The sequence below is a fragment of the Microbacterium sp. lyk4-40-TSB-66 genome (genome assembly GCF_030209475.1).
Classification (GTDB): domain Bacteria; phylum Actinomycetota; class Actinomycetes; order Actinomycetales; family Microbacteriaceae; genus Microbacterium.
In genome coordinates this window covers 169045-226715 of record NZ_JARVRW010000001.1, presented here as the reverse complement: position 1 = coordinate 226715, position 57671 = coordinate 169045, and the positions used below count along the sequence as shown (strand labels likewise).

The window sequence follows — 57671 nt, the reverse complement described above, 5'->3', positions numbered from 1 at the left end:
GGGGGCAACTCGGAGACGGCACCACCACGCAACGCACAACGCCTATTGCGATCGGCGGCGCCAGCTCCGTCACCGCCATTCTCGCCGGCAACGGCGCAACGGCCGCCTACCTTCTGCGCGCACCCCGATGAACTCGATCACGAGGAACCAGCAGATCCTACGGTGACGGGTGCCTCCGCCCGACGATGTCATCCCTCGTCGGGCGGAGGCCGAGTCGCGCTCTCGTGCGCGGCGGCCAGTGCGCGGCCCTCAGCGGCGGGCGAGCGGGCGGGACGCGCGATCGACCTGCCCGAACCGTTCGTGGCGGCTCATTCCGAGGCGGGTGCGCGCGTGATGCAGGTGCGATTCGACCGTGCGCACCGAAAGACCGAGACGGCGGGCGATCTGCGCATTCGACGCCCCCGTCACGGCGAGGTCGACCACTTCCCGTTCGCGCGATGTCAGCACATCGAGCGAGGGCTCGGGATCGACCCGGGCGGCCACGCGCATACCGTCGACGAAGGTGCGCAGGGGCGCGAGATCGAACCGCTCCGCCAGCGACACGGCACGCTCGCGGACCAGCGCGAGGGGGACGCCGGCGTCCGCCAGGACGCTCAGGAGCGAGGGCAGGAGGATCGGCATCCGTCGTTCCGCCAGCGGAATCGCGCGATGCGCGCGTGCCGCCGCGGCATCCAGCCGCCCATTGGCCACCTCGAAGCGCGCGCAGACCGTCTCGCGAAGCACCGGGAAACTACCGCGTGACCATCCCGTCGACGTCGCGTCCACCCGCTCGAGCGCCTCGGCCGCGTGCACGAGATCGCCCCGCGCGATGAAGGCGACGGCGCCCATGGCGTCGTACCAGATGCGCAGCGACTCCGGCGGGGCGATCCGCGGGATCTGCAGACTGGTGAAGGCGACATCGGGGCGCATGCGCAGGAGCTGCACCGACGCGTCCAAGAGGGCGAGGACGGCGACCTCGTCCTGCCGGTCGCCCCACCGCGCCGACAGCAGGCGGCGCCGCGTCGCACTCTCGACGGCGACGACGTCTTCGCCGATCATCACCATCGCGTAGGCGTGCAGGAGGAACAGGGTGAGGTCGGTCTCGACCTCCCACCCGTGCGTCGCCTGTCGACCGCGCAACAGGGCACGCGCGCGGGCGGCGTCTCCGCGTGACGCGGCGAGTGCCGCCTGCAGGGCGGAATCGACGACCGCCGCATCGGGCCGCGCAGCGTCGACGGGCTGGGGCCCGAGCGCTCTCTCGGCGAAGGAGGCCCCGTTGGGCAGCGACAGCATCGCCACCGCGTGGTCGAGTCGGATGCGCCAGTCGTCGTCGTCGGGCGCCCAGCTCACCAGCGCTCGTAGGCGGTCGCCGGCTGCCTCCGACCCGGCGCACGTGGCGCTGAGCGCGCGCACGTACACGTGCAACGCCAGCTCCCGCTCGGCCGCCGTGACGGGCTTGGGCAGAGTCCGAAGAAGAAGCTCGGCCTCGGTGTAGTCCTCCAGGGCGATGCGCGTGAGGACGAGCGCCGCCGTGGCCCGCAGGTCGGGGCCGCCGTCCAGAATGCGGGCGATGATGGCGAGGGAATCGCGCGGCACACCCGATCGGGCGAGTGTCAGCGCCGCGCGCGGGAGGACCGCGGCCAGCGGGTCCGCCAACGGACCGGTCGTCTCGACCAGCCCGGCGTGACGCGCGCAGAACACCTCCTCGGCCGGGGTCAGCACATCGCCCCGGCGGAGGAGGTCGAGAAGACGGTGGGCGATGTCGCGCCGTTCCTCGGGGTGTTCCTCGCGCGGCGCGGACTCCTGAACGACCCGGGCCAGCAGAGGGCTCACCGCAGCCGACCCCGCCTCGACCGCGGCGACGACGAGATTGCCGTCGTGAAAGCGCGCGAGGACGTCCGAGGGGACGACCGACCCGACGTGGCGGAGCGGGATCGCCCCGAGCTCGAACACGATGGCCAGCAGACGGCGGTCGCGGGCGTCGAGGGGCGCCAGCATCCGCGTGAGGGATTCGACGAGACCGCCGGGCAGGAGATCGGCGAACGGCTCGATCGGGCACACCGCGTGCATCCGCCCGCGGACCGCCGCCACCTCGACCAGCTCGTCGACGAGCGCGGGGCTGCCGGCGCTGACGTGATGCAGCGCCATCGTCCATGCGTCATCCGCGGGTCCGACCCCGTGCCGGCTCTCCCGCAGCGCGTTACCGAGGGCGGCGGTCTCGGGAAGGGTCAGGGGTCCCACCGCGATGCTCAGCCGGTCGGCGTCCTCGACGAGCGGCCTGAGCAGCTCCCAGCGGTGCACCGATCGGCGGGCGACCTCGTGCCGCGGAGCGAGGGCGGCGAGCAGCACCGCGTCCGACGCGGCGAGCGCGTCGACGAGGGCCGCCGCCGCGGCATCCGGAAGCAGGTCGATGTCGTCGACGACGAGGATCCCGCGGCGGGCCGCGACCTCCGCGACCGCGTCGGCGACGTCGTCGACTCCGACGAGTGCGCGCCGATCGGAGACCCCCGAGCGGACCGTGACGACACCGGCCCGCGTCTCGACGATGTACGTGGGTCGGGGCTGCGCCTCGGCGATCGCCGCGAGCAGGCGCGAGCGGCCGCTGCGCGCGGGCCCCGTCAGCAGCACGCTGCGCTTCGCGCGCAACGCCTCCGCCGCGATCAGCTTCTCTCGCGTACGCCCCACCAATGGTCGACCTGCGCCCATGCCGTGTCTCCCTGAACTCCACGCGTCCACGGACGCGCCCCGGTTCGTTCCTACACCGATCTGCGTGCCGAGTCCGTGGTTCGGGAGGGGAATCAGTAGTCCGAGCGGCATACGGAGTTCATAGGAGACCCCTAAGTAGTCCGATTCCGTACGGGGCACGGATGCCCGCCTGCGATCCCCCGCCTAGCTTCGCCTTGCACCGCACCATCCGGCCCGCGGTGGGCTCGAAGGTGTGCGGCCATCCAGGAAGCAGGCATCCATGACCATTCGTCCACACACCTCTGCCCGAACGGGGCGGGCCGTGCGCACCATCGGGGCCACCGCCGCCGTCGCAGCACTCCTCCTCCCCGCCACGGCGGCGAACGCTGCCCCCGCGGACGTCGTGTCGCAGGGCACGGGCCGTCTCGTTCAGACGTCCCTCCTCGGCACCGACATCCTCGACACCGTCGCCGCCCTCCGTGGCGCGAACGCCGTCAACACCGACGCCTCGGGCGACGTCATCGTCGACCAGCCCCTCGACGCCGAGGCCATCGCCGGCCTCGTCGCACTTCAGGCGGGTTCGACGAACCTCTTCGGCGACAACGGCATCATCCAGCTCGGCGCGGTGGGTCAGTACGCCCGCGCGAACGACGACGGCAGCTCGTCGGCGTTCTCGGGTGCGGTCTCGGCGGCACCGAGCCTCATCGGCGTCGGCACCGTCACGCCCTCCAGCGTCGGCGACCCCTCCGCGGAGAACACCGCCAGCATCACGGTCGGCGGTGCCGACGCCCTCGCGGGGCTGCAGGTGAACATCGGAACGCTCGCGGCATCCGCCCTCAACGACACCGACGGCACCCAGAGCGGACAGTACGTCGTCGCCGACGTCGGCATCGTCGTCAACGGAACCCTCGTCTCGGGCGTGCTGAACACCCTCAACCCCGCGATCGACACGCTGCTCGCCGCGGCCGCCGTCACCGGTCTCGACCTCGACAACCCGTTCTCCTCGGGCACCATCACGCTGACCGAGGACGACCTGCTCGCCGCGGCGGGGGTCGCCGACATCAACGAGCTCCCCGCCGGCACCGACCTGCTGTCGTTCGTGCCCGCGGCCGTGGTGTCGCAGATCTCCGACGGCGTCAACGGGATCCTGAATGCCGTCCAGGCCCGCGTCGACGAGCTGGGTCTGGCCGGTCTCGTCCTCGGCACCGCACTCGGTGTCGCGGAAGCCGTCATCAACCCGGTGCTCGACGGCCTGGTCGACAGCCTCCAGGGCCCGCTCGGCGCGGCCATCACCGCGCTCGCGCAGCTGCAGGTCAACGTGCAGTCGACGGACGGCGGCACCTTCACCCAGACGGCGCTGCGCGTCGGGCTCGGCACGGCGGGCGCGATCGCGACCGTCGATCTGGCCACCGCGTCGGTCGGTCCCAACGCCGGGCAGCTCGCTGTTCCGGTCGCCGGTCCCGAGTCGCTGGCCCTCGCCGGTGGCGGATTCGGTCTCGCAGCCGTCATCGTCGCCGCGGTGATGCTGCGACGCCGCAGCCAGCTCGCAGCCGCACCGGCCCAGGGCTGATCGCGTGTACCGCAACGGTGCGATGGGCGGCGGCGCCGTCGGCATTCTCGCGGTCACCGGCTACGCGGCCCCGACGGCGACACTCGCCGTCGTCGGGGTCGGCGCGGCCGTGATCGGCGGACTGCTGGCCTGGCGCTCGCGGCGTCATCGGTCACAGGATGCCGTCGACCTGGCATCCGGAGAGGACACCCCCCGCTCGTGAACGCCCTCGAGTTCCTCTTCTCGCTGTCTTTCGTCTTCCTGGTGATGTTCCTCACCTACACGGCGCTGATCGTGGTTCCCTTCGTACGCCGTCGTGGCGCCGTCGAGGGCGATCCGGCGGCGTTCGAGTGGCACGCGTTCATCCCCTGTCGAGACGAGGCGGCAGTGATCGCCGAGACGATCAGGAGGACTCGAGAGCGGTTCCCGACGGTTCATCTGTGGATCATCGACGACGCCAGCACCGACGGCACCGGCGACATCGTCGCGGGCTTCGCCGACACGGATCCGCTGGTGCACGCCGTGATCCGCCGGCTCCCCGACGCCCGCACGGGCAAGGGGGCCGCCCTGAACGCCGCGTATGCCCTGTTAGCGGAGTGGCGGGCGCTGCGCGGTGACCGCGGCGTCGAGGACGATCACACGATCGTGATCGTCCTCGACGCCGACGGATCGCTCGCCGAGAACGCCCTCGCCCAGGCGGCCGGGCTCGCGGCATTCGGCTCGCCCGATGTGGGCGCGATGCAGGTGGCGGTGCGCATGAGCAACCGCGACGACCCCGCCCCGGCCCCGGGGCAGGGCAAGCTCGGGCAGGCCTGGGCGCGCTACCTCATCCGCATGCAGGACATCGAGTTCCGCACGACCATCGCCGCGATGCAGGTGCTGCGCATGCGGACGGTGTCGGTGGGGCTCGGCGGCAACGGACAGTTCACCCGCCTCAGCGCGCTGCGCGCCGCCTCCGCCGAGGAGGGCGTGCCGTGGGGCGACGCCCTGCTGGAGGACTACGAGGTGGGCCTTCGCATCATGCTCGCCGGCTACCGCACCGTCTACGCCCACGACACCTGGGTGTCGCAAGAGGCCCTGCCCTCGGCCCGACGCCTGCTCACCCAGCGCACCCGCTGGTGCCAGGGCGGGCTGCAGTGCGCCCGCTACCTCCCGAAGATCTACGCGTCGCGCACCTTCACCAACGCGGGGGCGTTGGAGGCGGCGTACTTCCTCGCCATCCCCTACATCCAACTGATCGGGTTCGTGCTCTGGCCCACGGTCACCATCGCCATGATCGTGTCGGGAGCGCTCTCGCCCGGCGGGCTGTTCGGGTGGCTGGCCGGCGCCACCTGGATCATCCCGCTGTGGGTGCTCACCGGCATCCTCCCCTTCGCCCTCTGGCCCATCGTGTACGTCACGCGGGAGGAGCGGCATCCCCTCTGGCGTGCGGGACTCTGGGGTCTGGGCTACTGGCTGTACATGTACCAGAGCTACATCTGCGTGGTACGCGCCTTCGCCCGCATGATGACGGGGCGCCGCGGATGGACCAAGACCCGCCGCAACGCCGAGGCCGGACGCCTGCTGCTGGCGGTGGAATCGTGAGCGTCGCGGTCTCGCCTCTCCGGGCCCGCGGGGGCCGGGCGAACGCGCGTGACCGACGCGTCCGAATGGCGCGCCTCGCCACCGCGGGGGCGCTGGCGATCGCCGCAGCGGCCCTCATCGCGACCGAGGCGACCACGCGTGCCGCCGAGGCGATCCTCGCGCGCGAGTTCATCGGCCTCGTCGCCCCCGGCCGCGCCGTCGCCGCAGGCCCCATCGTATGGTTCGGCATCGGGACCCCCGAAGTCACGGGTCTGGTCATCACCACGATGTGCTCGACCACCGTGCTGGCGGTCCCGCTGCTGCTGCTCGCCGTCGCGATCACCGGCATCACGCGTGCCCCCACGGGCCGCGTCGGGATCGGGCTGCTGGTGGGACTCGGTCTCGCCGTGGCCTGCAACATGATCCGCTTCGCCTCCGCCGCCTGGGCGTACGGCGCCTACGGGCGCGAGGGATTCGACCTCGTGCACCGCTACGTCGGTTCGCTGTTCGTCATCGTTGGGTTCGTCCTGGCGATCGTGCTGCTGCTGCGGATCTCGCTGCGCGAGGCCGGCTCGCGGCGGGCGGGTGGTCGGGCGCCCGGCGCGGTCGGCTCCGGTGCCGCTGCGTCTCGTTCTGCGGGGGCGGGTTCGGTCGGGTCCGGGCCCGGCGCGTTCGGGCGGTCGGGGGCTCGTGCGGGTGGCTCCGCGGGGGCTTCGCCCCACGCGTCGAGTACGACGCCCTCACCTGTGGACGGCGCCGGCGGGACCGCGTTGCGCCCGGCGCCGTCCGCTGTGGCCGACGCCGGCGGGACCGCGTCGCGCCCGGCGCCGTCCGCTGTAGCCGACGCCGGCGGGACCGCGTCGCGCCCGGCGCCGTCCGCTGTAGCCGACGCCGGCGGGACCGCGTCGCGCCCCTCCGCGTCCGACCCGAACGAAGGGAACCGCCCGTGACATACCCGTGGATCGACGTCGTCTACGGCACGCGGCCCGAGGCGATCAAGTGCGCCCCGCTCGTCGCGGAGCTGCGGCGACGCAACGGCATCCGCACGACCGTGACCGTCACCGGCCAGCACCGCGAGATGGTCGCCGAGATAAACGCGTCGTTCGGCATCCGTCCCGACGCCGATCTCGACGTGTTCCGTCGCGGCGCCGCCCTCGCCGAGACGACCTCGACGATCTTCGCCGCCCTCTCGGCCCGCTGGGCCGACGGAGCACCGGATGCCGTGGTGGTGCAGGGCGACACCGCGAGCGCCGCGCTCGCCGCGGTGGCGGCCTACTACGCCGGCGCTCGCGTCATCCATCTCGAAGCGGGTCTGCGCTCGGGCGATCTGCGCTCACCTTTCCCCGAGGAGGGCAACCGGCGCCTCATCGCACCGCTGGCATCGCTGCATCTGGCTCCGACGGGTGCGGCTGAGCGGAACCTCCTCGCGGAGGGCGTGAGCGCCGACGACATCGTCGTCACCGGCAACACCGGCATCGACGCCCTGCACCGCCAGAAGACGCACCCGCACCGCTTCGACGATCCCGCGATGGAGCAGATCGCCGTAGGTACGCAGCGCGTCGTGCTCGTCACGGTGCATCGGCGCGAGTCGTGGGGTGGGCCGCTCGGGCGTATCGCCTCGGGCATCGCCGAGGTCGTCTCAGCGCGTCCCGACGTGGTGGCGGTGCTCCCCCTGCATCCCAATCCGCAGGTCCGTGCCGAGGTGCGCGCGGCCGTCGGCGATGCGGAGCGGGTCGTGCTCTGCGAGCCCCTCCCCTACGCCCAGTTCGGGCGCATGCTGGGGCGGGCCTACTGCACGGTGACCGATTCGGGGGGTGTGCAGGAGGAGGCGCCGGCCCTCGGCGTGCCGGCGCTCGTGGTGCGCGAGACCACCGAACGTGGCGAGGGGGTCGCCGCGGGGGCGGCGCGCCTCATCGGTACGAGGCGGGAGGCGGTCGTCGCGGAGCTCTCCGCTCTGCTCGACGACCCCGCGGCGCACGCGCGGATGTCCCGGGCGCAGAACCTCTACGGCGACGGTCGCGCCGCCCCGCGCGCCGTCGACGCGATCGAGCGGTTGCTGGGCGTTGCGGCGGGGGGTGCGGGTGCGGGTGCGGGTGCTGGTGCGGGTGCGGGTGCTGCGGCGGGTGCCGATGCTGCGGCGGGTGCGGATGCGGGTGCGGATGCTGCTGCGGGTGCGGATGCACTCGTGGAGGCTCCGGTCGTGGAGACGCCAGTGGGGGCTTCGGTCGCGGGGGCCGCGAAGGGGTCGGCACCCGCCGAGCCCGCGGAACTTGCCGGCGTCGGCCTGTAGTTCGGGCGCGGTCGCGGGTGTGTAGGTAAGGCCGCGATCGGCCGCCGGCTAAGGGGGCGGGCTGCCGGTGGCGCAGGGGGGGCGGTGGGCGGCCAGCGGCGCAGGGGGCGGCCGACTGCCGAGCGGCGCAGGGGCGCTGCGCGGCGGCCGGGTGGCCCGACGGGGCGCGGAATGTGCAGTGGGGCGACCGAGAATCGCCCCGCTGCACATTTTCGGCCCCGGCAGCGGTCACGCCACCGTTCCTCCCCCGCGGCGCTCACACCTGACTCCTCCACGAGGACGGCGTCAGCGACAACGTCGCGACGGGGATCGCGGCATCGTGGGCGGATGACGTCGGAATTCACGCTGCCGCTCATTCGCCGCCGACAGCTCGACGACCTCGGGTGGGGTTCTCGGCGCGTGCGCCGCGAGGTCGAGCAGGGTCACCTCGCGGTCGTCCGACACGGCGTCTACGCACGCGCGGAAGACATGGCGCACCTCACCCGCGCGGAGCAGAAGGTCGTCGTCGGGGCCCGCGCGCTCGCGCTGATCAGCCGACGGCGGCCGACGTTCTGCGGGATCACCGCGGCCGCCATACACGGACTCCCCTGCCTGCGCGACGACGGCAGACTCCATGTCCTCAGCACCGACGAGCGCCCCGGTGCACCCGCAGATGTCGTGCGACACCGCGACCTCGACGATCGCAGCTTCGAGGAGGTGAACGGTCTCTGGTGCACGCCCCTCGCCCGAACCGTCGCCGACGTCGCGCGCAACGAAATGCGGGACGTCTCGCTCAGCGTCGCAGACGCGGCGTTGCGGCGACACGCATTCGAGCCGCCGGGGGCGTACGACGCGGAGGCAGCGTCCCGTCTGCGCGAGGAGGCTCTCGCCTGGGCGGGTCTCGCGAGGCGGAACCGGCGCACGGCGGAGCGCATCCTGCACCTCGCGGATGGTCGTGCCCAGCTCCCGGGAGAAAGCGTCAGCCGGATGCGGCTGCTCGATCTCGGCTTCGCCGCACCGTCGCTGCAGGTTCCCGTGGCCGCGCCGCACGGCGGCACCTACTGGGTCGACTTCGGACTCGACGACGTGGGCGCATGGGGCGAGTTCGATGGGAAGGCCAAGTACAACGAGCTCGCCGAGGCGGCCGGGAGATCGGCGTTCGAGGTGGTCGACCGTGAGAAACGGCGCGAGGACTGGATCCGTGGGACGACGAACAGGCGCTTCGCCCGGTGGGGATGGGACGACCTTCGCGATGCCGCGACCCTCGGCCGGCGCCTTCACGCGTTCGGCATCACGCCCCCGCGCTGACCCGCCCGACCGCGGGTGCAGAGTCCCGCGCCAGCATGTACCAGGCCTCCGCCGCCGGGCTCCCGCCACGACCACCAGCGCCCGCGCCGCACACGCCAGCTCAGCCCGACCGGGGCACGCCCGACCGGGGCACGCAATGTGCACTGGGGCGACGACAACCCGCCCCACTGCACATCCCGCGCCCCACCGCACACCCCACGACCCACTGCACGTTCGCGATCCCCCACCGCACATCCCACGCCCCGCCAACACGCCACGCCCACCAGTGCCCGCGCCGCACACGCCACGCCACGTCAGCCCGACCGGGGCACCCAATGTGCACCGGGGCGACCACAACCCGCCCATTACACATCCCGCGCCCCACTGCACGTTCGCGATCCCCCATCGCACACCCCACGCCCCGCTGCACACCCGGCGCCCCATTGCATATCGCACGCGCCGCCAAGACCCACGCGCATCAGCGCCCGCGCCGCACACGCCAGCTCAGCCCGACCGGGGCACCCAATATGCACCGGGGCGACCACAACCCGCCCCACTGCACGCCCCGCGCCCCACCACAGGCCCGACGCCCCGCTACACATCCCGCGCCCCGCTACACATCCCGCGCCCCACTGCACATTCGCAATGCCCCACAGCACACCCCACGCCCGACGCCACGCCCCACGCCGCGCGGCACGCGGGCCCGACGCCCCACCGCACGCCCCACGCCCCGCGCCGCGCGGCTCGACGCCCCACCGCGCCGCCCCAAGCGAGCAGACCCCAGGCGCACACACCACCCCGCGCCCCGCCGCGCGGTCTCAGCCGTCGATCACCGCGACCAGCTCGTCGAGGAACGCCGGGAACGAGGTCGCGCGACGCACGATCCGCTGCACGCTGTCGCGCTCGCTGAACACCTCGACGAACTGCTCGAACACGGTCTGGAACGCCTCGCGGTCGGTCTCGCTGAACGCCACGAGCGCCACCACCTGCACGCGTCCCTCGCCCCAGGCGATCGAGGGGTCGGCGATGCCGATCGCGATGCGCGTCTGGGTCGCGGTCATACCCATCGCGTGCGGCACGGCGAGCGCGTCGGTGAACGCCGTCGACGAGATGGCCTCGCGCTCGACGGCGCGCAAGACGTAGTCCTCGTCGATGACGCCCTGCGAGACCAGCAGCCCGCCCAGGCGCCGGATGACGCCGGCCTCGCCGTCGGTGGCATCCAGGCCCCGGACGAACGCCTCGGGCGCGAAATAGCGCTCGAGTTCGGCCCGCAGACGCGCCAGGCGTCGCCCGCGGCGGATGCGCCCGGCCGCGGCCTGCACCCGCTCGACATCGGCGTCGGTGAGGAACGGCTGGATCCGTACGAAGCGGTCACCCGGACGCGGCGGGTCGATCGTGGTGAGCACGAGGTCGGTGTCGATGGCATCCCACGACGGATCGATGCGCGTCTCGACGCCGACGACCTCGATCGCCTGGCCGAGGGAGCGGTCGACGCTCGAGCGCAGGAGTTCCTGCATCTCGTAGTACCCGGGGCACACGATGGTCGCCGTCAGCAGCTGGTCGGCCCGGCGACTGCGTTCGAGCCGCCCGCCGACGTGCATGGCGATGTAGGCGATCTCGTCGTCGAGGATCGGGATGCCGAGGCCGTCCTGCAGCCCCTTGGCGATGTAGACGGCGACCTCGAAGATCATCGGATACGTCGACTTGAGCGATCGCGTGAGCGGGTTGCGCGACCACGCCTGCTCCCGTGCCCGCGCGAGGAGGTTCTGCACGTGCAGCGCCAGACGGAGGATGAAGTCGTCATGGGCGATGTCCACGAGGAACTCGGATGCCGCGTTCTCGACGACCCGGCGCACCGCGACCTCCACCGCCGGATCGAGGCGCGCGCGCACGTCGTCGTCGCCCGGGGAGCCGGGGGCGACGATGCGGGTGAGCACGAGGGTCGCGAGGTGACGCAGATCTCCGGAGCCCAGTTGCACGCCGATGTGCTTGAGCGTCAGGCGGTCGAGCAGCGTGACGACGGCGGCTGCGGCGTCGGAGGAATCACCGCCGGGTGAGCCGAGGGCGCGGTCGCGGGTGGTGCGGTCGGCGGCGATGGCGATGTGCATGACCACGTCGCCGATGCCGATCTCGTTGACGTAATAGCCCAGGGCTCCGAGTTCGGCCACCAGCTCGGCCTTGAACGGTCCGAAGGCGCGAGCCCCGACCGAGCGCTCCCCGAGCGTGCGCCGCAGCGCGTCGAGGTCGAAGAGGCCGGCATCCATCTCGTCGTGCGCGAGCTTCGACAGCAGACGCCGCTGCGCGACCTCGGTCCCGCGAAGACGGGCGGTGGATGCCGAGCGCTCGAGCGTCAGCTCGGTTCCACCGAGAAGCCCCCGCACGCGTGACAGGTCGGCCTCGAGGGTGGCGGGGCTGACGTGCAGCGAGTCGGCGGTGTCGAAGACGTCGATGCCGTCGGCGGCATCCAGCAGGCGGCGCACGAGCGTGTGCAGGCGGTCGCGCGGGGTTCCCGCGTCGGATCCGGTGATCGAGCGCAGGGCGGCGGCCGCGTTGCTTCCAGCGCGATACCCCTGCGGACCCGATTCGATCGCCGCGCCCCCGGGGACACGGGCGTTGACCGCTGTGACGTAGGAGCGGACGCTGCGCGGGGTCACCCCGAGCGCGTCGGCCAGAGACGCCGCCGTCGACCATTCCGCATCGCGCAGCAGCAGTGCCACGAGGCGGTCTTGGCGAGTCTTCGTCGTCACGATCCGTCCTCCGCACCGCCCCGGTGGGCAGCGTCCCCTCCATCCAACCACGCGTGCGCCGCAGCGGGGCGGGCCCGCGCGCGCGCTGCACCGGCGGGGACGAACCGGCCGCCCGCGCGATGGCGGCGGCGGGCCGACCCGCCGCCGCGACCGCGCGGCTCCTCACCGCGCGGTGCGCCGGAACAGGGCGACCGCGATCGTCAGGGCGACGACGAGGATCGCGAAGCACCACGCCGACGCGACCCAGATCTGTCCGCCGACGGGCTGCTGCGACAGCAGGGCGCGGATGGTGTCGACGATCGAGGTGACGGGCTGGTTCTCGGCGAACCACCGCACGGGCCCGGGCATCGTGTCGGTGGGCACGAACGCCGAGCTGACGAACGGCAGGAAGATCAGCGGGTAGCTGAAGGCGCTGGCACCGTCGATCGTCTTCGCCGCGAGTCCCGCGATGACCGCGATCCACGTCAGGGCGAGGGTGAAGAGCATCAGGATGCCGACCACCCCGAGCCAGGCGGCGACCGACGCCCCCGAGCGGAATCCCAGCAGCAGCGCGACCCCCACGACGAGCGATAGGGATGCCGCGTTCGCGATCAGGGAGGTGAGCACGTGACCCCACAACACGCTGGAGGCCGCGATCGGCAGGGAACGGAACCGGTCGACGATGCCGCCCTTCAGATCGAGGAACAGCCGGTAGGCGGTGTAGGCGATCCCGGATGCCACGGTCACCAGCAGGATACCGGGCAGCAGGTAGTCGACGTACGCGGTGCCGCCGGTGTCGATGGCGCCGCCGAAGACGAAGACGAACAGCAGCATCATCGCGATCGGCATGATCGCCGTGGTCACGATCGTGTCGGGGCTGCGCAGGATGTGCCGCAGCGACCGGCCGGTGAGCACGGCCGTGTCGGAGAGGGCGTGGGTGGTCATGATGCCTCCGCTTCGGTGGCGCCGGTCGGGCCGACGATGGCGAGGAAGATCTGCTCGAGGCTGGGTTGCTTCTCGACGAACTCCCGTGTGGCGGCGGGGAACAGCGCCCGCAGATCGGCGAGGGTGCCCTCGGCGATGATGCGCCCCTCGTGCAGGATCGCGATGCGGTCGGCCAGCTGCTCGGCCTCCTCGAGGTACTGCGTGGTCAGCAGCACGGTGGTGCCGGCCGCGGCGAGCGCGCGGACGGCCTCCCACACGTCGATGCGCGCCTGCGGGTCGAGTCCGGTGGTGGGTTCGTCGAGGAAGACGACGGCCGGATCGCCGACGAGGCTCATCGCGATGTCGAGGCGGCGCCGCATTCCGCCCGAATACGTGGATGCCGCGCGACCGGCGGCATCCGTCAGCGAGAACCGCGCGAGCATCTCGTCGGCGACGCGGCGCGGGTGGGCGAGGCGCCGGAGGCGGGCGACGAGAGTGAGGTTCTCGCGCCCGGTGAGCACCTCGTCGACGGCGGCGAACTGCCCCGTCAAGCTGATCGCGGTGCGCACCCGAGCCCCGTCGGTCGCGACGTCGGTGCCGTCGACCTCGGCTGTTCCGCCGTCGGCGGAGAGGAGGGTCGACAGGATGCGGACCGCGGTGGTCTTGCCGGCGCCGTTGGAGCCGAGCAGGGCGACGATCGTCCCGCGCGCGACGTCGAGGTCGACGCCCGTGAGCACGTGCACGTCGCCGTAGGACTTCATGAGCCCCCGCACGCGGATGGCGGGGGCCGTCTCGATGAGAGGCATGGATGTTCCTTCCGATTCGACCGGCCGCAGGGCGCACGGGACCATCGCCTCCGATCGACCGGGGGTCGGAGGGCGTGCGGGCGAGGCGGATCAGCCCTGGCTGCGGGCCGCCTCGTCGATGGCGCGTGTGAGGCGCGCGCGCTCGCGGCCGATCCAGCTGCCGTCGCCGTAGTTCGCCATGAACTCCTCGGCGAACACGACGGGATCTTCTCCCACGAGGTCGCGGATGGGCGTCCGATCCGCCGCCCCCTGCTCGAGCAGCTCGGCGAGGTCGCTGACCATGCGGATGAGGCCGTCGGTGTCCTCTGTAGGCCCGAGAGTCAGCAGGTAGCGCTCGAGGGCGATGGCGGTCTGCCGGTAGGGCTGAGGGAGGGCGTGCACGCGCTGACGGCATTCGCGCCACTGCTTCTTGGCGCTCAGGTCGCCGATGATCTTCTCGTACCAGGCCATGTCACTTCCTCTTCTCGCGGAGCGCTTCGAGCCGGTCGGCGAGCGTGCTCCAGGTCGTCCAGAATTCTGCGAGCTGAGCTCGCCCGTCGTCGTTGAGCGTGAAGACCTTGCGGGGCGGACCCTTCTCCGACGCGACCTTCTCGACGTCGACGAGACCGCGCTGCTCGATGCGCACGAGGATGGCGTAGACCGTCCCCTCGGCGAGATCGGCGAACCCGCGCTCACGCAGGTCGGCCGTGATCTCGTACCCGTACGCGGGTCGGCCCGCGAGGACGGCGAGCACGACGCCCTCCAGGACGCCTTTGAGCATCTCGGTGTCCTGCTTGCCCATCTGCTACTCCTTGTCGCTGACTACCGCTACAAAGTAACACTCACTACCAGTACTTTGCAACACTGAATAGCGCGGCGTCCGCATCCTCGGGAACAGGCGCGGCATCCATGTTCCGGGGGGTGGGAAACGAACCTGGTTGTCCGCTGGGAACGGGGTGCGGACAATCATGAGGAAGAAAGGCCGGTCGATGAGGATCCTCGTGGTGTGTGGAGCGGGTGCGTCAAGCACGTTCGTGGCGCAGCGCGTTCGCCGTGCTGCATTGGAGCGAGGACTCGACCACTCCGCGTCGGCGGGGACCTCGCGATCCCTGCCGATCGACCTCGACACCGCCGACATCGTGCTCGTCGGTCCGCATCTCGCCGCGGAGATCGACCGCATCCGAGACGCCGCCGCGGCCCGGAGCGTCACCGTCGTGCTCCTCCCCGACGACGTCTTCGCCGACGTCACCGGCACCCGAACCCTCGCCCTGGTCGAAGAGGCGCTGCACGTCCGCCAGCCCGCGGACACGATCTGACATCGACGGAAAGGACCCCATGCCGCACCTGACCCGCACCGTCCGCATCGGATCGTCGCACGGCCTGCACGCCCGCCCCGCGAAACTCTTCGCGCAGGCGGCCAAGGAATCCGGCATCCCCGTGACCATCGCGAAAGACGCGGGCAAACCGATCAACGCGGCCAGCATCCTCGGCATCATCGCCCTCGGCCTGGAGTACGGCGACTACGTCACCCTCACCGCCGACGGCGCGAACGCCGAAGCCACGATCGACCGCCTCAGCGAACTGCTGACCACCGACCACGACGCCGAGTAAAGACGCCGCGTGAGAACGCCGGCTGAAGAGGCCCAGCAAAGGAAAGCAAGCACCATGACGGAACTCCGTGGAGTCGGAATCGGACTGGGCGTCGCCCAGGGACCCATCGCGCGCATGGCAGAGCCCCTGCCCGCCCCGAAGGACGCCAAGAGCGAGCTCTCGGTCGACGACGAGACGGCCCGCGTGCGCGAGGCCGTCGCCGCGGTCGCCCGTGAGCTCGAGGCCCGCGGAGCGCAGGCCGGCGGTGCCGCACGCGACGTGCTCGAGGCGCAGGCGATGATCGCCGAGGACCCGACCCTCGAGGCCGAGGTCGACAGCCGCCTCGCCGCGGGCAAGACCGGCGAGTTCGCCGTCCACGACGCCTTCGCCTCGTTCCGCGAGCAGCTGGTCGCCCTGGGCGGTTATCTCGGCGAACGCGCCGCCGACCTCGACGACGTCGCCCAGCGCGTGATCGCCCGCCTCCGCGGCGTCGCCGCTCCCGGCATCCCCGACCCCGGCCACCCGTTCGTGCTGGTCGCGAAAGACCTGGCCCCCGCCGACACCGCACTGCTCGACCTCGACAAGGTGCTCGCCCTGGTCACCACCGAGGGCGGCCCCACCTCGCACACTGCCATCCTCGCCCGCGAGAAGTCGATCGTCGCCGTCGTGGGCGCGAGCGGCGCCAAGGACCTCGTCGACGGGCAGTCCGTCATCGTGGATGCCGCCGCGGGCGTCGTCACGGTCGACCCGACCGACGACGAGAAGGCACGCGCACTCACCCGTGCGGCCTCGCGGGCCGCCGCAGCATCCGCCCCGATCACCGACGGCGCCCTCGCCGACGGCACCAAGGTGCCGCTGCTGGCGAACCTCGGCAAGCCCGGCGGCGCATCGGAGGCCGTCGAGCTGGGCGCCGAGGGCGTCGGGCTCTTCCGCACCGAGTTCCTCTTCTTGAGCTCCAGCTCCGCGCCCACGGTCGAGGAGCAGCGCGCGGCGTACACCGAGCTGCTCGCCGCCTTCCCCGGCAAGAAGGTCGTCGTGCGCGTGCTCGACGCCGGCGCCGACAAGCCCCTCCCCTTCCTCAACGACGCGCACGAGGAGAATCCCGCGCTGGGCCTCCGCGGCCTCCGCGCCCTGCGCGCGAGCGAGGACATCCTGCGCGAGCAGCTGACGGCACTTGCCGAAGCGGATGCCGCGACCCGGGCGTCCGAGGCCGGGCCCGCCGACCTGTGGGTCATGGCGCCCATGGTGTCGACGGTCGAGGAGACCCGCTACTTCACCGACCTGGCGAAGGACTACGGCCTGAAGACCACCGGCGTGATGGTCGAGGTGCCGTCCTCGGCGCTGCTGGCCGACCGCATCCTGCAGATCGCCGACTTCGCCTCCATCGGCACCAACGACCTGACGCAGTACACCCTCGCCGCCGACCGTCTGCTCGGTTCGGTCGCGTCGTTCCAGGACCCGTGGCATCCGGCCGTCCTCCGCCTCATCCGCGAAGTCGGGGCCGCGGGCCGCGCGAACGGCAAGCCCGTCGGCATCTGCGGCGAGGCCGCGGCCGACCCGCTGCTGGCCGTCGTGCTCGTCGGCCTCGGCGCCACCACGCTGTCGATGGCCCCCACGGCCCTCGCCGACGTGCGCGCGAGCCTGCTCACCCACACTCTCGACGATGCCCGCCGCATCGCCGAGGCAGCCCTGGCCGCCGATGACGCGGCCTCAGCCCGCGAGGCGGCCCAGGCCGCCTCCTCGACCCCCGTCGCGGTGTAAGCCGCTCACCCCAACTGCGGCACTGCCGCACCGCCAGTCAAGGAGACACAGCAATGACGACGACGTCAGCCACCAAGAAGCCGGGAGGAGCACGGATCGCCGTACAGCGATTCGGTACGTTCCTCTCCGGCATGATCATGCCGAACATCGCGGCATTCATCGCATGGGGTTTCATCACCATGCTCTTCATCCCCGCCGGCTTCTTCGGCGCCGACAGCCCGTTCGGCTGGCACTGGTCGCCGGTCGCCGAGATCCTCGGCGGCGGCGGTGACGCCGCGGTGATCAACTGGCCCGGCGCCATGACCGCACTCACCGCGACCGAGGACGGCAGCACCTACCAGGGCTACGTGGGCCTGGTCAGCGTGATGATCACGTACCTGCTGCCGCTGCTCATCGCCAACACCGGTGGACGCATCGTCTACGGTGCGCGCGGTGGCGTGGTCGCGACGATCGCCGTGATGGGTGTCATCGTCGGCACCAACATCCCGATGTTCCTCGGCGCGATGATCATGGGCCCGCTCGCGGCGTGGATCACCAAGCAGATGGACAAGCTGTGGGACGGCAAGATCCGCCCCGGCTTCGAGATGCTCGTTAACAACTTCTCGGCCGGCATCCTCGGCATGATCCTCGCGATCGTCGGCTTCTTCGCCTTCGGTCCGGTGTTCCTCGGCATCAGCGCCGTCCTCGGCAGCATCGTGGCGTTCCTCGTGCAGTTCAACCTGCTGCCGGTGCTGTCGATCATCGTCGAACCGGCCAAGGTGCTGTTCCTCAACAACGCCATCAACCACGGCGTGTTCACCCCGCTCGGCATCGAGCAGGCCGCGGAGAGCGGCAAGTCGATCCTGTTCCTCATCGAGGCCAACCCCGGCCCCGGCCTGGGTCTCCTCCTCGCCTTCACCTTCTTCGGTGTGGGTGCGGCGAAGGCGTCGGCTCCCGGCGCGATCATCATCCAGTTCCTCGGTGGCATCCACGAGATCTACTTCCCGTACGCCCTCGCGAAGCCCATGACGATCCTCGCCCTGATCGCCGGTGGCGCCTCGGGTGTCGCCACGAACATGATCTTCCAGGGTGGCCTGGCCTTCCCGGCCGCGCCCGGCAGCATCATCGCCGTCACCGTCGCCGCCATCGGCGCCGGTCCCGCCAACCTGCTGGTCGTGTACCTGTCGGTGGTCGTCGCCGCCGTCGTCACCTTCCTCGTGGCGGGCGTCATCCTGCGCGCTTCGCGCAAGCGCGACCAGGAGGCCGAGGGCGACAGCTTCGCCGCGGCCATCGACCAGACCGCGGCCAACAAGGGCAAGGAGTCGTCGACCCTCGGCGCCCTCCGCACCCGCGCGGCCGGCACCACCGGCGCCGGCACCACCGAGGCGGCCGACCGCGACGTCGACGGCGCCCTCGGCGGGCTCGGCGGCGGTGTCGCCACGAAGCAGTTGAACAACATCGTGTTCGCCTGCGACGCCGGCATGGGGTCGTCGGCGATGGGCGCGAGCGTCCTGCGCAACAAGATCAAGAAGGCGGGCCTCGACGGGGTCACGGTCACCAACCAGGCGATCGCGAACCTCGACGGCTCGGCCGACCTGGTCATCACGCAGAACCAGCTCACCGACCGCGCGAAGGCGCAGTCGCCCGATTCGGTCCACGTCTCGGTCGACAACTTCATGAACTCGCCGAAGTACGACGAGGTCGTGGAGATGGTCCGCGCGCAGCACGACGCGAAGTAACACCTACCACGGAGGGGCCGGCGCGCAAGCCCGGCCCCTCCGCCTTCCCGTCCGGCCCGTCTTTTGCGAGGCTGGACAGCACGACGAGAAAGGCGAGAACCATGTCAGACGTCCTCCGCATCGAATCCGTCCGCATCCACCCCGGGAGCGCCACCCGCGAGGAGGCGATGAAAGAGGCCGCAGACCTGCTGCAGGCCGCGGGCTCCGTCACCGGCGAGTACTTCTCCGCCATGCAGCAGCGCGAAGAGACCGTGTCGACGTACATGGGCAACGAGCTCGCGATCCCTCACGGCACCAACGAGACCAAGCAGGCCATCCTCACCTCGGGCCTGTCCGTCGTGCGGTACGACGGCGGCGTCGACTGGGGCGGCGAGCCGGTGACCTTCGTCGTCGGCATCGCCGGCAAGGGCGACGAACACCTCGAGATCCTGTCGCAGATCGCCATCCTCTTCTCGGAGGAGGACGATGTCGCGCGCCTCAAGGCCGCCTCCTCCCCCGACGAGCTCTACGAGGCCCTCTCCGGGTCCGTCAACGCATGAAGGCCGTCCACTTCGGCGCCGGCAACATCGGTCGCGGTTTCGTCGGCCTGCTGCTGCACGAGGGCGGGTACGACCTCGTCTTCTCCGACGTCTCCGCGGCCCTCGTCCAGGCGATCAACGATGCGTCGTCGTACACCGTCCACGAGGTGGGGGACGGCGGCGTCGACAAGCAGGTGACGGGCTTCCGCGCGATCGACAGCTCGGTGGATGCCGAGGCCCTCGTCGACGAGATCGCCACGGCCGACGTGGTGACCACCGCCGTCGGGCCGACGATCCTGAAGTTCGTCGCCCCGCACATCGTCGCGGGCCTCGCGTTGCGCGACCCCTCGCTCGCGCCGCTGCAGATCATGGCGTGCGAGAACGCGATCGGCGCCACCGACCAGCTGCGCGAGCACGTGGTCGCGCTGGCGGGCGAGTCGTGGGACGCCCTGGCATCCCGTGCCGTGTTCGCCAACACCGCGGTGGACCGCATCGTGCCGGCGCAGGCCCAGGGCGGCGTCGACGTCACCGTGGAGCCGTTCTACGAGTGGGCCATCGAGCGGCCCCCGTTCGGCGACAACCCGCCGCACATCCCGGGCGCGCACTTCGTCGACGACCTCGAGCCCTACATCGAGCGCAAACTCTTCACCGTCAACACCGGGCACGCCACCACGGCGTACTTCGGCGCGCAGGCGGGCATCGACCGCATCTCCGACGCCCTCGCCGATCCCGCGATCGCGGCCAAGGTCGAAGCGGCGCTCGAGGAGACCAGCGCGCTGCTGGTCGAGAAGCACGAGCTCGATGCCGGGGTGCAGGGCGAGTACCGCGCGACGATCCTGCGGCGCTTCCGCAACGCCGCCCTGCCCGACACCGTCTGGCGCGTGGGGCGTCAGCCGCTGCGCAAGCTCTCGCGTCACGAGCGTTTCGTCGGTCCGGCCGCCGAGGCCGTGGACCGGGGTCTGCCCGTCGACGCGCTCGTCGCCGCGATGGCCGCCGCCCTGGAGTTCACGGACGCCGAGGACACCCAGGCCGTCGACCTGCAGCGCATGCTGCGTGAGATGGATGCCGAGGCGTTCACGGCCGAGGTGACCGGTCTCGGCGCCGCGCATCCGCTTCACTCCCGGGTCGTCGAGGTCGTCGCGACCCGTCAGGCGGCGCTGCGCGCCTGAGCCCGCCCCGCGCCTCCACCTGCACGAACCACCACCGCCGCCGATGCGACGCCCCGCGCGTCGCGTCGGCGGCGGTCGTTCGCCCGGGCGGCGGGGTTACCCTCGTCACGTGACCGACACCCCGCTCCCGTCCGAGGCCCGTCCCCGCCGTCGTCGCCGGTGGCTGCGCTGGACCCTCGGGGGCCTCGGCGCCGTCGTCGTGCTGCTCGTGGGCGGCATCCTGATCTACACCCAAGTGGGGGTCATGGGCGCCGAACCCGGACCGCTGGCCGCGGCCGAGCAGAACCCCGACCTGACGATCACCGACGACGGGGCGGGCATCGTGCTGTCCCCCTCCACGGGGGCGACCGGTCAGGGCCTGGTGTTCATCCCGGGGGCGAAGGTCGAAGCCGAGGGGTACATCGCCACCTTCGCCGACACGGTCGTCGACGACGGCATCACCGTCGTCATCACCCGCCCGTGGCTGAACCTCGCCTTCTTCGATCCACGTCCCCTCTCGACCTTCACCGACCTCGCCCCCGACGTCACCGGCTGGGCCGTCGGTGGCCATTCCCTCGGCGGTGTCCGCGCGTGCCAGTTGGCCTCCGATGCCGACGCGCTGGTGCTGTTCGCCTCGTACTGCGCGAACGACCTGTCGGCATCCGGTCTCCCCGTCCTCAGCCTCTCCGGCTCCGAGGACGGCCTCAGCACCCCGCAGAAGATCGCGGATGCCAAGGCACAGCTGCCGTCGTCGGCCACCTTCGTGGAGATCCCCGGCGCCTCGCACGCCTCCTTCGGCGCGTACGGCCCCCAGGCCGGCGACGGCACCCCCACGGCCGACCCCGACGAGGTGGACCGCGTGATCGCAGAGCAGCTCGCGGGCTTCCTCCCGCGTCCCTGAGCATGGCGTGCGGCGTCCGGTCGGGGCGTGCCGAACCCGGTCCGCGCGAGGCGGCGGGCGGGGCAAGCCCGAACGCGAAGGCCGTCGGCCGCGACCGGCCATCGTTCCGACTACTTAGTGACGAATAAGTAGTCGTCTCAGTAGTGGCGTTCATTGCCCCCTTACTCAGGCGATTCGTACGATTCCAATAGCCGGCTCCAACGCATTTGATTGATACAGAAAAGCACCGGCATCATGTCCGCTTTTCGGATCGTCCGCCCATCGGGCGGCGGTTCCCCGATCGATGCGACGCCGCGCGTCGTGCGAAAGGCCCATGTTCTCGTCGCGCCGTTTCGCCGCGCGTCCCGCACCGACGCGGGTCGCTTCCATCGCCGCCGTCGTGGCCGTGGTGGCGATGCTGCTGGGGTCGGGCGTGACCGCGGCGAGCGCGAGCGCGTCCGCTCCCGCCTCGCCGATTCCGAGCACATCGTCGCCGGCTCCGGGCACGCCGGCGCCGACGGAGTCACCGGCGACCCCGGCACCCACCGAGCAGGCGACTCCGACCCCCTCCGAGCAGGCGAGCCCCGCCCCCTCCCCCGGCGCCCCCGTCGACGAACCCGCTGACGACGTCGTCCCCTCAACACCGCCGACCGACGACGACTCGGCGGACGACGCCGACACCCCGAGCGCTCCCACCGAGGCACCGCTCGAGACGCCCGAGACCCTCGATCCGGCTTCCGACGGTCCGATCGACGACCCCGCCGCATCCGTCCAGATGCGTGCTCCCCCCGAGGCGCGTATCGGCATCCTGGCCGCGGGCGTCCCGGAGGCGCCGGCCGAGGTCTGGGCCGAGACCTTCGAACAGGGTCTGAACACGACCACGCCGTCGGCCCTGACGGCCTACGCGGGCGGCCGGTACACGGCGTCGCCCGGGTGGTCCACACCCGCGAACTGCACCGGCGTGCTGGTGAACTTCTCGGCGACCTACCCGAACACGCAGTTCTGCCCGAGCCAGTCCCTGTTGAACATCCCCGTGTCGACGGCCTCGGCGCGAGAAGTCCGTCGCCTCGCCGACGTGCTCGGCCAGGTGGCCGCCGGTACCCCCGGCTCGACCTCGGCGACGGCACCGGCCAACGGTTCCAGCGCCACCACGCGCACCAACCACGGGCTCGTCAACCTCCCCTATGCGGGTGTCACGGGCACGACCGTGGCGCAGAGCGCGAGCCCGATCGCCGTCAGCGCCGCCGGATCGCGGTATTACACACTGCGCTTCGATGCCGCCGCCGCGCCCTGCAACGCCAACGCACCCGCGCTTTCGCTCTCCCTGTTCTCGGGCGCCACGACCCTGCTGGCTCCGTTCGCCACCGCCGTGAATCCCTGCGCGATCACGGGCAACGTCTTCTACACGTCCCCCGCACAGACGGCATCCGGCGGTCTCCTCGACCCCGCGATCGGTTCCTCCGCCCGCGCCGCGACCTTCACGGGCTCCTCGGCGGGGCTCTTGACCCCCGCCCAGATCGCCGCCGCCCAGGTGCGTGTGACCAACACCACCACCGGCGTCGGCAGCGGGTTCGGTGTCGACAACCTGCGCGTGCTCGACGTGACCCCGAGCCTCGACTGGGCGTTCAGCCCGTCGAGCGTCCCCGTCGGGACGGCCTCGACCCTGACCTACACGATCACCAACACCTCCGACCTCCTCGCCAAGAGCGACTGGACGTTCACCAACACCCTGCCGGCGGGTCTCACGGTCGCCCCGACGCCCGCCGTCGGCGGCACCTGCACCCAGGTGACGGGGACGACCTTCGCCGTCACCGCCCTCGCCGGCGCCTCCAGCATCGCGGTGGTCGGGGGCGACCTGGCCGCCGCAACCGCGTCGTGCACGGTCTCCGTGAACGTCGTGGCGGCCACCGAGGCCACCTTCACCAACGCCCCCGCCAACGTCGTCACCCCGCTGCTCGCCCCCGACGCGGCCACCCTGACGGTCACGCCCGCCTCGCGCCTCACCGTCCGCAAGAACCTGCCCGCGCGTCTCGCCTCCACCGACCAGTTCACCCTCTCGGTGCGAAGCGGCAGCACGGTCATCGCGTCGGCGACCACCACCGGCACCGCGACCGGGCTGCAGGCGGCCCAGGTGTCGCGGCAGATCGTCGAGGCCGGCGCCACCTACACGATCTCCGAGACGCCCACCTCGGGCGTCGCGCTGGGCTACGCCAGCGCGTACGAGTGCACCCGCGAGGGAACGGTCATCGCCGCGGGCAGCTCACGCTCGGGTCCGCTCACCATGCCGCAGGACGACGGCGCCGAGGTCGTCTGCACGTTCACCAACACCCTGCAGCAGCCGCGCCTGTTCTGCGACAGCGGGCTCTTCTACGGTCTGACGACCAACGGCGCGCTCGTGCAGGCCGACGGCGCGGTCGGGGGCCAGGCCACCGTCGGCACCTGGGCGAACGTCACGGGGGCGAACGCGCTGGGCGTGGCCTCCGGCGGTACCGGGGCCTACGCCCTGAACAGATCGACGGATGCCGCGAACGTGCTGTCGATCCTGAAATGGTCGCCGACCGGCGGCTTCGAGACCCTCGCGAACTCGGCGTACACGACGACCGATCGCGCCGGCACGGTGATCCCCGGCAGCATCGTCGCCGGAGCCATCGACCTGGTGACCGGCCGCTACCTCTTCGGCAAGTACAACAACGGCTCGTTCTACACGTGGAGCTTCACCGAATCGGCCCCCGCGGCATCCCGGTTCACCTACCTCGGCTCCTTCAGCGCGGGCTCCGCCCCCAACGGCAACGGCGACATGGCCTTCGACAACCGCGGCAACCTGTACGTCCTGGGAGCGGCCACCGTCAACAACGCCAGCAGCGCCGCCATCTTCACCGTGACCGCCGAGACCCTCGCCGGCGCCACCGGCGGCACCCTCGCCGTGAGCACCTCGGCCACCCGGACACTGAACGGCCTGGATGCCACGCCCGCCTTCGGCAGCGTCAACGGCATCGCCTTCTCGCCCCGCGGCACGATCTACCTCTCGAGCTCGACCAGCACGTACGAGTTCGACCCGACCACCTGGACCCGGGTCGCGGGCACACCCCGCATCGACTTCGCCTCGACCGACCTCGCGAGCTGCAACAGCCCCGGCACGATCACCGTGCAGAAGAACGTCGTCGGACGGGCGGCATCCACCGATCAGTTCCAGCTCACGCTCGCCGACGCGAACGGCGCCCTGGGCACGGCCTCCACCACCGGCACCGCGACCGGTCGGCAAGCCGCGCAGGTCGGCGCCTTCCCTGCCGCGATCGGGTCGACGCTGACGGTGTCGGAGGCGATGGCGGCGGGGTCGACCTCGGCCATCGGGGTCTACACGGTCCGCCTCGAATGCTGGACCGACGGCATCCGCATCGCGAACGCCGCCGCGACCAGCGCCGCCGTCACCATGCCCGACCGCTTCGGCGCCAACGTCGTGTGCACCTTCTTCAACTCCCCCAGTCCCGTCGCATTGGTCACGGTGATCAAACGCGTGCTCGACCCGGCCACCGGCCAGTCGGCACCCGCGGCGGGGTGGAGCCTGGGCGCCGCGGCCGTCGCCACCGCCGGCAGCGCGACCCTGCTGCCCAGCGAAGCGCCGCGCCAGACCAGCGACGCCACGGGCTCCGCCGTCTGGAGCGTACTGTTCGGCTCCGCCGCCTCCCGCGCCACGCTCACGATCTCGGAGGTGCAGCAGACGCGCTTCAGCTTCGTCAGCGGCACGTGCACGGTCAACGGCACCGCCACGCCCGTCACCTTCACGACCGCGAGCGGCGTGGTCAGCGGCGGCATCACCGGGGTCGGACCCTCGGCGATCGTCGTGTGCACGCTCGTGAACCAGCCGATCACCTCCCTCACCCTGGTGAAGACGGTGTCGGCCGGATCGGTCGCCGCCACCGACTGGACGCTGTCGGCCACCGCTCCCACCGGCGCACTGCCCGGTCCTTCCGGCCGCACGGCGACCGCTGCGACGACGAACGTGGCGGTGTCGCCCGCACGCCCCTACCGGCTGGCCGAGACCGGCACCAACGCCGCCTACGTGCAGGTCGGCGCGTGGCGGTGCGTCGAGTCCACGGGTGCCGAGGTCGCCGTCACCACCGCGAGCGACGTGACGCTTCGCACCGGTACGGCCGTCACCTGCACCGTGACCAACGCCACCGCGACCCTGACGCTGCTGAAGGACGTCACCGCCCCGAGCCCCGGGTTCGTGCCCTCCACCTGGACGGTGACGGCCGTCCCCGCCGCCCTGGCCGGCGCGGCGCTTCCGACGCAGAGCCGCGTCGGCGCGGCCTACGACCCCGTCGCCGGCAACGCCGCGAGCACGTTCGAGGTGCGCCCGGGGCACGGCTACACGCTGTCGGAGGCGCCCACCGTGCCCGGCACGCGATTGGCCTACATGACCCTCCGCCTCGAACGGCTCGACGGCTCCACGTGGACCCCGGTCACCGGACGCGGCGTCACCGCCCCCGCCGCCGGCCAGAGCGCGATCTACCGCTTCGTCAACGCCCCGGTCGTGGGTCCCGTCCTCCCCCTCACGGGCGGTGTCGGCGCCGACGCGTTCATCATCGCCGGAGGCCTCCTGCTCGCCCTCACCGTCGTGGGCGCCCTGATCCACCGCAGACGCAGGGGAGGGAGCCTTCCGACGTGAACCCTCCCGTCGCGCGATGCCGCCGACCGCACCACTTCCGCACCATCACCGAACACCTTCCGAGAGGAACCACCATGTCCATCCGCAAGAGAGCGGCCGCCGTCCTGAGCGTCCTCGCGCTCGGGGCCCTCACCGCCGTCGGGGCCGTCGCCCCCGCATCGGCCGTGACGCTGCCGGGCAACATCGACTCGACCGTCAACCGCACCCTCACCCTCCACAAGCACGCGCTCGGACCCTCGACGCCGCTGAACCCGACGTCGACGGGCCAGCAGCTGGCCACGCCGCCGGCCGACCCGCTCGCGGGCGCGCAGTTCACCGCCACGCTCGTGTCGGGCGTCGACCTGACCACCGCCGCCGGCTGGACGCAGGCCGCATCCCTCACGCCGGCGCAGGCAGCCCAGCGTCCCAACACGGTGAGCTTCGTGTCGTCGGTGTCCAACACCGCCGGTGTCGCGACCTTCTCGCCCGACCCCGCGCTGTACCCGACGGGTCTGCCCATCGGCGTGTACCTCGTCACCGAGACGCAGCTGCCGGCGACCGCCACGAACCCGGCGGCGCCGTTCCTGGTGACGCTGCCCACGCCCACCGGGGCGGCGGGCTCCCCCGCCAACCAGTGGATCTACGATGTGCACGTGTACCCCAAGAACGCCGTCACCCAGCTGACCAAGACGCGCGTTCCCGCTCCGGCCGGGTCGGTCGAGCAGCGCAACCCCGACCTCATCCGTTGGGCCATCGCCTCGTCGATCCCGACCCTCGCCACCGGTGACACCATCGACGTGTTCACGCTCACCGACGTCCTGCCGTCCGAGCTGACCTACCTGACCGCGGCGACCGTGCCCGCGGGCGTCACCCCGTCGAACGTCGTCGTCACCAACGCCTCCGGTACGACGCAGACCTTCACCGAGGGCACCGACTACACCATCACCAACGCCGGCGGCACGCTGACGCTGGAGTTCAACGCGGCCGGCCGCGCCCGCCTCGCGGGTGTGCAGGGGGGCACGGTGACGTTCAACGTGCTGACCCGTGCGACGGCCATCCCCGCCAGCGGCATCATCGTCAACACGGCGCGCGCCAACGTCAACGGCGCGACCGAGGAGGTCACCGGCTCGACGCCGATCGGCCAGCTCACCGTGTCGGCCTACACCACCTCGAACGGCGCGCGCGTGCCGCTCGCGGGGGCGGTCTACCAGGTGTTCCTGACGGAGCAGGATGCCATCAACGGCGCCAACCCGATCGTCATCAACGGTGAGACCACCTGGACGACCGGCGCGAACGGCAACGTCATCGTGCCGATCATCACGCCGGGCAACTACTGGGTGCGCGAGACGGTGCCCCCGACCGGGTACCAGCTGCCCTCGCCCGACCGCGTGCTCACCGCGGTCGTCCCCGGCCCGACCTCGACCACCGCGCCCGTGCGCAACTACGTCGAGTTCGCGCACAACCAGGTGCCCGCGTTCGCCCTGCCCATCACCGGTGGCGACGGCGGTCTGTGGTTCGGCGTCGGCGGCGCAGCCCTGCTGACCGCCATGGTCGGCGCGGCGTTCGTCGTGTCGCGTCGCCGCGCCCGCGCGGTCCAGGCGCCCGCCTGAGGGATCACGCGATGACGAAGGGGGCGACGGTGCGGCGGGATGCCGCGCCGTCGTCCCCCTCCTCCGCGCCGCTCCGGCGCGACCTCCGGCGTCCGAAGTGGAAGCTCTCGCTCGTCTCCCTGGCGCTCGCACTGGGGGCCCTCGTCGGGGTCGGCCTGCTGATGTACCCCACGGTGGCCGCCTGGTTCGCCCAATACGTGCAGTCCCAGGTCATCGACGGCTACTCGAACCAGATCCGCGACCTCGGCGCCGACACGCTCGCCGACCAGCTCGACGCCGCTCGGGCGTACAACTCCCGCCTCATCGACGGCGGGGCCGAGATCGCCGCGAACGAACGCCTCCCCCTGGCCAACTCCCCCGATCAGACCAGCGATTACGCCGAGCAGCTGCGATCGGATGCCGCGGGCCTCATGGCACGGCTGAAGATCCCCGCGATCGACGTGGACCTCCCCGTGTACCACGGCACGAGCGAGCAGGTGCTCTACGAGGGCGTCGGGCACCTCGAGGGCACCGCGCTGCCGGTGGGCGGAGAGACGACGCACTCCGTGCTGACGGCTCATCGCGGGCTCGCGACCGCGGAGTTGTTCACCCACCTCGACCGGGTCGGCCTCGACGACACGTTCACCATCGAGGTCTTCGGCGAGGTGCTCGTCTACCGCGTCGTCGACACGCGCGTCGTCGAGCCCGAAGACACCGAATCCCTCGCCCCGGTGGTGGGCCGCGATCTGGTGACCCTCGTCACCTGCACCCCGCTGGGGGTGAACAGCCACCGCATCCTCGTGACGGGCGAGCGCGTCATCCCGACTCCCCAGTCCGAGCTCGACGGCGCGGGCGCCCACCCCGACATCCCCACCTTCCCCTGGTGGATCTTCGTGCTCGCCGCCGCCCTCGTCGCCGCAGGCGTGTACGTCTGGTGGGCCGGCCGCCCTCCGCGGCGGCGCTGAACGCGCGAGTGTCCAAGACACTCCGGATGCCAGGACTCGGCATCCGCGTGTCTTGGACACTCGGGGCGCGGGGACGCGCTATTCGCGGGGCGGTTCGTCGCGGGCGGCGCGAGCCTTCTCGGCGGCCAGCTCCGCGCGGATCGACTCGGTGCGCACGTCGGTCGGACGCTCACCCGACTCCCACAGGTGGTCGACGCCGGCCTGCGGGTGCCCCTCGGTGGCGGCGAGCGACGCCTCGAGCGCCCGCTCGAAGCGGCTCTGACGACGCTTCAGCCACAGACCCACGACCAGGAACACCGCCAGCAGCACGTACGCCGACGCGGCGAAGGGGTGCAGCACGAGATCGGCGACGTTGCCCTGGCTCAACTGCAGCGCCTTGCGCAGCTGCTGCTCGCCCATCGGCCCGAGGATCAACCCCACGATGAGCGGGGCGATCGGGAACCCGAATCGCCGCATGAAGTACCCCAACGCCCCGACGATCAGCAGGATGACGATGTCGAGCGTCGAGAAACTCACCGCGTACGCGCCCAGCACCGCGAAGGTGAGGATGCCGGCGTAGAGATAGGGACGCGGAATCTGCAGCACCTTCACCCACAGCCCCGCCAGCGGCAGGTTCAGCACGATGAGCAGCACGTTGCCGATGTACAGGCTCGCGATCAGCGCCCACACCAGGTCGCCCTGGTTCTGGAACAGCTGGGGCCCGGGCTGGATGCCGTACGACTGGAACGCCGTGATGATGATGGCCGCGGTGGCCGTCGTCGGCAGGCCCAGCGTCAGGAGCGGCACGAGCACGCCCGCCGCGGCCGCGTTGTTCGCGGCCTCGGGACCGGCGACGCCCTCGATCGCTCCGCGACCGAACTGCCCCTTGTTCTTCGACAGCTTCTTCTCGCTCGCGTAGGAGAGGAAGGTCGCCACGTCGGCGCCGCCGGCGGGGATGGTGCCCACCGGGAAGCCGATGAAGGTGCCGCGCAGCCACGGCTTCCACGAGCGTCGCCAGTCCTCCCGCGTCATCCAGTTCCGCCAGCCCCGCGTGACCGGGATCACCGGGATCGGTCCGTGGCGCAGGCGCGCGGCGACGTAGAGGGTCTCCCCCACCGCGAACAGCCCGACGGCCACGAGCACGACGCTCACACCGTCCGACAGCGCGAGCACGCCCATCGTGTACCGCGCCTGACCGGTGGTCGCCTCGGTGCCGATGAGGCCGACGAGCAGTCCGATGCCGAGCGAGGCGAGACCGCGGGCGGGAGAGGAGCCGAGCAGCGCGCCGACGGTGATGAAGGCCACCACGATGAGGGCGACGAAGTCGGCCGGCGAGAGGTTGACCGCGAACCGCGCGAGCAGGGGGGCGAAGAGGGTCAGCAGGACCGTTGCGATGGTGCCGGCCACGAACGAGCCGATCGCCGCCGTCGCCAGGGCCGCGGCCCCGCGGCCCAGCTTGGCCATCTTGTTGCCCTCGATCGCGGTGATGACCGAGGCCGATTCACCCGGGGTGTTGAGCAGGATGCTGGTGGTCGAGCCACCGTACATCCCGCCGTAGTAGATGCCCGCGAAGGTGATGATCGCCGCCGTCGGCGACAGCGTGTAGGTCAGCGGCAGCAGCAGTGCCACGGTCATGGCCGGGCCGATGCCCGGGAGCACCCCGACCGCGGTCCCGATGACCACGCCCAGCAGCGCGAACAGCAGGTACTCCGGCTGCAGCGCAGTGGCGAAGCCCTCCATGAGGGAGTTGACAGAATCCATGTCGACGGTCTCCTAGCCGAACAGGGGTCCGGGGCCGTACCACCAGTCGAAGGCGGCCCCGCGAGGAAGGAAGAGGCCCAGGCCCTCACCGAAGAGGAGCTGGGTGCCGATGCCGATGACGAGCCCGACGAGGAAGGCCACCCAGGGGCGCTTGGCCCCGAGCGTCCAGGCGACGCCGCCGAACAGCAGGGCTGCGACCATCCACCAGCCGAGCAGTTCGAGCAGCAGCAGGACGGCGACGAGGAGGGCGACGAGCTTGAGGATCGTCCACCAGTCGGTCTTGGCATCCGGGTCGATGTCCTCGCCCTCTTCGCGCGGCGCCACCTGGCCCCGGAGGGCCGCGATCACCAGCGCCGCACCGGAGCCGAGCAGGATCACCGCGACGGCGAAGGGGAACACCTGCGGGCCGATCGCCGCGCCGGCGGGCACGCGGATGGCGAAGGCCCCGACGAGGGCGAAGACGCCGAGAGCGAAGACGACGCCCGCGAAGATCGCGTTGCCGATGCGCTCGGCGCCCCACCGGGGGCGGACGGACGACGCCCCCGGCAGGTCGGTGGTCGTCACGAGACCAACCCGATGTTCTTCAGGGTCCCCGACACGTCGACGATGTTCTCGTCGACGAACGAGGTGAAGTCGTCACCGGTCAGGAAGGCGTCGGTCCAGCCGCGCTCCTCGAGCACGGTCTTCCACGCACCCGACTCGTGCATCTCGGTCACCAGGGCGGTGAGGCCGGCGGCATCCGCTTCGCTGATCCCGCCGGGGGCCAGCAGCCCGCGCCAGTTCGTGTAGACGACGTCGAAGCCTTCGGAGGTCATGGTGGGAACATCGGGCAGCAGTGTCGCCGCCTCCTCGCTCGACACAGCCAGGGCGCGCAGGTCGCCCGACTCGACGTATTCGGCGAACTCGCCCACACCCGAGATGCCGGCCGCGGCGTTGTTGCCCAACAGGAGCGACACGGCCTCGCCGCCACCGGCGTTGGGAACGTAGTTGAGCTTTTCGGTGATGTCCGCGCCGGTGAGGCCGGCCTCTTCGAGCAGGAGTCCCGCGAGGATGTGGTCAGCGCCACCGGCGGATCCGCCGGTGATGGTGACGCCCTGGCCGTCGGCGACGACCGCGTCGACGAGGTCCTTCAGCGTCTGGAACTCGCTCGCGGCGGGCACGACGACGACGAGCGGCTCCTCGGTCAGGCGCGCGATGGGGGTGGTGTCCTCGATGCGGTTCTCAGCGGCGTTCGTCTCGACCGCGCCGACCATCACCAGGCCCGTGACCATGAGGGTGTACGGGTCGCGCTCGTTCGCGAGCGAGGCGAGGCCGACCGTGCCGCCGGCGCCGCCGACGTTGCTGACCGCCGCGGTGCCGACCAGGCCGTCACCGGTGAGCACGTCCGAGACGGCGCGACCGGTCTGGTCCCAGCCGCCGCCCGGGTCGGCGGGAACGACGATGTTCACGGAGTCGATCGACGCGGCGTCGTCGGAGGCGGCCGCTCCCCCGGCGCCCGCACCCTGCGGGTTGCATCCGGTGAGGGCTGCGAGCGACAGCGCGGCCAGGGGGACGAGGGCGATGGTGGTGCGACGCATGCGCGGTACTCCTCTTCGAGTTCGAGGAGGCTCCGTCGCCTCCCCGCTGATGGCTCACCGTAGGCAGCGCCGAAGTCGGCCGTCGCGCTTGTGCAACTAACGACGAGTTCGGCAACTATTGGTCGCACGCCGGCCTGCGCCGGACACACGCCACGAGAGACAATGAACCGTGGTCCGAGCACTGTCGCTGAGACTGCAGCTGTTGCTGCTGCAGGCGCTGATCGTGTGCGTCGTGACCCTCGGGGCGGGCATCGTCACCGTCTGGATCCAGGAGAACGCGATCCGCGACTCCTACCGCGAGCGCATGGTCGGGGTGGCGCTGTCGATCGCGCGCCTGCCCGTCATCGTCGAGGCGTTCGATGACCCCGACCCCTCGGTGGCGATCCAACCCGTAGCCGAGGTCATCCGCGAGGCGTCGGCGCTGACCTATGTGGTGGTGACCGACCTCGATGGCATCCGTCTGTCGCACCCGAACCCCGACCGCATCGGCGAGAGCGTGTCGACCGACCCGTCGATCCCCCTTTCGGGACAGGTGTGGTCGGGCACCGAGACGGGGACGCTGGGCACGTCGTACCGCGTGAAGGTGCCGATCTTCTCCGACGGCGACACCCGCGCCGACGACGAGGGCGCCCGGGTCATCGGCGCGGTGTCGGTGGGAGTGCTCGAGTCGGAGCTGGCCGCCGACCTGCAATCGCGCCTCCCGGGCCTCCTGCTGGCGTTCGGCGGAGCCGCGGTGGCCGGAGTGTTCGGCGCCGCATGGGTGTCCGCCCTGATCCGCCGCCGCATCCTGGGGCTGGAGCCCGACGAGATCGCCGAGCTCGTGGGCGAGCGCGAGACGATGCTGCACCGCCTCAGCGAGGGCGTGATCCGCGTCGACCACCGAGGCATCGTCACGAGTGCCAACGACGCCGCCGAGCGCCTCATCGGTCGAGGGCCGTTGAGCGGACGCCGCGCCGACGAGACGCTCGACGGGCCGCTCCTGCAGGTGATGGAAGACGGCGAGCCCGAGGGGCGGCTGGTGTTGGCGGGCGAGCGTCCCGTGATCGCGCGGTCGACCGGCCTGCGCGACGACCGGGGTCGCGTCGTGGGCGGCACGCTGCTGCTGCGCGACCACACCGAGCTCCACGAGGCCCTTCGCAGCATGGACGGGCAGCAGTCGCTGACCGAGGGACTCCGCGCGCAGGCGCACGAGTTCGCCAACTCGCTGCACGTCGTGTCGGGCCTGCTGGAGCTCGGCGCGTGGGATGACGCGCGGGAGTTCATCGCGCAGGTGCGACCGGGCGGACCGCTGGATCCGGGACCGGATGCCGCGGCCCTCGGCAGCGAGCTGACCGCGCTGCTGTCGGTCAAGATCGCCCGCTCCCGCGAGCTCGACGTCGCCCTCGAGGTCGTCGCGCACGGCACTCCCGCGCCGGAGTCGATCGGCGACCTCATCACCGTGGTGGGCAACCTCGTCGACAACGCCCTCGAGGCATGCCGCCCCGGCGACCGGTTGCGGGTGACGGTGGATGCCACCGACTCCTCGGTGCGCGTGCGCGTCGACGACAGCGGCGCCGGGGTGCCCGATGCGCTCCGCGCGCACGTGTTCGACGAGGGCGTGAGCACGAAGGGCACCAACGTCCGCGCCCGCGGCATCGGTCTGGCGCTCGTGCGACGAGTCGCGCGCCGGCGGGGCGGCGAGGCCCGCGTCGAGCGTTCCCCCCTCGGCGGTGCGCGGTTCGAGGTCGTCCTCCCCGTGGCCGAGCGGGTGTCGTGATGCTGCGCGTCCTCGTCGTCGACGACATCCCCGCCGTGGCATCGCTGCACGGCCGGTTCGTGTCGGCGCATCCGGGGTGCGAACTCGTGGGCACGGCGGGCAGCGGACCGGATGCCGTGTCCGCGGTGGCCGAGCTCCAGCCCGACCTCGTGCTGCTCGATGTGCACCTCCCGGGCTTCTCGGGCCTCGACGCCCTGCGCTCCGTGCGCGCCGACGGCTCGCTCGTGCAGCCGGAGGTGATCGCCGTGACGGCGGCGCGCGATGTCGACACCGTGCGCACGGCCCGGCTGATGGGCGTGCAGCACTACCTCGTCAAACCGTTCACCGCCGGCGATCTGCACGCGCGCATCGACGACGTCCTCGCCGAGAGGCGGTCCTCCGCCGCGGTCGCCGGCTCGCTCGATCAGCAGGGCGTCGACGCGGTGCTGCGTCCCGTGACGAAGCGCCCCCTGCCGAAGGGCCTGTCGCGCCCCACGCTCGACCTGGTGCGCACGGCCCTGGTCGAACTGGGGTCCGCCAGCGCGGCCGAGGTCGCCGATCACCTCGGACTGTCACGTGTCAGCTGCCGGCGCTACCTCGAGCACCTCGCGGACGACGGGGAATGCGTGCGCAGCCTCGACTACACCACCGCCGGGCGGCCGAGTACGCGGTACACGGTCGCCGCCGCCGCTCCCTGAGTACGCCACCCCGGTCGAGTGTCCACGACACGCCGCACACCGGCGGCGCAGACGGCGATTCCTGGACACTCGACCCACGCGCGCCCGGCGCCCACCCCTGCAGTCCGTCGCCGTTGCACGCGTGAGAGTCCAGAACACCCGCACGTTCCGAAGAACGGTCCGGGTGTCGTGGACACTCAGGCGACGAGCACCGCGCGCGACGGCCGTGACGCACGCCGGCGCGGCGACTAGCGCTGGAACCCGTCCGAGATGATCTCGATGAGCTCCTCGCGCTCCTCCACCGGCAGGAAGGCCCCCGCTGCGGCGTTGAGCTGGAACGCCTCGAGATCGTCGAGGTCGTAGTCGAACGCCTGCGCCAGCAGGCCCAGCTCGCGGGTGAGCGAGGTCGCGCTCATCAGACGGTTGTCGACGTTCACGGTGACCGAGAAGTCGAGCTGGTAGAGCAGGTCGAACGGGTGGGCGTCCATCGTGTCGCCCCACGCCGTGACGGCCCCCGATTGCAGGTTCGACGTCGGCGAGAGCTCGAGCGTGATCTCGCGATCGCGCACCCAGCGGGCCAGGTCGCCGAAGGTCACCTGCACCTCCTCGCCCTCGCGGGAGACGACGTCGAGATCGTTGGCGATGCGCACACCGTGGCCGAGTCGCAGGGCGCGACCGTCGATGAGGGCGGAGCGGATGGATGCCAGTCCCGCACCCTCGCCCGCGTGCACGGTCGTCGGGAAGAACTGGTCGGCGAGGTAGTCGAACGCCGCGCGGTGGCCGGACGGCAGGAAGCCGTCCTCGGGTCCGGCGAGGTCGAAGCCGACCACGCCACGGCCGCGCCAGGCCACGGCGAGCTCGGCGACGTCGCGGGCGTTGGCGTTGTGGCGGAGCGCCGTGAGCAGCTGCCCGACACGGATGTCGTGGCCGCGCGCGTCGGCGGCATCCTCGCCCTCTTCGATGCCCTCCTGCACGGCATCCACGACCTCGTCGAGGGTGAGGCCGCGCGTGAGGTGCTGCTCGGGCGCCCACCGCACCTCGCCGTAGACGACGCCGTCGGCCGCGAGGTCTTCGACGAACTCCTTCGCGGTGCGCACGAGTCCCTCGCGCGTCTGCATCACGCCGACGGTGACCGAGAACTTCTCGAGGTAGTCCTCGAGCGACCCGCCGTCGATGTGGTCCGAGAACCACGCCCCGAGTCCCTTCGCGTCGCGGGCCGGGAGGTCGAGGCCGATCTCGTCGGCCAGCTCCAGCACGGTCTGCGGGCGGAGACCCCCGTCGAGGTGATCGTGCAGCGACACCTTGGGGAGGTCCCGCACCGCGCGGTCGCCGATGCGGACGTCGTCGGATGCCATGGTGTTCCTTCGCTGAGAGGACATCACGCCGTGATGCGTTCGCGGACGAGGGGGGATGCCGCGGGGGCCGCGTCGCCGATCTCCCAGGCTCCGTCGACCGCACCGAGCGCGCGGTCGAAGCGGGCGCCGTCATCGGCCGACAGGGTGAACAGCGGCTGACCGGCGGTGACCTTCTCACCGAGCGCGACGTGCAGATCGATGCCGGCGGCGTGCACGACGGCGTCTTCCGCACGCGCACGACCGGCGCCCAGACGCCAGGCACCGACACCGAAGGGCAGAGCCTCGATGCGGGTGACGACACCCGAACGCTCGGCGACGACGGTGTGGGTTTCACGGGCCGTCGGGAGGGCGGCATCCGGATCGCCGTCCTGCGCGCGGATCATGCGCTTCCAGACGTCCATCGCGCGGCCGTCCTTCAGCGCCGCCTCGACGTCGGCGTCGGGCTGGCCGGCGAGGGTGAGCATCTCGCGGGCGAGGGCGACCGTCAGCTCGACCACGTCGGCGGGGCCGCCGCCGGCGAGCACCTCGACCGACTCCCGCACCTCGTTGGCGTTGCCGATGGCCAAGCCCAGCGGGGTGTTCATGTCGGTGAGCAACGCGGTGGTGTTCACGCCCGAGTCGGTCCCCAGCGCCACCATCGTGCGGGCGAGTTCGCGCGCGCGGTCGATGTCCTGCATGAACGCCCCCGAGCCGAACTTCACGTCGAGCACGAGCGAGTCGGTGCCCTCGGCGATCTTCTTCGACATGATGCTCGAGGCGATGAGCGGGATCGCCTCGACCGTGCCGGTGACGTCGCGTAGTGCGTACAGCTTCTTGTCGGCGGGGGCGAGGCCGGATCCGGCGGCGCAGATGACCGCGCCGACGTCGGCGAGCTGCGCCATGATCTCGTCGTTCGACAGCGCCGCGCGCCAGCCGGGGATCGACTCGAGCTTGTCGAGTGTGCCGCCGGTGTGCCCGAGGCCACGGCCCGACAGCTGCGGAACGGCGACGCCGAAGGCGGCCACGAGCGGCGCCAGGGGCAGGGTGATCTTGTCGCCCACCCCTCCGGTGGAGTGCTTGTCGACCGTCGGCTTGCCCAGCGACGAGAAGTCCATGCGCTCACCCGAGGCGATCATGGCATCCGTCATCACCCGGATCTCGTCGCGCTCCATGCCGCGCAGCAGCACGGCCATCGCGAACGACGCCATCTGGGCGTCCGAGACGTAGCCCTTCGTGTAGTGCTCGATGAGCCACCGAAGGGCCGACTCCGAGACGGCGCCGCCGTCGCGCTTCGTGCGGATGACCTCGACCGCGTCGTGCGGGTGCACAGTGGTCATCGTGCGGCCTCCTCGAGCTCGCGCGGACCGAACGCGTCGGGCAGCACCTCGTCGATGGTGCGGATGCCGCTGACCGTCTCGAGCAGCATCCCGGGGATGGCGTGCTCGAACAGCAGCTGACGGCACCGACCGCACGGCATGAGCGTGCGGCCCTCGCCGTCGACGCACACGAAAGCGACCAGTTGGCCGCCGCCCGACATGTGCAACTCGGACACCAGGCCGCACTCGGCGCACAGCGTGACCCCGTAGGAGGCGTTCTCGACGTTGCACCCCGAGACGATGCGGCCGTCGGCGACGAGCGCGGCGGCGCCCACCTTGAAACGGGAGTAGGGCGCGTAGGCGCGGTGCATGGCATCCGTCGCGGCGGAACGGAGTTCGTCCCAGTCGATGTCGGTCATCGTGGTGTGAGGGGTCCTCTCATGGGGGGGGGTAACGGGCCTGATCAGCCTTTTATGTACGGTTTGCCGGCGGCCGCGGGGCCGCGGATCTGACCCGCGAAGCCGGCCACCGCGATGATGGTGATCACGTAGGGCAGCATGAGCATGAACTCGCTGGGGATGGGGGTGCGGAGCACTGTCAGCAGGTTCTGCAGATTGGTGGCGAATCCGAAGAGCAACGCGGCGAGGGTCGCGCGCAGCGGATCCCACCGGCCGAAGATGACCGCGGCGAGGGCGATGAAGCCGAGCCCTGCCGTCATCTCTTTGGTGAACTGCCCCACTGACACGAGCGTGAAGTACGCCCCGCCGATGCCGGCGATGGCGCCAGCGAGCGACACGTTCCAGAAGCGGCTCGAGTTGACCTTGATGCCGACGGTGTCAGCTGCCTGCGGGTGCTCACCGACGGCGCGAAGGCGCAGCCCCCAGCGCGTGCGATACAGACCCCAGGCGACCACGGCCACGACGGCGTACATCAAATAGACGATGAGGGTTTGGTTGAACAGCACGGGGCCGATGATCGGAATGTCACCGAGGAGGGGGATCTCCCAGCGAGGGAAGCGCTCGGGCCTGTTCAGCACGTCTTCGTTGGGCACGAGCAACGCACCGTAGAGGAATCCGGTCAGGCCGGTCACGAGCACGTTGAGCACGACACCGACGATCACCTGGTCGACGAGGTACTTGATCGAGAACGCGGCGAGCACGAATGCCACAAGGACGCCGCCGACCATGGCAGCGATCAGACCGAGGAACGGACTCCGGGTGAGCGAGGCTACGAGCGCGGCGCTGAACGCCCCGAAGAGGAATTGGCCCTCGATGGCGACGTTCACGACGCCGACACGCTCGCCGATCACGCCGCCCAGGGCACCGAAGATCAGCGGGACCGACAGCGATAGCGCGCCGAAGAGCAGACCCGTCACCGGAACGAGCCCGTCAGCCGCAGCCCACACGAGGAAGGCGAAGACGGCGAACGCACCGAACACGATCGGTAGCCAGAGCGCAGTTCGCCGGTAGCTCATGGCTTCCCACACCGACCAGACCGTGAGCAGGGCGAGGAAGACGAGGACACCCCAGCTGGTGACGGCCGTGGGTACGGAGACACTGCCGAGGTCGATGTTCGAGGCCGGATCGCCGAGGCGGAAGGTGCTCTGCCCGTCCCGCGGCACGAGGGCGAACAGCAGGACGAGCAGCACAGTCACGACCGTCAAGCTCACCGCGAGCTTGAGGTGGCGAACGCGCACGGTCGTCAACGGGATCGCGTCATTCGCGAGATGCGTCCCAGTCATGCCGCCACCGCCTTCTTGGCCGCCTTGGCCCGGTCTTTGGCCGCACGCTCGGCCTCACTTCGAGGGAGGAAGAAGATCGTGCGCACCAAGGGCGGTGCCGCGATGAAGAGCACGATGAGCGCCTGCACCACGAGCACGATGTCGACGGGGATACCCTGCGACGCCTGCATCGTGAACGAACCAGACTTGAGTGCACCGAAGAGGATGCCCGCGGCGAAAACGCCCCACGGGCGGCTGCGGCCGAGGAGCGCAACGGTGATCGCATCGAAACCGATCCCTGCATCGATCAGACCGTCGAAGCCGGTCGTCACCGAGCCCTGGATCTGGTTCATGCCCGCGAGGCCGGCGAGGCCGCCGGCGAACAGCATCGCGTAGATATACATACGTGGAACCGAGATGCCGGCCGCGCGGGCCGCGTGCGGGTTCTCGCCAACCGCGCGGAGGCGGAAGCCGAGGCTCGAGCGCTCCATGAGCCACCACACGAAGACCGTGGCCGCCACGACGAACACGAACCCCAGGTCGAGCAGCGGGAATTGCGGACCGAAGAGTTCGGGGAATTGCGCGTTGGCGGGGGTGGCCGACGAGATCGGCTGATCGCCCGCGGGGCGCTGCAGCAACCCCGGTGTGCGAACCATCCACGTCACGAGGTAATACGCGACGTAATTCAACATGATCGTCAGAATGACCTCATGCGCACCCGTCCGCGCCTTGAGCAGGCCCACGATACCGCCCCAGATCGCACCGCCGGCGATACCGGCGATGAGCGTCAGAGGCAGCTGAACGATCATGGGCAGATCGAGGTTGAAAGTGATCAGGCCGGCGAAGGCGCAGGCGATGAGGATCTGACCGCGCCCGCCGATGTTGAACAGACCGACGCGGAACGCCAACGCCACGCCGAGGCCCGCGGCGATGAGAGGCGCCGCGAAGCCCAGCGTATTCGTGAGGGGTCGAATCTGCGCGCCGAAGTCTTCGACGCGTGAGTTGAACACCGCACCACGGAACAGCGCCTCGTATCCGCCGTACACCGAGTTCCAGATCGCGGCCAGCATGTCGCCGGGACGCGCGAAGAAGTACCCGGAAGTCGTGCGCACCTGATCGTTGGTGGCCGCCATCAGGATGCCACCGACGATCATGGCCGCGACGACGGCGAGTACCGTCGTGATCCACGACGAACGCATCAGCTCCGTGAGGAACTGGTTGGTGCGCGGCGGGGCGGGCGTCTCGGCAGATGGGTGTCCCGTCAGGGGTCCCGAGGCGGTCGGCAGTTGCTCCGCCGGGAGACCGGATTCGCCATTCGCGCCCGTGCCCGGGATGTGGCCGCTCACGCTGTCTCCTCCGCGGGCTGCTCGCCCGCCATCATGAGCCCGAGGACCTCGCGGGGGGTGTTCCCCGGCACGACGCCCACGATGCCGCCGCGGTACATCACCGCGATGCGGTCGCCGAGGGCGGCGATCTCGTCGAGTTCGGTCGACACGACGATGACGGGCACGCCCGCATCGCGCGCGGCGACGATCTGCTTGTGGATGAATTCAATGGAGCCGACATCGACGCCGCGGGTGGGCTGGGCGGCGACGAACAGCTTCAGCGGGCGACTCATCTCGCGGGCGATCACGACTTTCTGCTGATTACCGCCGGAGAGAGTGCCCACGGGGGTGGATGCAGACTGCGTCCGAATGTCGTACTCCGCGATGCGGTCGCGGGCGAATGCCCCGAGGGCCGCCCGCTTTATCGTTCCCCCGGAGACGAACGCCGTGTCGGAGGAGCGGTCGAGAATGAGATTCTCGGCGACGCTGAACCCGCCGACCAGTCCGTCTTCCTTGCGGTCTTCTGGCACGAACCCGACGCCCGCGTCGAGGATCGCACGCACGCTCTTACCGACGAGGTCTGAGCCATCGAGATCGACAGTGCCGGTCACGTTGTCGGCGAGGCCGACGATGGCTTCGACGAGCTCGGTCTGACCGTTGCCCTGCACGCCCGCGATCGCAACGATCTCGCCCGGGCGCACATCGAGGTCGATTCCGTCGACGACTACGGTTCCCTCCGAGGTGACCACGCGTAGATCCCGGATGGAAAGACCTCCGGATGCCGACGCCTTCGGCGCATCCTTCACCACGGTGAGCTCAACCGCACGGCCGACCATCAGGGAGGCGAGCTCGCCGTTACTGGCAGTGGGCTCGGCCTCGCCGACTACCCGGCCGAGGCGGACCACCGTGATGCGATCGGCTACCTCGCGCACCTCGCGCAGCTTGTGCGTGATGAACACGATGGATGTGCCCTCATCGCGCAGCTGACGCATGATTCCCATGAGCTCGTCGGTCTCCTGCGGAGTGAGCACGGCGGTGGGCTCGTCGAACACCAGGACCTTGGCATCCCGAGACAACGCCTTGATGATCTCTACGCGCTGCTGAACACCGACGGGCAGGTCGCCGACGAGAGCGTCGGGGTCTACCTCGAAACCGAATCGGCGGGCGACGTCGCGCACGTGTGTGCGTGCTGCGTTCAGATCGAGCGCGCCCAAGGCCTTGGTGTTCTCGTGACCGAGCATGACGTTCTCGGCGACGGTGAAGACGGGGATGAGCATGAAGTGCTGGTGCACCATGCCGATACCCGCGGCCATGGCGTCGCCCGGACCGCGGAATCGCTGGACGACGTCGTTCAGCAGAATTTGACCCTCATCCGCCTGATACAGGCCGTAGAGGACGTTCATGAGAGTGGATTTACCGGCACCATTTTCTCCGAGGAGCGCGTGGATCTCACCAGGCTGGACGACCAGATCGATGTGGTCGTTCGCAACCAGGGAGCCGAACCGCTTGGTGATGCCGCGGAGCTCGAGCTTCATGCTGTGCACCCTATTCGAGACGTTTGCAGACGGAAAGAAGCCGCGGTCGGTCGGACTCTAGGTCCGGCCGACCGCGGCGATGTCACACCAGCGTAACCATGGTCCCCACGAGAACGGGGCCCGACCGTTGGATGCGACGACTCACCCTCACCGTCCTCCGACCGGACCGCACGTCCGGTCGGTTGACGGTGAGGCGCACCAGCCTTACGGGGAGCTGGGCGAAGTCACCTCTAGCGAACCCGAGATGATCTGCTCGCGCAGAGCGGAGATCTCGTCGGTCAGACCGTCGGGCAGCGTGAACGCGGAGCCGAAATCAGCCAGGCCCACACCGTCGTTTTCGAGCGTGCCGACGTACGGAGTGACGTCGAACTCACCCTTCGAAGCCTGCATGACCGAGTCGTAGACGGCCGTGTCGATGCGCTTCATGATCGAGGTCAGGACAAGGTCGGACACCGTCTCGTCAGCCTTCGCCAGGTCGGAGTCGACGCCGAGCAAGACGCTCTTCGAGCCGCCGTCGCGGATCGCTTCAGCGGCGCTGATGTAGATGGGGCCCCCGACGGGCAACAGCACGTCCACGCCCTGGTCGAGGAGGCCCTTGGCAGCCTGCTTCGCCGGATCGTTGGCAGCGAAACCACCCGTGAACGAGCCATTCTGCGCCGCGACGTCCCACCCGAAGGTTTGGACGCTGGCGCCCTTATCCTCGTCGTACTTTTTCACGCCATCGACGAAGCCGTCCATGAAGATCGTGACCGGCGGGATCGGGACGCCGCCGACCGTGCCGACCTTGTTCACGCCGTTCTCTGCGGAGTAGGCCGCGGCGGCGTACCCACCGAGGTACGCGGCCTGAACGGTGTCGAACAGCAGGGGCTTGATGTTCGGTGCGTCGGTCTTGCCGTCCTCGTCGATGTCAGCACGGTCATCGATGATCGCGTACTGCAGGTTCGGGTTCGCCGTGGCCGAAGCCACGGTGTCGGCGCTCAGCTTGAAGCCCACGGCGACGATGAACGTGCAGCCCTCGGCGACGAGATTCTCGAGATTCGGGGCATAGTCGTTGGCCGAGCTGGACTCGACATCGATGGCCTTGACACCGAGCTCGGCGGCAGCCTTGTCGATGCCCTCTTTCGCGGACTGGTTGAACGAACGGTCGTTCCACCCGCCGTCGTCGGAGATGATGCAGGGGGTGAAACCTTCGACGAGGTCTCCCCCGGCTCCAGCCGACGCGCCGCCGGGGCTCTCGGGCGCTGCGCCGCAGCCGGCCAGCAACACGGCGGCGCCGATCATGGCGAAGCCGCTGACGACGGCCTTCTTCGTGGTCTTCACGAGGGGTCCTCCAAGACGGATGCCCCCAACGGGTTCGGGGGACGATTCCGTCACGTTACCTACTGTGTCGGCGCGCTCGTGGCCCAGGAGCCGCCGTGCGCGGCAATGGTTACAAAGACGCAATCTCGCGTCACGCGACCGCCACACGCTGCGGCATCGGGCGGAACCGGATGCCACGGCTAGCGGTATCCGGTGTCAGAGGACGTCGCCGTGACCAGTGAGCTTGAGAGCGTCGACGACGCCCTTCGCCCGCTGCCTTCTCGGTAGCGACGAGCCGGCCCCGAGGTGAAGAAGAGCCGACCCCGAGGTGAAGCGGCGTGTCGCGGTCGACCAATCACCCCTCGGCCGGTCCATCGAGACGTCATCCGCGCCGCGGCCAACCGGCTACGTTCCCCCGGTCGACACCCGTCGGCAGTCAACAGAGAAAAGCCCAAGGGGGGCAATTATGCGCAAAACAATTACCGGGACCGTCGCCGCAGTACTCGTGTGCGTCGCGGCTCTAGGAGCACCGTCCGCCGCGCAAGCGGCGGGGACCCTGACGCAGCACGGCCCTTACTCCACGAAGAGCGCGTGCGTGGCGGCATCGTCGAGCCCCGCTTACAACAACTCCTACGTTCGAGTTGCAAAGGCGTGCTACTACATCGGGGGCGGGGCCGGCTGGGCGTTCTACACCAGGAGTGCCGCCTAGCGTCTGATCCCGTCGGAATTCGCCCCGCCCCGACCGGCGGGGCGAGTTCTTTCAATCGACTGCCACCGGGCCTGCTGGAAGCCCGCCGGGATAGATCCTCCAGCGGACACTGCGTCGACCTTGACGGGCACGATCAGTCGCTGGCACTGCCCGCCGGCTGGACCTCTCAGAGGACGTCGCCGCGACCCGTGAGCTTCAGGGCGTCGACGACGCCCTTGACGCGCTGCGCATTCTCGGTCGTCGTCACGAGCAGGGCGTCGGGGGTGTCGACCACGACGATGTCACGCACGCCGATGAGGCTGATCACGCGCTTGGTCTGCGAGACGACGATGCCGCTGGACGAATCGGAGAGCACGCGGGCGTCCTCGCCGAGGATCGCGAGCTCGTTGCGCCCTCCCGAGGAGTTGAGCTTGGACAGGCTGGCGAAGTCGCCCACGTCGTCCCAGTCGAAGTGCCCGGGGATGACGGCCAGGCGCCCCTTCTCTGCCGCGGGCTCGGCGACCGAGTAGTCGATGGCGATCTTCTTCAGGCCCGGCCAGATGCGGTCGACGGCGGGACCGCGGCGCTCGCGGTCGTCCCAGGACGCCGCGAGCTCGAGCAGTCCCGCGTGCAGCTCGGGCTCGTTCACGGCGAGTTCGGCCAGCAGCACGTCGGCGCGCGTGATGAACATGCCGGCGTTCCAGAGATAGGCGCGGTCGGCGAAATACTCCTTCGCCGTGTCGAGGTCGGGCTTCTCGACGAACCGCTCGACCGTGTACGCCTCGGGGGCGCCGTCGACGATGAGCTCGTCGGCCTTCTTGATGTAGCCGAAGCCCACCGATGCCTCGGAGGGCTGGATGCCGATGGTGCAGATGTATCCGGCGCGCGCGACGGCGACCGCCTGGCGCACGGCGAAGTCGAACTGACGGGTCTGGCGGATGACGTGGTCGGCCGCGAAGGACCCGATGATGACGTCGGGCTCGCGGCGCACGAGGATCGCCGCGGCCAGGCCGATGGCGGCCGAGGAGTCGCGGGGCTCCGATTCGAGGAAGACGTTGTGGTCGGGCACGCCCGGCAGTTCACGCTCGACGGCGGCGCGGTGGGCGCGGCCGGTCACGACGGCGATGCGGTCCTCACCCGACAGCGGAGCGAGACGGTCCCACGTGTCGCGCAGCAGCGTCTGGCCCGACCCGGTCAGGTCGTGGAGGAACTTGGGCGCGTCCGCGCGCGAGAGCGGCCAGAGGCGGCTGCCGATGCCTCCGGCGGGGATCACGGCGTAGAAGTCGTCGATAGCGCGATCTGACATGGCTCCGACCCTAGCGGTCCGCACTCGTCCCCTCCGACGGCTCCGAACCGGGTGAGAGACGGCCATCGGCGTGCTGCGATTTATCTCGATGTCGAGAGACAGTTAGGCCCCCCTTATCCACCGCGTTCATAGCCCGGACGTAGTATTCAGGGGCGCCCGTGTGACGCTCGGGGCCGGTGTCGGCCCCCACACCGTGTTCGATCAGGGAGGACGACCGTGTCAGCACCAGCACGTGCCACGCCGTCGGTGAAAACGACCACTTCGAAGAGGCCCCGCGGCACGCTGTACCGCGGCCGAGAGGGCATGTGGTCCTGGGTCCTGCACCGCATCACCGGTGTGGCGATCTTCTTCTTCCTCCTCGTGCACATCCTCGACACGGCGCTCATCCGCGTGTCGCCCGAGGCGTACGACGCCGTCATCGGCACCTACAAGAACCCGATCATGGGTCTCGGCGAGGTGGCCCTGGTCGGCGCGATCGCGTACCACGCGTTCAACGGGCTGCGCATCATCCTGGTCGACTTCTGGCCGTGGGCCACGCGCCACCAGCGTCAGCTGTGGTGGGGCGTGCTGGGCCTCTGGGTCGTCACGATGCTCGGTTTCACCCCCCGCCACCTGATCAACGTCTTCAGCGCCGTCACCGGGAGCCACTGATGTCCGTCGCCCAAGAAGCCGCCACGATCCCCGCCCCGCGCACGCCCAGCGTTCGCAAGAAGGGCTCCAACCTCGAGAAGTGGGGATGGATCTACATGCGCGCCTCCGGCGTGCTGCTGATCGTCCTGATCTTCGGCCACCTGTTCGTCAACCTGATGACGAACGACGGCATCCACCAGATCGACTTCGCCTTCGTCGCGGGCAAGCTGGCCTCGCCGTTCTGGCAGTGGTGGGACGTGCTGATGCTGTGGCTCGCCCTCATCCACGGCGCCAACGGCATGCGCACGATCGTGAACGACTACGTCACGAATGCCACGATCCGCAAGATCCTCGTCGGGTCGCTGTGGATCTCCGCGGGCTTCCTGATCCTGCTCGGCACGCTCGTCGTGTTCACCTTCGACCCCTGCATCGGTGTGACCGAGAGCAGCTCCCTCTGGGACGCGTGCCAGGCGGCGTGAGCCGACGGCATCCCTTCCATCCCCTGACAGCAGAGGCATCGCACACGTGAGCACCCAGACTTCCTCGGACTCGATCGTCAAAGACGGCGTCCACTACCACCAGTTCGACGTCGTCATCGTCGGTGCCGGCGGCGCGGGTATGCGCGCGGCCATCGAAGCCGGCCCGGGCGCGAAGACCGCCGTGATCTCGAAGCTCTACCCGACCCGCTCGCACACCGGTGCGGCGCAGGGCGGCATGGCGGCGGCGCTCGCCAACGTCGAAGAGGACTCGTGGGAGTGGCACACCTTCGACACCATCAAGGGCGGCGACTACCTCGTCGACCAGGATGCCGCCGAGATCCTCGCCAAAGAGGCCATCGACGCCGTCATCGACCTCGAGAACATGGGCCTGCCGTTCAACCGCACCCCCGAGGGCAAGATCGACCAGCGCCGCTTCGGCGGGCACACCGCCGACCACGGCAAGACCCCCGTGCGCCGCGCGTGCTACGCCGCCGACCGCACCGGCCACATGATCCTGCAGACGCTGTTCCAGAACTGCGTCAAGCTCGGCATCAACTTCTTCAACGAGTTCTACGTGCTCGACCTCATCACGGTGAAGGACGCGGCGGGCAAGACCCAGGTCTCGGGCGTCGTCGCCTACGACCTCGCCACGGGCGAGCTGCACGTCTTCCAGGCGAAGGCCGTGATCTTCGCCACCGGCGGCTTCGGCAAGATCTTCAAGACCACCTCCAACGCCCACACCCTCACCGGTGACGGCGTCGGCATCGTGTGGCGCAAGGGCCTCCCCCTGGAGGACATGGAGTTCTTCCAGTTCCACCCCACCGGCCTCGCCGGTCTCGGCATCCTGCTGACGGAGGGCGCCCGAGGTGAGGGCGCGATCCTGCGCAACGCCAGCGGTGAGCGCTTCATGGAGCGCTACGCCCCCACCATCAAAGACCTCGCACCGCGTGACATCGTCGCCCGTTGCATGGTGCAAGAGGTCGCCGAGGGCCGTGGCGCGGGACCCCACCGCGACTACGTGCTGCTGGACTGCACGCACCTGGGCGCCGAGGTGCTCGAGACGAAGCTCCCCGACATCACCGAGTTCGCCCGCACCTACCTCGGCGTCGACCCGGTCGTCGAGCCCGTGCCGGTCATGCCGACCGCGCACTATGCGATGGGCGGCATCCCCACCAACATCAAGGCCGAGGTGCTCGCCGACAACGACACCGTCGTTCCGGGCCTCTACGCCGCGGGCGAGTGCGCCTGCGTCTCGGTGCACGGCTCGAACCGTCTCGGCACCAACTCGCTGCTCGACATCAACGTCTTCGGCAAGCGCGCCGGCCGCAACGCCGTCGAGTACGTCAAGACGGCCGACTTCGTTCCGCTGCCCGAAGACCCCGCCGCCGAGGTGCGCGGGCTCATCGAGGGCCTCCGCAACAACGGCGGCACCGAGCGCATCGCCGTCCTCCGAAAGACGCTGCAGGACGAGATGGACAAGGGCGCGCAGGTGTTCCGCACGCACGAGTCCCTCGCCCACGTGATGGACGTCATCGCGGATCTCCGCGAGCGCTACAAGAACATCCACGTCGACGACAAGGGCAAGCGCTTCAACACCGACCTGCTCGAGGCCGTCGAGCTCGGCTTCCTGCTCGACCTGGCCGAGGTCGTCGTCTACTCGGCGCAGAACCGCGAAGAGAGCCGTGGCGGTCACATGCGCGACGACTTCCCCACGCGCGACGACGAGAAGTACATGCAGCACACCATGGCGTACCTGTCGGGAGACCCGCACTCGTCGCACCCCGCCGATCACATCGAACTCGGCTGGAAGCCCGTGGTGTTCACCAAGAACGAGGCCGGGGAGCTGCGCTACCCGCCGCTGGAGAGGAAGTACTGAGATGGCATCCACCGTTCTCGAGAACGTCGACGTCTCCGATGAGGTCGAGCAGACCCCGGAGGACACCGGGATCCAGTCGTTCCTCGTCACCTTCAACATCCGCCGTTTCGACCCCGAGGTCGACGACGAACCGCGTTGGGTCGACTACGACGTGGAGCTGTACTCCACCGACCGCGTGCTCGACGCGCTGCACAAGATCAAGTGGGAGACCGACGGATCGCTGTCGTTCCGCCGCTCGTGCGCGCACGGCATCTGCGGATCGGATGCCATGCGCATCAACGGCCGCAACCGCTTGGCCTGCAAGACGTTGATCAAGGACCTCGACATCTCGCAGCCGATCTACGTCGAGGCGATCAAGGGCCTGCCGCTCGAGAAGGACCTCATCGTCGACATGGAGCCGTTCTTCGCCTCCTACCGCGAGGTGCAGCCCTTCCTGATCGCGAACTCCAAGCCCGAGCCGGGCAAGGAGCGCGTGCAGTCGATCGTCGACCGCGAGGTCTTCGACGACACCACCAAGTGCATCCTGTGCGCCGCGTGCACCTCCTCGTGCCCCGTCTTCTGGACCGACGGGCAGTACTTCGGGCCCGCCGCGATCGTGAACGCGCACCGCTTCATCTTCGACTCGCGCGATGACGCGGGCGACGTGCGCCTCGACATCCTCAACGACAAAGAAGGCGTGTGGCGCTGCCGCACCACCTTCAACTGCACCGAGGCGTGCCCCCGCGGCATCGAGGTCACCAAGGCCATCGCCGAGGTCAAGCAGGCGGTCCTCCGCGGCGGTCGCTGACCCTTCCCCTCTCGAACGGCGGGTGCGCTCAGGCGCCCCGCCGTTCGGCGTTCCCGTGCGCGGCGGCCGGTGCTGCGCGTTCCTCGCAGATGATCGGTCTCCTGGCAGGGTTCCGCGCAACGGCATCCATTTGGTCCCGCTCCTCGCAAGAACGCGGTTTGCTCGCAGAAACGTGCGCGACGACTGCGAGGATCGCGACATTCTGCGAGCGGAAGACGACGGATGCCACGGCGCTCGGCTCCGCGCGGGCGACGGTGCACGGCATTCATCCGGTCCCGTCCCTCGCAAGAACGCGGTCTGCTCGCAGAATCCCGCGCCGCGGATGCGAGGATCGCGACATCTTGCGAGCGGAGGACGACGGATGCCACGGCGCCCGACGCCGCGCGGAGCGTCGTGGCATCCATTCATTAGGCTCGAAGCGTGACCGAGAACCGCCACGACGCGCGCCCGCTGCCCGCGGTGCGGGACGACGACACGTCTCTGCGCGATCGGCTCGAGGCCGCGCAGACGGCCGTGCGGGAGCGTCTCGACCAGCCCATCGCCCGCGCCGCGAAGATCGCGCAGTGGTTCCCCATCCGGGTGTGGCGGCACTTCCTGCAGCACAACGGCTTCCTGCTGGCCGCGGGGATGAGCTATCAGGCGCTGTTCGCGGTCTTCTCGGCGCTGTATCTCGCGTTCGCCGCCGTCGGTCTGTGGCTCGGTGGGAGCACCACCGCCGTCGTCGGGCTCATCCGCATCGTCAACAGCTACATCCCCGGTCTCATCAGCGACAACGGTCTCGTCAAGCCCGAGCAGGTCGAAGAGGCGACGCAGCAGAGCGGCAGCCTGCTGACGATCACGGGGCTCGTGGCCGTGGTCGTGGTGGTCTGGACGGCGATCGGCTTCGTGACCTTCACCCGCCGCGCCGTGCGCGACACCTTCGGGCTGCCGTTCGACATGCGCAACTACGTCATGCTCAAGGCGCGCGACTTCGTCGCCTCCATCCTGTTCGGCATCTCCCTACTCGCCGGTGCCCTGCTCGGCACGGTGACGACCGGAGCGATCGACCTCGTCTTCAGCCTCATCGGGTGGAACCGCGAGACCGCCGGGTGGATCCTCGGGGCGCGCGCCGTGTCGCTCGTCGTGGCCTTCGCGATCAACACGGTCGCCCTGGCCGCGCTCTTCCGTTTCCTCACGGGCACGACCCTGTCGTGGCGACGCGCGTGGCCCGGGGCCCTGGTCGGGGCGACCGGAATGGTGCTGCTGCAGATCGGTGCCGGCTTCCTCGTCGTGTACACGCCGACGAACCCCCTGCTGTCCACGTTCACGGTGCTCATCGGATTCCTGCTGTGGTTCCGTTTCATCGGCATCGTCATCCTGGTGTCCGCCGCCTGGATCGCGGTCGCCGCGGGCGATAAAGACGTGCCGCTTCGCTCCCCCGAGGACCGCCGCGCCATGGAGCAGGCGGCGCTCGTCATCGCGGCCCAGGTCGGGGTGCGCCAGGCCGAGAAGGCCCTGGCGCTCGCGCGCTGGCCGTGGCGCTGGCGCGCGCGGCGGCGACTCGCGGCGGCCGAGAAGACCCTGGCGCGCGCCGAGGCCGACGTCCCCGCTCCCCGCCGCATGTCGCTCATCCCCGACTGACGACCCGCGAGCGCCCTGGCGCCGGTCGAGCGGGCGCCGGTCATGCGGGCGCCGGTCATGCGGGCGCCGGTCACGCGGGCGCCGGTCATGCGGGCGCCGGTCGAGCGGGCGCCGGTCATGCGGGCGCCGGTCGTCGTTCCGGAGTGCGCCCGCGGCGATGTCGGAGGTCGCGGTTAGGCTCGTCGGGTGCCCCGTTCCGTACGCATCGTCTCCGTCAACGTCAATGGCATCCGTGCCGCCGTCCGCAAGGGCATGACCGAGTGGCTCGACGCCTCGGGTGCCGACATCGTCGCTCTGCAAGAGGTCCGCGCGACCGCCGAGCAGCTCGCCGAGGCCCTCCCCGGCTGGCAGATCGTCAACGACGAGTCGCTGCAGAAGGGCCGCGCGGGCGTGGCGATCATCAGCCGTCTGCCCGGCGTCGAGACGCGCAGCCACCTCGGTCCCGAGCCGCTCGACGCGTCCGGCCGGTGGATCGAGACCGACTTCGACATCGACGGCGAGACGGTGACCATCGTGAGCGCCTACGTGCACAGCGGCGAGGTCGACACTCCCAAGCAAGACGCGAAATGGCTCTTCCTGGATGCCATGGAGCAGCGCCTCTCCGAGCTGAAGGCCTCGACGCAGCTCGCGCTCGTCTTGGGCGACCTGAACGTCGGCCACCGCGAGCTCGACATCAAGAACTGGCGCGGCAACCGCAAGAACGCCGGTTTCCTGCCCCGCGAGCGCGCCTATTTCGACCGCTTCTTCGGGCCCGCGGGCGAGCAGGTCGAGGGCGTCGACGGCTCGGTCGGCACGGGGCTCGGCTGGGTCGATGTCGGACGCCGCGAGATGGGCGAGGTCGACGGGCCGTACACGTTCTGGTCGATGCGCGGGAAGGCGTTCGACACCGACAGCGGCTGGCGGATCGACTACCACGTCGCCACCCCGGCGCTGGCGGAGCGTGTCACCGCATACCGCGTCGATCGGGCACCGTCCTACGACACGCGTTGGAGCGACCACTCCCCCGTGATCGTCGACTACACGCTCGGTCGCTGACCGGCACTCGACGCCGCGACCGCCGCGTGGCGGCGCCTAGGATCGAGAGGTGACTCAGCAGCGCCTCTACTCCGGAATGCAGCCCTCCGCCGACAGCCTCCAGATCGGCAACTACATCGGAGCCCTCCTGCAGTGGCGCGAGCTGCAAGACCAGTACGACGCGTACTTCTCCGTGGTCGACCTGCACGCTCTCACCCAGCCCGGCGACCCCGCCGAGCGTCGCGAGAAGACCCGTCGCACCGCCGCGCAGTACATCGCCGCGGGCATCGAGCCCTCGCGCTCGACGCTCTACGTGCAGTCGCACGTGCCCGCGCACGCGGAGCTGCAGTGGGTGCTGTCGACCCTCACGGGCTTCGGCGAGGCCGGGCGCATGACCCAGTTCAAGGACAAGTCGGCGCGCTACGGAGCGGATGCCACCAACGTCGGCCTCTTCACCTACCCGGTGCTGATGGCCGCCGACATCCTGCTGTACCAGACGGACGTGGTGCCCGTCGGCGACGACCAGAAGCAGCACATCGAGCTGACCCGCGACCTCGCGGAGCGCTTCAACCAGCGTTTCGGTGAGACGTTCACGATGCCGAAGCCGATGATCCAGCGCGAGACCGCCCGCATCTACGACCTGCAGAACCCCACGTCGAAGATGTCGAAATCGGCCGAGTCCGACGCCGGTGTGCTCTGGATGCTCGACGAGCCCAAGGTGAGCGCGAAGAAGATCATGCGCGCCGTCACCGACTCCGAGGGCGCTGTGCGCTTCGACCGCGACGAGAAGCCCGGCGTCTCGAACCTCCTGGTCATCTACTCCGCGCTGACCGGGCGCGAGATCACCGCGATCGAAGACGAGTACGCCGGCCGCGGGTACGGCGACTTCAAGAAGGGCCTCGCCGAGGTCGTCGTGAGCGAGTTCGAGCCCGTGCGCGAGCGAGCGCTCGAACTGCTCGACGACCCCGCCGAGCTCGACCGCGTGCTGGCCGTCAACGCCGGCAAGGCGGCATCCGTCGCCGAGAAGACCCTCGCCGATGTCTACGACCGCATCGGGCTCCTGCGCCGCGGCTGATCGCCTCGACACCCCGACGCCCGTGCGACCTCTCGAGTCGCGCGGGCGTCGTCTTTCAGCGCGGACGACGACTGCACCGGAATCGGTGAGGCGCGCCGGAATCGGGTGCTGCGGCGCGTGGCATCCGATTCCGATACGGAGTCCCGAATCTGCGGCAGGGCGCGGCCGCGGCGGCCACCGGTAGCGTGACGGGATGGAACCGGAGACCCTGTGCACAGCCCGCCTCGAGCTGTCGCCGCCCCAGGCGGCGGACGCCGCCGTCATCCACGCGGAATGCCAGGATGCCGCGATCCAGCGTTTCACGACCGTTCCCTCGCCCTACCTCCCGGCGGATGCCGACGAGTTCGTGGCTCTGACGCATCGATGGTGGGCGGAGGGGTCCGAAGCGACGTGGGCGATCCGGGTGGACGGCGCGCTGAGGGGGATGATCGGACTGGCGCGTCTGCACAGCGGCGGGCCGGAGCTCGGGTATTGGATCTCGTCGGGCGTCCGCCGACAAGGGTTCGCGAGCGAGGCGGCGCGCGCCGTCATCGACTGGGGGTTCGCCGCGGAGCGCCCCGCCGTCGAACGCATCGAATGGCGCGCCGTCGTCGGCAACGTCGGCTCCGCAAGAGTCGCCCGGTCACTGGGATTCCGCTACGAGGGGCTGCTGCGACAGGCGCACAGCAACGCGCTCGGGCGCGCCGACCTCTGGATCGGCGGCCTTTTGCGCGGCGACGACCGGACACCGGTTTCATGGCCGACGCTCGACTGAGGCACGCAAGACCGTTCGCGATGTCGGAGGCACGTGGGAGCATGGGCGCATGCCGGAGATGCCAGAGGTCGAAGGGCTCGTCGAATTCCTGCGCGGGCGCCTCACGGGGCACAGGTTCGACAAGGCCACCGTGTCGGCGATCAACGCGCTCAAGACCTACGCCCCTCCCCTGACCGACCTCGTCGGTGCGGCGGTGACGGGCGTCGACCGGCACGGCAAGTTCGTCGACATCGCCACCGACGGCGGCGTCCATCTCGTCTTCCACCTCGCCAAGGCGGGCTGGCTGCGCTGGTACGACGCGCTGCCCGCGACACTCATCAAGCCAGGCAAGACGCCCATCGCCCTGCGGGTGGGATTCGACGACGGCTCGGGCTTCGACCTGACCGAAGCGGGCACGAAGAAGTCGCTCGCCGTGTACGCCGTCACCGACCCGAACGAGGTGCCGGGCATCGCCCGCCTGGGTCCCGACCCCCTCGACGACGACTTCGGCCGCCGGGAGTTCGGCGCGCTGCTGACCGGCCGGCGCACGCAGATCAAGGGAGTACTGCGCGATCAGTCGATCATCGCCGGTGTCGGCAACGCATACTCCGACGAGATCCTGCACGCGGCGAAGATGTCGCCGTACGCCCTCGCCGCCACCCTCACCGACGACGAGGTCGACCGCCTCTTCGTCGCGATGACGACGACGCTCGCAGAGGCCATCGATGCGGCCCGCGGCAAGCCGCCGGCGGAATTGAAGGATGCCAAGCGGCGGGGTATGCGCGTGCACGGGCGGCGCGGTCAGCAGTGTCCGGTCTGCGGCGACGAGGTGCGCAGCGTCTTCTTCGCCGACAACTCCCTCGAGTACTGCCCCACATGCCAGACCGGCGGCAAGCTGCTGGCGGACCGGCGACTCTCCCGGCTGCTGAAGTAGGTCGACGAGCGCGCCCTCAGGCGGGCGCACCCGCGGGCGGAGCCGCACGCCCCCGGCCGGGCATACCCGACGGCGGGGCCACACATCGCCGTGCGGGCGCACCCGACGGCGGAGCCGCACGCCCCCGGGCGGGCGCACCCGACGGCGGAGCCCCACGTCGGCGGCCGGGCGCACCGACGGCACAGGCGCCGGGAACGACGGCGGCGGGCGACACCGAAGTGCCGCCCGCCGCTGTTCTCAGGACGTCAGGAGATCGCGATCGTCACAATCGGGCTCCACCCGATGTTGCCGGCGGCGTCGACCGCGCGCGAGCGGATCTGGTAGCGACCCTTCGGGTACTGGCTGGAGTCCAGCGTCGTACGCCACAGGCCGTCGCTGCCGCGCACGGCGTCTCCCAGCTTGGTCGAGCCCGCCCAGAAGCTGACGCCCGTGACGCCCACGTTGTCGCTCGCCGAGGCGACGAGGTCACCGCGACCCGAGATGGTCGATCCCGTCGTGGGGCTGACGATCGAGGTGGTCGGCACCGTCTTGTCCGGCCCGGCGGTCGGCGACGGGGTCGGCGTCGGAGTGGGCGTGCGCGTCGGCGTGGGCGACGGAGTCGGCGACGCGGTCGGCGTGGGCGAGGCGGTCGGCGTCGGCGTGGGAGTCGGCGTCGGGGTCGGGGTGGGGGTCGGCTGCGGGACGGTGCCGGTCGGCGCGACCGTGGCCAGGTAGCCGTAGTACTTGCTCGACGAGGCTCCGGCGGCCGACGGGCTGCCGAACCAGGTGTGGCCCTTCGCGTCGGCGGCGGACGCCTGCGCCATGACCTGTCGGATGACCTGCGGAGTGGTCATGCCGGAGCAGTTGCCCGTGACGAAGCAGTTGAGGACGACGCCGCTGAGCGCCGCGGTCGCCATCGACGTGCCCGACTGGATGTAGCCGAAGCGGTCACCCTTGAGGGTCGTGTACGGGCAGGTGCCGGGCGCGGCCAGCGTGTGGGCCTTGTCGGCGTCGGAGACGGCGTAGTTCGTGTTCAACCAGGGCGAGTCGTCCTTGGTGGACAGGCCGCAGGTGCTCGCGGCCAGTCCGCCGGGCTTGCCGTCGTAGTCGGCCATGTTGGTCGCCACCAGCACCTCGTCGTACGAGCCGGGGAGGACACGCCCCAGGTCGGTGGCGCCGTTTCCTGCGCCGGATACCACGACGACGCCCTGCGACGTCAGCCGGCAGATGGACTGGTGGAGCGCGTCGGCGTTGCTGTAACCGCAGTTGCCGTCGTCGACGCCTTCGAAGCCGAGGCTCATGTTGGCGACCTTGATGTTGTAGGTCGCTGCATTGGCGACGACCCAGTCCACACCGCAGAGCACCGAAGAAAGCGTGCCCTTGTTCTTGGCATCCATCACCCGGACCGAGTAGATCGGTGCGCCGGGGGCGACGCCCACCGTGCCGAAATCATTGTCGTAGGCGGCGATGTAACCCGAGACGCCGGTGCCGTGACCGTTGCCGTCGCGCTCGTCGCTGGTGCCGAGGCAGTTGACCGCCTTGACGAGGTTGTAGTCGATGTGCGGGTTGACGCCCGAGTCGATCACCGCGACCGCGGGTCCGGTCCAGGGCGTCTGCACCCCGTCGCCCACGTTCAGCGGCGCCTTGTCCGCCTGAACGGTCTTGGGCGTGGGGGTGTCCATCTGGGCGAAGCCCTCGACCTCGACGTCGGCCGTCAGGATGCTGACGCGGCGGTCGTTCGCCAGGGCCGTGGCCTCGGCTGCGGTCAGCGTCGCCGCGAAACCGTTCAAGGCGGCGGTGTACCGGTCGTCGATGTCGACGCCGTAGCGCGATGCGAGTGCAACCGCGTCGACGCCGTCGGCGAGCCCGATGATGTAGTCGCCCGCGGGACGCGTCGCTGCCGACGCCGGTGCCGCACCGACCACACCGGCGAGCAGGACGGCGGCCACAGCCACCATCGCACTCGCGGGACGGAAGATCTTCAAAGCCATTCCCTCTACCCTCGCGAAAGATTCTGGGCGGAGAGATAGGAAATCCGCCACTGGACAGGATAGGGGCAGAACGTTTCAACCAGGTGACGAAGACGGGATTCTTTGATAAGGATCCAAGATCCGTTCCGCGGCGGGGAAATGCACGCACGGTCGGATTCCCTCCTCCCCACCCGGTGCGCGCGACGCCGACCCGGGCGGCGTCACCGGTTGACACCCCGACGCGTCCCTCGTCATCCTCGCCTTTCACGGACGCCCGTGCGTGTCCATCCGTGTCGGGGAATGAAACCGTGCGGGGCGCGTTCACTACACTCAGAAGTGCAACAACGTGCTCCGGGGTCGGTGGGAATCCGAACCGGCGGTGACAGTCCGCGAACCCCTCCGCTCTCAGCGGTGGGGCCGATCCGGTGGAATTCCGGGACCGACGGTGATGCGGGGGTCCTCCCTCGCTAGTCCGGATAGGAGGCAGCACGGATGGCGCGTCGCGCCTTCCCGCTGGCCCTGCCCCGACACCGCGGGAAGGACAGGGAAATGGCATCCGCCGTCGAGATCGACGCCATGCGGCGAGCGCTGCAGCTCGCCCGGCGCGGCCCGCGCGGGCTGAACCCGCAGGTCGGTGCCGTCGTCCTCTCCCCCGCGGGAGACATCCTCGCGGAAGGTTTCCATCGCGGAGCGGGCACGGCGCACGCCGAGGTCGACGCCCTGTCGCAGCTGACGCCGGGAGCCGCCCGCGGCGCCACCGCCGTCGTCACCCTCGAGCCGTGCAACCACACCGGCCGGACGGGTCCGTGCGCACAGGCCCTCATCGACGCCGGGGTGGCGCGAGTGGTCTACGCCCTCGACGACCCCACCGATGCCGCGGCCGGTGGAGCCGACCGCCTGCGTGGCTCCGGCGTGGACGTGGAGAGCGGACCCGAGGCCGTCGCCGCCGCCGAGCTGGTCGGCGACTGGGTGGCGCTGCAGCGCACCGGACGCCCGCACGTCACCGTCAAGTGGGCGCAGAGCCTCGACGGCCGTGCCGCCGCCGCCGACGGTACGAGCCAATGGATCACCGGACCCGCCGCCCGCCGCGACGTGCACGCCCGCCGTGCGCAGGCCGACGCGATCGTCGCCGGCACCGGCACCGTCCGCGCCGACGATCCCGCGCTCACCGCGCGCACCGAAGACGGCTCGTTGCTCGAGACCCAACCCATCCCGGTGATCATCGGCGAGAGCGAGACGGCTCCGGATGCCGCGGTGCGCCGTCATCCGCGGGAGCCGCTCTTCTACGCCACCCACGACCTGCCCGCGGTGCTCGCCGATCTCGCCGAGCAGGGCGTTCAACGGGTGTTCGTCGAGGGTGGCCCGACGCTGGCGAGCGCATTCGTGCGCGGCGGGCTCGCCGACGAGCTGCTCGTCTACGTCGCCCCGGTGCTGCTGGGCGGGTCGCGCCTCGCCGTCGGCGATGTGGGTGTCTCGACGATCGACGAGGCGCGGCGTCTCGCGGTGGCATCCATCGAGAACCTCGGCGACGACCTGCTGATCGTCGCGCGCCCCGCGCCGACACAGGACGCCGCTCCCCCGCACGCGTCGACGGAGCCGTCCGGCGCGCACGACGAGATCGCCCCCGCAGAACCCGCCCGCGCGACCGCGCGCGCGCACGAAGGAGACGCCTGATGTTCACCGGAATCGTTGAAGAGATCGGCGCCGTCACCGCCGTCGAGCCCTCGGGCGACGGCGT

At 70.5% G+C, this 57671-nt stretch carries 48 protein-coding genes, 1 pseudogene and 1 riboswitch (2 of these 50 only partly in view); of the genes and pseudogenes, 30 read left to right on the top strand and 19 right to left on the bottom strand.

Annotation, left to right across the window (positions count from 1 at the left end):
* A protein-coding gene (locus QRO03_RS01045) for an RCC1 domain-containing protein (RefSeq protein ID WP_285135670.1) crosses the window boundary here: on the top strand, positions 1–131 show its end. 2770 nt of this gene lie to the left of the window's left edge; the window shows 131 of its 2901 coding nt (coding positions 2771–2901); its start codon lies beyond the left edge, outside the window; its stop codon occupies positions 129–131.
* Between the two features lie 118 nt (positions 132–249).
* On the opposite strand, the gene QRO03_RS01040 is transcribed toward QRO03_RS01045, so the two are convergent.
* Positions 250–2685 (bottom strand): helix-turn-helix transcriptional regulator, encoded by a 2436-nt coding sequence (locus QRO03_RS01040; RefSeq protein WP_285135669.1) that lies wholly within the window; start codon positions 2683–2685, stop codon positions 250–252.
* A 259-nt stretch (positions 2686–2944) separates the two neighbouring features.
* Between QRO03_RS01040 and QRO03_RS01035 the strand changes: the two genes are divergently transcribed.
* From QRO03_RS01035 to QRO03_RS01010, 6 genes are all read left to right on the top strand, one after another.
* A complete protein-coding gene (locus QRO03_RS01035) occupies positions 2945–4234 on the top strand; it encodes a PVV-CTERM domain-containing choice-of-anchor G protein (protein ID WP_285135668.1) in 1290 nt (429 codons plus the stop codon).
* Positions 4235–4238: 4 nt separating this feature from the next.
* Positions 4239–4436 carry an LPXTG cell wall anchor domain-containing protein gene (locus QRO03_RS01030; protein ID WP_183418296.1) on the top strand — a complete coding sequence of 66 codons (198 nt, stop codon included), beginning with the start codon at positions 4239–4241 and terminating at the stop codon, positions 4434–4436.
* The gene (locus QRO03_RS01025; RefSeq protein WP_285135667.1) at positions 4433–5797 is read left to right on the top strand and encodes an XrtP-associated glycosyltransferase; all 1365 of its coding nucleotides are present in this window, start codon (positions 4433–4435) and stop codon (positions 5795–5797) included. The genes QRO03_RS01030 and QRO03_RS01025 overlap by 4 nt, the downstream gene beginning before the upstream one ends.
* A gap of 65 nt (positions 5798–5862) precedes the next feature.
* On the top strand, positions 5863–6726 hold the full coding sequence (xrtS, locus tag QRO03_RS01020; protein WP_285135666.1) for an exosortase S: 864 nt from the start codon (positions 5863–5865) through the stop codon (positions 6724–6726).
* A complete protein-coding gene (wecB, locus tag QRO03_RS01015; RefSeq protein ID WP_350224110.1) occupies positions 6723–8066 on the top strand; it encodes a non-hydrolyzing UDP-N-acetylglucosamine 2-epimerase in 1344 nt (447 codons plus the stop codon). Before xrtS ends, wecB begins: the two co-directional genes overlap by 4 nt.
* Positions 8067–8393: 327 nt before the next feature.
* Positions 8394–9353, top strand: a complete 960-nt coding sequence (locus QRO03_RS01010) for a type IV toxin-antitoxin system AbiEi family antitoxin domain-containing protein (protein WP_285135665.1) — start codon at positions 8394–8396, stop codon at positions 9351–9353.
* A 797-nt stretch (positions 9354–10150) separates the two neighbouring features.
* On the opposite strand, the gene QRO03_RS01005 is transcribed toward QRO03_RS01010, so the two are convergent.
* From QRO03_RS01005 to QRO03_RS00985, 5 genes are all read right to left on the bottom strand, one after another.
* Positions 10151–12079 carry a BglG family transcription antiterminator gene (locus tag QRO03_RS01005; protein WP_285135664.1) on the bottom strand — a complete coding sequence of 643 codons (1929 nt, stop codon included), beginning with the start codon at positions 12077–12079 and terminating at the stop codon, positions 10151–10153.
* Positions 12080–12241: 162 nt separating this feature from the next.
* Entirely contained in the window at positions 12242–13003 is a 762-nt protein-coding gene (locus QRO03_RS01000) for an ABC transporter permease (RefSeq protein WP_285135663.1), read from the bottom strand.
* Positions 13000–13788: an ABC transporter ATP-binding protein gene (locus tag QRO03_RS00995; RefSeq protein WP_285135662.1), complete on the bottom strand. Its 789-nt coding sequence runs from the start codon at positions 13786–13788 to the stop codon at positions 13000–13002. The genes QRO03_RS01000 and QRO03_RS00995 overlap by 4 nt, the downstream gene beginning before the upstream one ends.
* Positions 13789–13878: 90 nt before the next feature.
* Positions 13879–14238, bottom strand: a complete 360-nt coding sequence (locus QRO03_RS00990) for a DUF1048 domain-containing protein (protein ID WP_285135661.1) — start codon at positions 14236–14238, stop codon at positions 13879–13881.
* 1 nt (position 14239) lies between these two features.
* Positions 14240–14569 carry a PadR family transcriptional regulator gene (locus QRO03_RS00985; RefSeq protein WP_285135660.1) on the bottom strand — a complete coding sequence of 110 codons (330 nt, stop codon included), beginning with the start codon at positions 14567–14569 and terminating at the stop codon, positions 14240–14242.
* Positions 14570–14756: 187 nt separating this feature from the next.
* Between QRO03_RS00985 and QRO03_RS00980 the strand changes: the two genes are divergently transcribed.
* The 10 genes from QRO03_RS00980 (at position 14757) to QRO03_RS00935 (ending at position 28584) form a co-directional block, all read left to right on the top strand.
* Positions 14757–15083 carry a PTS sugar transporter subunit IIB gene (locus tag QRO03_RS00980; protein ID WP_285135658.1) on the top strand — a complete coding sequence of 109 codons (327 nt, stop codon included), beginning with the start codon at positions 14757–14759 and terminating at the stop codon, positions 15081–15083.
* A gap of 19 nt (positions 15084–15102) precedes the next feature.
* Complete coding sequence (locus QRO03_RS00975; protein WP_183418306.1) at positions 15103–15378, top strand: HPr family phosphocarrier protein; 276 nt, start codon at positions 15103–15105, stop codon at positions 15376–15378.
* A 54-nt stretch (positions 15379–15432) separates the two neighbouring features.
* Entirely contained in the window at positions 15433–17118 is a 1686-nt protein-coding gene (gene ptsP / locus QRO03_RS00970) for a phosphoenolpyruvate--protein phosphotransferase (RefSeq protein WP_285135657.1), read from the top strand.
* Between the two features lie 53 nt (positions 17119–17171).
* On the top strand, positions 17172–18836 hold the full coding sequence (locus QRO03_RS00965; protein ID WP_285135656.1) for a PTS mannitol transporter subunit IIBC: 1665 nt from the start codon (positions 17172–17174) through the stop codon (positions 18834–18836).
* Positions 18837–18937: 101 nt separating this feature from the next.
* Positions 18938–19375: a PTS mannitol transporter subunit IIA gene (locus QRO03_RS00960; protein WP_285135655.1), complete on the top strand. Its 438-nt coding sequence runs from the start codon at positions 18938–18940 to the stop codon at positions 19373–19375.
* Complete coding sequence (locus QRO03_RS00955; protein WP_285135654.1) at positions 19372–20523, top strand: mannitol-1-phosphate 5-dehydrogenase; 1152 nt, start codon at positions 19372–19374, stop codon at positions 20521–20523. Before QRO03_RS00960 ends, QRO03_RS00955 begins: the two co-directional genes overlap by 4 nt.
* Positions 20524–20632: 109 nt before the next feature.
* Positions 20633–21403 (top strand): alpha/beta hydrolase, encoded by a 771-nt coding sequence (locus QRO03_RS00950; protein WP_285135653.1) that lies wholly within the window; start codon positions 20633–20635, stop codon positions 21401–21403.
* Between the two features lie 313 nt (positions 21404–21716).
* Positions 21717–26051 carry a DUF7933 domain-containing protein gene (locus QRO03_RS00945; protein WP_285135652.1) on the top strand — a complete coding sequence of 1445 codons (4335 nt, stop codon included), beginning with the start codon at positions 21717–21719 and terminating at the stop codon, positions 26049–26051.
* Positions 26052–26125: 74 nt separating this feature from the next.
* Positions 26126–27640, top strand: coding sequence for a SpaH/EbpB family LPXTG-anchored major pilin (locus tag QRO03_RS00940; protein ID WP_285135651.1), 1515 nt, complete (start codon positions 26126–26128; stop codon positions 27638–27640).
* Between the two features lie 11 nt (positions 27641–27651).
* Positions 27652–28584 carry a class C sortase gene (locus tag QRO03_RS00935; protein ID WP_285135650.1) on the top strand — a complete coding sequence of 311 codons (933 nt, stop codon included), beginning with the start codon at positions 27652–27654 and terminating at the stop codon, positions 28582–28584.
* Positions 28585–28662: 78 nt separating this feature from the next.
* On the opposite strand, the gene QRO03_RS00930 is transcribed toward QRO03_RS00935, so the two are convergent.
* From QRO03_RS00930 to QRO03_RS00920, 3 genes are read right to left on the bottom strand one after another with little or no spacing between them, the layout of a single operon-like run.
* Positions 28663–30324 carry a tripartite tricarboxylate transporter permease gene (locus QRO03_RS00930; protein ID WP_285135649.1) on the bottom strand — a complete coding sequence of 554 codons (1662 nt, stop codon included), beginning with the start codon at positions 30322–30324 and terminating at the stop codon, positions 28663–28665.
* Positions 30325–30336: 12 nt separating this feature from the next.
* On the bottom strand, positions 30337–30888 hold the full coding sequence (locus QRO03_RS00925; RefSeq protein WP_285135648.1) for a tripartite tricarboxylate transporter TctB family protein: 552 nt from the start codon (positions 30886–30888) through the stop codon (positions 30337–30339).
* Positions 30885–31901, bottom strand: a complete 1017-nt coding sequence (locus tag QRO03_RS00920; protein ID WP_285135647.1) for a Bug family tripartite tricarboxylate transporter substrate binding protein — start codon at positions 31899–31901, stop codon at positions 30885–30887. Before QRO03_RS00920 ends, QRO03_RS00925 begins: the two co-directional genes overlap by 4 nt.
* A 169-nt stretch (positions 31902–32070) precedes the next feature.
* Here QRO03_RS00920 and QRO03_RS00915 point away from each other — a divergent pair, with 169 nt between their 5' ends.
* Positions 32071–33657: an ATP-binding protein gene (locus tag QRO03_RS00915; RefSeq protein ID WP_285135646.1), complete on the top strand. Its 1587-nt coding sequence runs from the start codon at positions 32071–32073 to the stop codon at positions 33655–33657.
* Complete coding sequence (locus tag QRO03_RS00910; RefSeq protein ID WP_285135645.1) at positions 33657–34334, top strand: response regulator; 678 nt, start codon at positions 33657–33659, stop codon at positions 34332–34334. Before QRO03_RS00915 ends, QRO03_RS00910 begins: the two co-directional genes overlap by 1 nt.
* A gap of 227 nt (positions 34335–34561) precedes the next feature.
* Here the strand turns inward: QRO03_RS00910 and QRO03_RS00905 are convergent, their stop codons facing one another.
* The 8 genes from QRO03_RS00905 to QRO03_RS00870 all read right to left on the bottom strand — a co-directional run bounded on the left by QRO03_RS00905 (position 34562) and on the right by QRO03_RS00870 (position 44836).
* Positions 34562–35668 (bottom strand): adenosine deaminase, encoded by a 1107-nt coding sequence (locus QRO03_RS00905; protein ID WP_285135644.1) that lies wholly within the window; start codon positions 35666–35668, stop codon positions 34562–34564.
* A gap of 23 nt (positions 35669–35691) precedes the next feature.
* Positions 35692–36984, bottom strand: coding sequence for a thymidine phosphorylase (locus QRO03_RS00900; protein ID WP_285135643.1), 1293 nt, complete (start codon positions 36982–36984; stop codon positions 35692–35694).
* Entirely contained in the window at positions 36981–37382 is a 402-nt protein-coding gene (locus QRO03_RS00895; RefSeq protein WP_055834370.1) for a cytidine deaminase, read from the bottom strand. Before QRO03_RS00895 ends, QRO03_RS00900 begins: the two co-directional genes overlap by 4 nt.
* Before the next feature lie 44 nt (positions 37383–37426).
* Positions 37427–38704 (bottom strand): ABC transporter permease, encoded by a 1278-nt coding sequence (locus QRO03_RS00890; protein ID WP_285135642.1) that lies wholly within the window; start codon positions 38702–38704, stop codon positions 37427–37429.
* Positions 38701–40029 carry an ABC transporter permease gene (locus QRO03_RS00885; RefSeq protein ID WP_285135641.1) on the bottom strand — a complete coding sequence of 443 codons (1329 nt, stop codon included), beginning with the start codon at positions 40027–40029 and terminating at the stop codon, positions 38701–38703. Before QRO03_RS00885 ends, QRO03_RS00890 begins: the two co-directional genes overlap by 4 nt.
* Positions 40026–41543, bottom strand: coding sequence for an ABC transporter ATP-binding protein (locus QRO03_RS00880; protein ID WP_285135640.1), 1518 nt, complete (start codon positions 41541–41543; stop codon positions 40026–40028). Before QRO03_RS00880 ends, QRO03_RS00885 begins: the two co-directional genes overlap by 4 nt.
* A 204-nt stretch (positions 41544–41747) precedes the next feature.
* The gene (locus QRO03_RS00875; protein WP_285135874.1) at positions 41748–42824 is read right to left on the bottom strand and encodes a BMP family lipoprotein; all 1077 of its coding nucleotides are present in this window, start codon (positions 42822–42824) and stop codon (positions 41748–41750) included.
* A gap of 893 nt (positions 42825–43717) precedes the next feature.
* The gene (locus QRO03_RS00870) at positions 43718–44836 is read right to left on the bottom strand and encodes a mannose-1-phosphate guanylyltransferase (protein ID WP_285135639.1); all 1119 of its coding nucleotides are present in this window, start codon (positions 44834–44836) and stop codon (positions 43718–43720) included.
* A 216-nt stretch (positions 44837–45052) separates the two neighbouring features.
* Between QRO03_RS00870 and sdhC the strand changes: the two genes are divergently transcribed.
* The 5 genes from sdhC to QRO03_RS00845 all read left to right on the top strand — a co-directional run bounded on the left by sdhC (position 45053) and on the right by QRO03_RS00845 (position 50228).
* Positions 45053–45487, top strand: a complete 435-nt coding sequence (sdhC, locus tag QRO03_RS00865; RefSeq protein ID WP_082485057.1) for a succinate dehydrogenase, cytochrome b556 subunit — start codon at positions 45053–45055, stop codon at positions 45485–45487.
* On the top strand, positions 45487–45945 hold the full coding sequence (locus QRO03_RS00860) for a succinate dehydrogenase hydrophobic membrane anchor subunit (RefSeq protein ID WP_285135638.1): 459 nt from the start codon (positions 45487–45489) through the stop codon (positions 45943–45945). The genes sdhC and QRO03_RS00860 overlap by 1 nt, the downstream gene beginning before the upstream one ends.
* A gap of 46 nt (positions 45946–45991) precedes the next feature.
* Positions 45992–47821 (top strand): succinate dehydrogenase flavoprotein subunit, encoded by a 1830-nt coding sequence (gene sdhA, locus QRO03_RS00855; RefSeq protein WP_285135637.1) that lies wholly within the window; start codon positions 45992–45994, stop codon positions 47819–47821.
* Between the two features lies 1 nt (position 47822).
* Positions 47823–48608: a succinate dehydrogenase iron-sulfur subunit gene (locus QRO03_RS00850; RefSeq protein WP_285135636.1), complete on the top strand. Its 786-nt coding sequence runs from the start codon at positions 47823–47825 to the stop codon at positions 48606–48608.
* A gap of 420 nt (positions 48609–49028) precedes the next feature.
* Complete coding sequence (locus QRO03_RS00845; protein ID WP_285135635.1) at positions 49029–50228, top strand: YihY/virulence factor BrkB family protein; 1200 nt, start codon at positions 49029–49031, stop codon at positions 50226–50228.
* A 47-nt stretch (positions 50229–50275) separates the two neighbouring features.
* Here QRO03_RS00845 and QRO03_RS16355 read toward each other — a convergent pair.
* A pseudogene (locus QRO03_RS16355) lies at positions 50276–50347 on the bottom strand (hypothetical protein); the annotation flags it as partial.
* 67 nt (positions 50348–50414) lie between these two features.
* Here QRO03_RS16355 and QRO03_RS00840 point away from each other — a divergent pair.
* The 4 genes from QRO03_RS00840 to QRO03_RS00825 all read left to right on the top strand — a co-directional run bounded on the left by QRO03_RS00840 (position 50415) and on the right by QRO03_RS00825 (position 53984).
* On the top strand, positions 50415–51263 hold the full coding sequence (locus QRO03_RS00840) for an exodeoxyribonuclease III (RefSeq protein ID WP_285135634.1): 849 nt from the start codon (positions 50415–50417) through the stop codon (positions 51261–51263).
* A 49-nt stretch (positions 51264–51312) separates the two neighbouring features.
* Positions 51313–52317: a tryptophan--tRNA ligase gene (trpS, locus tag QRO03_RS00835; protein ID WP_285135633.1), complete on the top strand. Its 1005-nt coding sequence runs from the start codon at positions 51313–51315 to the stop codon at positions 52315–52317.
* 193 nt (positions 52318–52510) lie between these two features.
* Entirely contained in the window at positions 52511–53071 is a 561-nt protein-coding gene (locus tag QRO03_RS00830) for a GNAT family N-acetyltransferase (protein WP_285135632.1), read from the top strand.
* A gap of 49 nt (positions 53072–53120) precedes the next feature.
* Positions 53121–53984 carry an Fpg/Nei family DNA glycosylase gene (locus QRO03_RS00825; protein WP_285135631.1) on the top strand — a complete coding sequence of 288 codons (864 nt, stop codon included), beginning with the start codon at positions 53121–53123 and terminating at the stop codon, positions 53982–53984.
* 245 nt (positions 53985–54229) lie between these two features.
* Here QRO03_RS00825 and QRO03_RS00820 read toward each other — a convergent pair whose 3' ends face one another.
* Complete coding sequence (locus QRO03_RS00820) at positions 54230–55954, bottom strand: S8 family serine peptidase (protein ID WP_285135630.1); 1725 nt, start codon at positions 55952–55954, stop codon at positions 54230–54232.
* A gap of 322 nt (positions 55955–56276) precedes the next feature.
* A riboswitch (FMN riboswitch) is annotated at positions 56277–56426 on the top strand.
* A gap of 56 nt (positions 56427–56482) precedes the next feature.
* Between QRO03_RS00820 and ribD the strand changes: the two genes are divergently transcribed.
* Together ribD and QRO03_RS00810 are read left to right on the top strand one after the other, a co-directional pair.
* On the top strand, positions 56483–57607 hold the full coding sequence (gene ribD, locus QRO03_RS00815; protein WP_285135629.1) for a bifunctional diaminohydroxyphosphoribosylaminopyrimidine deaminase/5-amino-6-(5-phosphoribosylamino)uracil reductase RibD: 1125 nt from the start codon (positions 56483–56485) through the stop codon (positions 57605–57607).
* Positions 57607–57671 carry the 5' end (the start) of a riboflavin synthase gene (locus tag QRO03_RS00810; RefSeq protein WP_285135628.1) on the top strand. 616 nt of this gene lie beyond the right edge of the window, so the window shows 65 of its 681 coding nt (coding positions 1–65); it begins with the start codon at positions 57607–57609; its stop codon lies beyond the right edge, outside the window. Before ribD ends, QRO03_RS00810 begins: the two co-directional genes overlap by 1 nt.

Bases quoted from the DNA above. Each gene is read 5' to 3' on its own strand.
- QRO03_RS01040 (WP_285135669.1), bottom strand. From the start codon at position 2,685: ATGGGCGCAGGTCGACCATTGGTGGGGCGTACGCGAGAGAAGCTGATC.
- QRO03_RS01035 (WP_285135668.1), top strand. From the start codon at position 2,945: ATGACCATTCGTCCACACACCTCTGCCCGAACGGGGCGGGCCGTGCGC.
- xrtS (WP_285135666.1), top strand. From the start codon at position 5,863: ATGGCGCGCCTCGCCACCGCGGGGGCGCTGGCGATCGCCGCAGCGGCC.
- QRO03_RS01010 (WP_285135665.1), top strand. From the start codon at position 8,394: ATGACGTCGGAATTCACGCTGCCGCTCATTCGCCGCCGACAGCTCGAC.
- QRO03_RS01000 (WP_285135663.1), bottom strand. From the start codon at position 13,003: ATGACCACCCACGCCCTCTCCGACACGGCCGTGCTCACCGGCCGGTCG.
- QRO03_RS00995 (WP_285135662.1), bottom strand. From the start codon at position 13,788: ATGCCTCTCATCGAGACGGCCCCCGCCATCCGCGTGCGGGGGCTCATG.
- QRO03_RS00990 (WP_285135661.1), bottom strand. From the start codon at position 14,238: ATGGCCTGGTACGAGAAGATCATCGGCGACCTGAGCGCCAAGAAGCAG.
- QRO03_RS00985 (WP_285135660.1), bottom strand. From the start codon at position 14,569: ATGGGCAAGCAGGACACCGAGATGCTCAAAGGCGTCCTGGAGGGCGTC.
- QRO03_RS00980 (WP_285135658.1), top strand. From the start codon at position 14,757: ATGAGGATCCTCGTGGTGTGTGGAGCGGGTGCGTCAAGCACGTTCGTG.
- QRO03_RS00975 (WP_183418306.1), top strand. From the start codon at position 15,103: ATGCCGCACCTGACCCGCACCGTCCGCATCGGATCGTCGCACGGCCTG.
- ptsP (WP_285135657.1), top strand. From the start codon at position 15,433: ATGACGGAACTCCGTGGAGTCGGAATCGGACTGGGCGTCGCCCAGGGA.
- QRO03_RS00965 (WP_285135656.1), top strand. From the start codon at position 17,172: ATGACGACGACGTCAGCCACCAAGAAGCCGGGAGGAGCACGGATCGCC.
- QRO03_RS00960 (WP_285135655.1), top strand. From the start codon at position 18,938: ATGTCAGACGTCCTCCGCATCGAATCCGTCCGCATCCACCCCGGGAGC.
- QRO03_RS00955 (WP_285135654.1), top strand. From the start codon at position 19,372: ATGAAGGCCGTCCACTTCGGCGCCGGCAACATCGGTCGCGGTTTCGTC.
- QRO03_RS00945 (WP_285135652.1), top strand. From the start codon at position 21,717: ATGTTCTCGTCGCGCCGTTTCGCCGCGCGTCCCGCACCGACGCGGGTC.
- QRO03_RS00940 (WP_285135651.1), top strand. From the start codon at position 26,126: ATGTCCATCCGCAAGAGAGCGGCCGCCGTCCTGAGCGTCCTCGCGCTC.
- QRO03_RS00935 (WP_285135650.1), top strand. From the start codon at position 27,652: ATGACGAAGGGGGCGACGGTGCGGCGGGATGCCGCGCCGTCGTCCCCC.
- QRO03_RS00930 (WP_285135649.1), bottom strand. From the start codon at position 30,324: ATGGATTCTGTCAACTCCCTCATGGAGGGCTTCGCCACTGCGCTGCAG.
- QRO03_RS00920 (WP_285135647.1), bottom strand. From the start codon at position 31,901: ATGCGTCGCACCACCATCGCCCTCGTCCCCCTGGCCGCGCTGTCGCTC.
- QRO03_RS00910 (WP_285135645.1), top strand. From the start codon at position 33,657: ATGCTGCGCGTCCTCGTCGTCGACGACATCCCCGCCGTGGCATCGCTG.
- QRO03_RS00905 (WP_285135644.1), bottom strand. From the start codon at position 35,668: ATGGCATCCGACGACGTCCGCATCGGCGACCGCGCGGTGCGGGACCTC.
- QRO03_RS00900 (WP_285135643.1), bottom strand. From the start codon at position 36,984: ATGACCACTGTGCACCCGCACGACGCGGTCGAGGTCATCCGCACGAAG.
- QRO03_RS00895 (WP_055834370.1), bottom strand. From the start codon at position 37,382: ATGACCGACATCGACTGGGACGAACTCCGTTCCGCCGCGACGGATGCC.
- QRO03_RS00890 (WP_285135642.1), bottom strand. From the start codon at position 38,704: ATGACTGGGACGCATCTCGCGAATGACGCGATCCCGTTGACGACCGTG.
- QRO03_RS00880 (WP_285135640.1), bottom strand. From the start codon at position 41,543: ATGAAGCTCGAGCTCCGCGGCATCACCAAGCGGTTCGGCTCCCTGGTT.
- QRO03_RS00875 (WP_285135874.1), bottom strand. From the start codon at position 42,824: ATGATCGGCGCCGCCGTGTTGCTGGCCGGCTGCGGCGCAGCGCCCGAG.
- QRO03_RS00870 (WP_285135639.1), bottom strand. From the start codon at position 44,836: ATGTCAGATCGCGCTATCGACGACTTCTACGCCGTGATCCCCGCCGGA.
- QRO03_RS00860 (WP_285135638.1), top strand. From the start codon at position 45,487: ATGTCCGTCGCCCAAGAAGCCGCCACGATCCCCGCCCCGCGCACGCCC.
- QRO03_RS00850 (WP_285135636.1), top strand. From the start codon at position 47,823: ATGGCATCCACCGTTCTCGAGAACGTCGACGTCTCCGATGAGGTCGAG.
- QRO03_RS00830 (WP_285135632.1), top strand. From the start codon at position 52,511: ATGGAACCGGAGACCCTGTGCACAGCCCGCCTCGAGCTGTCGCCGCCC.
- QRO03_RS00825 (WP_285135631.1), top strand. From the start codon at position 53,121: ATGCCGGAGATGCCAGAGGTCGAAGGGCTCGTCGAATTCCTGCGCGGG.
- QRO03_RS00820 (WP_285135630.1), bottom strand. From the start codon at position 55,954: ATGGCTTTGAAGATCTTCCGTCCCGCGAGTGCGATGGTGGCTGTGGCC.
- ribD (WP_285135629.1), top strand. From the start codon at position 56,483: ATGGCATCCGCCGTCGAGATCGACGCCATGCGGCGAGCGCTGCAGCTC.